Here is a 57,671-nt window from a genome sequence, read left to right as displayed (position 1 = left end):
ATACTGATTCGTGTAGTCCGCCAGTTGCTCCACCGTCATGCCGTCGGCACCCGGTGCGCCCTTGTTGCTGACCACGCGTTGATACGCACGCCGCAGGTTGGCGGGTGCAAGCACCCGCTCCATCAGCGTGTCCGGCTCCGCGTTCGTCCACGTCACAGACGCCGCCGATGCCTGCGCACTGCCAGCCGCAAGCCCTGGATTCTGTCCAGAACTTGGGGTTACAGCCCTCTTGTCGAGAGATTTCTGCTTTTCGGACATTCGACGAGACTCTGACGTCTACTGGCGGCATAACCTGTTCGGCCCTTCATCGGCCCGGTTACGGCGATTACTACGGCTTCAGCTGACTTCTGCACACTCATCCCGTCGCCTCTCGGCGCTCGGTAGCACAGTGGCAAGCATGCAGATCTCCCAGGGTAATTCGCGCGACCTTCCTGCTTATGCCTGTCGGATATACGTCACAGCGTTCCGTGCAAGTATTGGGCTTTGACGATTATGGCCGTCTTACCCCACTGTGCCGCCTCATCCGCTTCCTGTTCGTCAGGCCAGCATTTTGCCTCGGGCTTCCTTCAGATTCGCAGTCACCCGCGACACCCTTGCCTCTGGCTAACACTTCCCCTTGCCGGGTGTGTAGAGGACTTTCACCTCCAAGTCGTTTGGCTCACCACCACAGTGAGCTAAACAGCGCCAGTCACGGCGCTACGCGCCATGCCTGGCGCACCATAAAAAAGGCCTCCCGAAGGAGGCCTCTTGTTACGTCAAAACCGCTGACGTGACTGGATCAGCAGCTGTAGTACAGCTCGTATTCCAGTGGGTGTACAAAGGTGCGAACTTTGATTTCTTCTTCGCTTTTCAGAGCGATGTAAGCGTCGATGAAGTCGTCGCTGAAAACGCCGCCTTTGGTCAGGAACGCACGACCTTTGTCCAGCTCTTCCAGGGCTTCTTTCAGGCTGCCGCAAACTTGTGGGATCTCTTTGGCCTCTTCAGGCGGCAGGTCATACAGGTTTTTGTCAGCTGCGTCGCCAGGGTGGATCTTGTTCTGGATGCCGTCCAGGCCAGCCATCAACAGTGCAGCGAAGCCCAGGTACGGGTTGGCTGCTGGATCCGGGAAGCGCGCTTCGATACGGCGAGCTTTAGGGCTCGACACGTAAGGAATACGGATGGAAGCGGAACGGTTACGAGCCGAGTAGGCCAGCATTACCGGAGCTTCGAAACCTGGGACCAGACGCTTGTAGGAGTTGGTCGACGGGTTGGTGAAGCCGTTCAGTGCCTTACCGTGCTTGATGATGCCGCCGATGAAGAACAGGGCGGTGTCGGACAGGCCGGCATAACCTTCACCAGCGAAGGTGTTCTTGCCATCTTTGGAGATGGACATGTGAACGTGCATACCCGAACCGTTATCGCCGTACAAAGGCTTAGGCATGAAGGTAGCGGTGCGGCCGTAAGCGTCGGCAACGTTGTGTACGCAGTACTTGAGGGTCTGAACTTCGTCAGCCTTCTTGACCAGCGTGTTGAACTTGACGCCGATTTCGTTCTGACCGGCAGTCGCCACTTCGTGGTGGTGAACTTCGATGACCAGACCCATTTCTTCCATGGCATTACACATGGAGGTACGGATTTCGTGGTCATGGTCGAACGGCGGAACCGGGAAGTAGCCGCCTTTCACGCCTGGACGGTGGCCTTTGTTGCCGCCTTCGACGTCCTGGTCAGACATCCACGAACCTTGTTCGGAGAAGATCTTGAACATGGAGCCAGAGATGTCGGACTTGAACTTCACTTCGTCGAAGATGAAGAATTCTGGTTCCGGACCAACAAATACGGTGTCGCCGATACCGGTGGACTTCAGGTATTCCTCGGCACGGTGAGCGATGGCGCGTGGGTCACGGTCATAGCCTTGCATGGTCGAAGGTTCGATGATGTCGCAAACCAGGATGATGGTTGGCTCTTCGGTGAACGGGTCAAGCACGGCTGTGCTGTCGTCCGGCATCAGGATCATGTCGGAAGCTTCGATGCCTTTCCAGCCAGCAATGGAGGAGCCGTCGAACATTTTGCCGATTTCAAAGAAATCTTCATCCAGCGCGTCGCGAGCCGGCATGGTCACGTGATGCTGAGTGCCTTTGGTGTCCGTGAAGCGCAGATCAATCCACTTAACGTCATGATCTTTGATGAGTTGAACCGACTTCGACATGGTGTCCTCCGGGTGGCTTCGGGCCGTTTTATGGTTTAGGCCCTTAGAATTTGGGTGATGCCGGCGCGAATACTCGGCTAAGGCAACCTGCCTCACAAGGGAGCAAATTGCATGCCAGTGCCCCGTGTTGGGTTTTTTGCGTCAAACACGCTCTTTATAGGGGGGAAAACCGATTTTAACTAATCCGCACGCACCTTAATGATGCGGGCAACTAGTCGCCAGGTCCGTTTTGGTGCGTCGATGATTGGTTGCACGATAACTGGTTAAACCTTGAGCAATTTCCGCTATAATCCCGCCCCCTCTTTTTCGGCTGGCACCTCGCGCGCTGTTTACATGAAACTAATCGTAAAAGTCTTCCCAGAAATCACTATTAAAAGCCGGCCGGTGCGCAAGCAATTCATCCGCCAGCTGGCCAAGAACATCCGTACCGTGCTCCGCGACCTGGACCCGGCACTGGTGGTGGGAGGCGTGTGGGACAATCTTGAGGTTCAGACGCGTGTCACTGAGCCCAAGACCCTGCACGAGATGACTGAGCGCCTTAGTTGCATGCCCGGCATCGCCAACTTCCTGCAGGTGGCTGAATACCCGCTGGGCGACATGGACGACATCCTGGCCAAGTGCAAACTGCACTACGCCGACCTGCTGCCGGGGAAGATTTTTTCCGTGCGCTGCAAGCGTGCCGGCAAGCATTCGTTCAGCTCGATGGACGTCGAGAAATACGTCGGCAGCAAGCTGCGGATCGAGTGTGGCGCTGCCGGGATCGACCTGAAAAAGCCGGAAATCGAAGTGCGGATGGAAATTCGCGACCAACGGTTATTTGTGATTCACAGCCAGCACAACAGCATCGGCGGATATCCACTGGGCGCGCTCGAGCAGACCCTGGTGTTGATGTCCGGCGGTTTCGATTCGACAGTCGCGGCCTATCAGGTCATGCGGCGCGGGCTTATGGCGCACTTCTGCTTCTTCAACCTGGGCGGCCGCGCCCACGAACTGGGCGTGATGGAAGTCGCGCATTTCATCTGGAAGAAGTACGGCAGTTCGCAAAGAGTGCTGTTTGTCAGCGTTCCTTTCGAGGAAGTTCTCGGAGAAATTCTGCAGAAAGTCGATAACAGTCATATGGGTGTAGTTTTGAAGCGTATGATGTTGCGCGCTGCATCCTCTATTGCTGATCGCCTGGAAATCGACGTGCTGGTAACCGGCGAAGCGATTTCCCAGGTGGCCAGCCAGACGCTGCCGAACCTGTCGCTGATCGATGCGGCCACTGACAAGCTGGTCTTGCGCCCGTTGATCACCAGCCACAAGCAGGACATCGTCGATCAGGCGGTTGAAATTGGCACTGCCGATTTCGCCAAGCACATGCCTGAGTATTGCGGGGTGATTTCGATCAACCCCAAGACCAACGCCAAGCGCAACCGCGTTGAGTACGAAGAACAGCAGTTCGACATGGCGATTCTCGAGCGAGCGCTGGAGAATGCCAAGCTGGTCTCGATCGATCGGGTAATCGACGATTTGAGCCGCAGCATCGAGATAGAGGAAGTCAGTCAAGCGCTGGCAGGCCAGGTCGTCATCGACATCCGGCATCCGGATGCCCAGGAAGACCAGCCGCTGCAATTGTCTGGCATTGAAATACAGGCGCTGCCGTTCTATGCATTGAACAGCCGCTTCAAGGAACTGGATAACACGCGCCAGTACCTGTTGTATTGCGACAAAGGCGTCATGAGTCGCCTGCATGCTCATCATTTGCTCAGTGAGGGGCATGCCAATGTGCGCGTTTATCGACCGAGCTAAGTGCCCGGGGCTGTTTGCCTGTGGCTTGCGTCACCGGCCCCCCGACGCCAGTCGTCTAGCCGTAACGGCTTTTGGCCGACTCTAACGTTATAAATAGCTGTCTAGATTTATTCAGCTGACCGAATCCTCTGATCGAGATACACAAGTGATCGAAAATCTACGCAACATCGCCATCATTGCTCACGTTGACCATGGTAAAACCACCCTGGTAGACAAACTCTTGCGTCAATCCGGCACTCTGGAACGCGGCGAGCTCAACGACGAACGCGTGATGGACTCCAACGACCAGGAGAAAGAACGCGGTATTACCATTCTGGCGAAAAACACCGCTATCAACTGGAACGGCTACCACATCAACATCGTGGATACCCCGGGCCACGCCGACTTCGGCGGTGAAGTAGAGCGTGTGATGTCGATGGTTGACTCCGTTCTGCTGCTGGTTGACGCTCAAGACGGCCCTATGCCGCAAACCCGTTTCGTGACCAAGAAGGCTTTCGAAGCCGGCCTGCGTCCAATCGTGGTCATCAACAAGGTTGACCGTCCAGGCGCGCGTCCGGACTGGGTTCTGGATCAGATCTTCGACCTGTTCGACAACCTGGGTGCTACCGAAGAACAGCTGGACTTCCAGGTCGTTTACGCTTCCGCGCTGAACGGTATTGCCGGTCTGGAACACACCGCCATGGCGGAAGACATGACCCCGCTGTACCAGGCGATTGTTGACCACGTTCCTGCTCCAAAGGTTGACCGTGAAGGTCCGTTCCAGATGCAAATCTCGGCACTGGACTACAACAGCTTCCTGGGCGTCATCGGCGTTGGCCGTATCGCTCGCGGCAAGGTCAAGCCGAACACCCAGGTTGTTGCGATCGACGCTGACGGCAAACGCCGCAACGGCCGTATCCTGAAACTGATGGGTCACCACGGTCTGCACCGCATCGACGTTGAAGAAGCAGCTGCCGGCGACATCGTCTGCATCAGCGGCTTCGACCAGCTGTTCATCTCCGACACTCTGTGCGACCCACTGAACGTCGAAGCGATGAAGCCGCTGACCGTTGACGAACCAACCGTTTCCATGACTTTCCAGGTAAACGATTCGCCTTTCTGCGGTAAAGAAGGCAAGTTCGTCACCAGCCGTAACATCAAGGAACGTCTGGACAAAGAGCTGCTGTTCAACGTTGCCCTGCGCGTTGAAGAAGGCGACACCGCTGACAAGTTCAAGGTCTCCGGCCGTGGCGAGTTGCACCTCTCGGTACTGATCGAAACCATGCGTCGCGAAGGCTTCGAAATGGGCGTCGGTCGCCCTGAAGTAATCATCCGCATGGTTGACGGCGTCAAGCACGAACCGTACGAAAACGTCACCATCGACCTGCCGGAAGAGTCCCAGGGCGCGATCATGGAACAGATCGGTATCCGTAAAGGCGACCTGACCAACATGGTTCCGGATGGCAAAGGGCGTGTTCGCCTTGAGTACAACATCCCGGCTCGTGGCTTGATCGGTTTCCGTAACGAGTTCCTGACCCTGACTTCCGGTGCCGGCATCCTGACCAGCATCTTCGACCGTTACGACGTGATGAAGTCCGGCGACATGTCCGGCCGTCAGAACGGCGTTCTGGTTTCGGTTGCTACCGGCAAGGCGCTGACTTACTCGCTGGAAACCCTGCAGGCACGTGGCAAGCTGTTCCTGGGCCACGGCGAAGACGTGTACGAAGGTCAAATCGTCGGCATCAACAGCCGCGACAACGACCTGGGTGTAAACCCAACCAAAGGCAAGAAGCTCGACAACATGCGTGCTTCCGGTAAAGACGAAACCATCGCTCTGGTTCCGCCTATCCGTTTCACTCTGGAACAAGCGCTGGAATTCGTTCAAGAAGACGAACTCTGCGAAGTGACTCCAAAGTCGATCCGCCTGCGTAAGAAAATTCTTGGCGAAAGCGAGCGTACCCGCGCTGCCAAGAAAAGCGGCAACTGATTAATCAGTTAGTCGGCTAAAAACAAAACGCCCCCGACCGCAAGGTCGGGGGCGTTTTTGTTTGTGTGGTCATTGAGTCACTTCAATCCGCAAAAAGGGCGGGCATCGTAGGACCGGCTTTAGCCGGGAGGGCGTTAGTCGGCCTGGAACAGATTTGTCCCAGGTAGACCGCCCTCCCGGCTGAAGCCGGTCTTCCAGAATGAATTACTTAGAACTTCGGAAACGGCGTGCTGGTGTTGTTCTTCAGCGTGCCGGTGTCCTGACGAACCAGATCCTTGGGCTTGTAAGCGCAATAGCCGGGGCGCGGGCCGACCTTGGGGTGATTGCGGCAGGTGTCCGGACGTTTCTCGTAGATCGTGCACAGGCGGCTCTTGCGATCCAGGTACAGGCAATCGTTGTTGCTCATGCGCTGCAACGTGAAGATCTCGGACTTCTGGTTGTAGCGCTCGACGATGCCTTCCTTCTGCAAACGCTTGGCGATGTTCTTCGCCGGCTCCCCGCGCTCGAACTCATCGACGATGCCGATGCGGATCAAATCCTTGATCTTCACTTCAACAGGCAGCGTGCAGCAGCTGGAAATACAGCCCCCGCACATATGGCTGGAGTATTTGGCCCAGGTATCGATACGGTCGAGTTCTGCGGCGGCGATCAAGGTGGGTTTCATTTGAATCCAGTTCCGGGTGTATCGGGCGCGGGATGATACCGGTCTCCGGGATAATCGAGTAATTAAAAATGACGAATGCGACTGCCGGGCACGAAACCTGTAGGCGCGAATTCATTCGCGATCGGCTGCGAAGCAGTCGCAAAATCAGGGCTCACCACGGCATGAAAGTCGTTCCGACTTTATCGCGAACAAGATCGCTCCTACAGGATCCGGGCGAGACTTTCGATCTGCTCCTGCCGTTCAGCCTGGCTCAGCTTCGCCCCCGGATTGAGCGACGACCATTGCGGGTGTGCGCGCGCCTTGTGCACCGCTTCGGGGAGTTTGCCTTCGCGCCAGGTCATGTCCTGCGGCGTGGTGAGCTTGATGCTTTCCATCGCCGCATGACCTCGCGCGCCGAGGGCTTGCAGCAAATGACGCTGACGCAACGCCAGCAGGCGCAACACCGCGTCATCGACGGTCAGTTCGCGCTGGCCTTTGAGCTTGCCCAGCAAGCGGCCGCCGTAACTGCGGGCGGTCTGCAATGCGCCGCCAGCAATCGCCCCGACCAGCGCCGCCGCGCCGAGAGTAACCCCGCCCACCAGCAGATCGACGCCCGCTCCGGCCGCTGCGCCCGCCGCAATACCGCCACCGACCCGCACGCCCAGTTGCTTGAGGGTTTCCGGATTGAACAGATCATCGCCCCAACGCCCGTCCAGCAGCGGCAGATCACTGGCCGCCGCGTCCTGCGTGCGAAACGCATACAGCTTGAGCAGCGCCTCGACACAACGCTGCTCGCGCTGCCGCACCGCTTTGCGCAGTTCATCAATGGCCAGTTGCTCTTGACCGGATTCGGTCGACACGCTGCGTCGGCAAGCTGCGCAGTCGATCAGCAGCTCGGCAATCAAGCGCGCCGCGCTCTGGCGTCGGGTTTCGCGCTGGGCTTCCTGATCCAGGATCAGACGCTCCAACTGGCCTCGGGAAGTCTCCAGCAACAGCGCAAGGCTTTCATACAGGCGCCGCTCGCCATCTTCCGGCGGTGCCACGCTATCAAAACGCACCAGTGCATGCAGGCCAAGCCGCCCCAGGGCTTCACGCCAGGCGGGTTCGCGATGGTCGGCGCTGCTGACGAAATTCAACACCGGCAACAGCGGCTTGCCGCAACTGGCCAGCACCGACAGTTCGTCGCGATATTTCGCCAGCACCGGCTCGCGCGCATCGATCACATACAAACCGGCATCCGACGCCAGCAGTTGGCGCAAGACCTTGGCTTCCTGCTCGAAACGCTGCCGCGCCTCACTGCCATCAAGAAACCGCGCCAGCCGCGCCGGGCCATCCAGCCGTTCGCCGGGACGATCCAGGCGTTCCAGATAATCGAGCAGCGCGATGGCGTCTTCCAGACCAGGCGTGTCGTACAGTTCCAGCAAAGCCTCGCCATCCACCGACAACCTTGCGCCTTCCACGTGGCGGGTGGTGCTGGGCCGATGGGAGACTTCGCCAAAGCCGACGTCGCGAGTCAGTGTGCGCAGCAGCGAGGTCTTGCCGACATTGGTGTGGCCGACGACAGCAAGTTTCAGTGGACGAATCTTCTCGGTCTTACTCATCACCCGTCTCCAGCCAGTTCAACGGTGCGGCTTCGGCCCACGTCAGCTCCAATTGTTGCAGCCCGGCATGCCAGTCGCTGACGCGCTCGGCATCCAGATTCTGACCCGCAGGCGCGGCGAGCAGCCAGACTCTGGTGCTCCCGGCGCAGCGCGCCAGTTCGGCGATCAGCGCCAGGCTGCCACGGTCCGGCGAGCGTCGTGGATCGCAGGCAATGACCAATCGCGCCGGAGGAAAACGCGTCAGTTGATCGAGCAGTTTCTGCCGGGATTCGCGACTGTCGAGAATGCCGGCATCTGCAACAGTCGCTGGCAGCGCGGGCGGCCATGGCTGATCTTCATCCAGCTCGATGGCGACCAGCAACGCGCCTTCACTGTTCTGGCTGCCATGCTGCGGAGTAATCTGCGGCAACGACTCTGGCGCGGCATCGCTGACGCCAAGCCGCTCGCTGCTGGGCATCAGGCGTTCGCGCAGTTCGCTGTAACCGGGCAGGCTCAAGTCCAGGCTCAACGCCGCGCGGCCACGCTTCCACAGCGACAGGCAAGCCAGCGCCAATATCAAACGGGGCACGATGCCGTAGACCAGCAAAACCCCCACCAGCCATGCGGCCCAGGCTTGCCTTGCGGACTCGACTACCAATGCACTGTCGCCGCTGGCGCGGATCATGGCTTCGCTCGGCACGCTGAAGCCCAGCAGTGCCGGAAGCGTGCCGAGAGCCTGGGTCAGGCTGACGAAGGTGTCGCTGCCCAGAATCGTGGTTTCCCAGACGAAGCCGTAGCGCCGCGTCGCCATCAGCATCAACAGCAACACCAGCGCGCTGACCAATGCCAGCAGCCATAAGCCATGCACCAGCGCACCCAAGGCCCAGCGATTCAGGCGCCGTCGTTGCAGCAGCAGAATCAAGGCTGGCGCCAGTTGCGCCGCTTGCGCATCGCGGGCGAGCTTTTCACTCAACCATAGCCACAAGCGCCCGAGACTGGCCGCGCTTTCCCCGGCGAAGGCCAGGCCCAACGCCCAGCTGATCAGCAGAATCAGGTTCAGCCCGAGCAAACTGCCCAGGGCCCAGAACACATTGACCGGCGTCTGCCCGTCGCCCATAGCCGCGAAGGCCAGTCCGGTACCGCTGATGACCGCCAGAATCGCCAGCGCAATCAACGCCAGACGCGCGCCTTGCTTCCAGCGGCGTAGCGCTTCGAGCATGCCATCGCGCTCGGCCAGCCACAGGGCGCGATGCACAATGCGGCTCGGCAAGTCGCCTGCCTGGGCGCGGGCGCGGCGGTTGGCTTCAAGGTCGTCGAGTTGACCGGCCTGTTGTTCGCGCAGACGCACGGCTTCGGTCAGCCAGAGGTTATCGAGTGGGGTCAGAGCAGTCACACGGCGTCTCGTTGATGAAGTCAGGGATGAGCATAACCTCTGCGTCGTGCATTCGAGCGAAAAGCACGGTACGAATTCACTGCCGTGCTCTGCTATTCTCGCCGCCATGAAAACTCAACTGCCTCTCAGCCTGATTGCCGCCCTTGGTGAAAACCGAGTGATTGGCGTCGACAATTCCATGCCCTGGCATTTGCCGGGGGACTTCAAATATTTCAAGGCGACCACCCTCGGCAAGCCGATCATCATGGGCCGCAAGACCTGGGATTCGCTCGGCCGGCCGTTGCCCGGCCGCCTGAATCTGGTGGTGACTCGCCAAACGGATTTGCAGCTCGAAGGTGCCGAAGTCTTCACCTCGCTGGAATCCGCGGTAACCCGCGCCGAAGCATGGGCACGCGAGCAGGGCGTCGATGAAGTCATGCTGATTGGCGGCGCGCAGCTTTATGTTCAAGGCTTGCCGCAGGCTGATCGTCTGTACCTGACCCGCGTGGCGCTGAGCCCTGAGGGCGATGCGTGGTTTCCAGAGCTTGATCCGGCGCAATGGGTTTTGATCTCAGAGGTGTTGAATCCAGCCCTGGATGGCAAGCCGGCATACACCTTTGAGGTGTGGCAACGCAGGTGAACCGGACACCTGTACAGACTGTGTAGGAGGAGACTTGTCCCCGAATGCGATGGTCCTAACAACGAAAATCCGGAAAATTGACACCGCCTGAGCCACCGCCTTCGGGGACAAGTCCCCTCCTACGGTCACAAAAATGTCGCAATCGGCGAATCCCGTCGCGAATCGTTCCCGACATGACGCCCTCGGAACGCGCGCGGTCGCTGACGCACTCAAACAGTAACGGCAATTTGCTACGGTCGAACCTCTAAATATCCGGGGGGGAAACCACTATGAAATTCGCGCCAAAACTACTCGCTGTCGCGCTGTGCCTGGGCCTTGCCGGGCAGGCGCTGGCCACCGAATTGACGCACTGGCCCGAGCCTGCCGCCAAGGCGCTCAACGCCATGATCACCGCCAATGCCAACAAGGGCAATTACGCGGTGTTCGACATGGACAACACCAGCTACCGCTTCGACCTCGAAGAATCGCTGCTGCCGTTCATGGAAAACAAAGGCCTGATCACCCGCGAAAGCCTGGACCCCTCCCTCAAGCTGATGCCGTTCAAGGACACCGCCGACCACAAGGAAAGCCTGTTCAGTTATTACTATCGCCTCTGCGAAGTGGACGACATGGTTTGCTACCCATGGGTCGCGCAAGTGTTCGCAGGTTTCACCCTCAAGGAACTCAAGGGCTACGTCGACGAGTTGATGGCTTCGGGCAAACCGGTGCCGGCGACCTATTACGACGGCGATGTGGTCAAGAAACTCGATGTCGAACCGCCACGGATCTTCACCGGCCAGAAAGAGCTGTACAACAAGCTGATGGAAAACGGCATTGAGGTCTACGTGATGACCGCCGCTTCCGAAGAGCTGGTGCGCATGGTCGCGGCCGATCCGAAGTATGGCTACAACGTCAAACCGCAAAACGTCATTGGCGTAACCACGCTGCTCAAGGATCGCAAGACTGGCGAGCTGACCACAGCGCGCAAGCAGATCACCGCAGGCAAATATGACGAGAAGGCCAACCTCGGCCTGGAGCTGACTCCATACCTGTGGACGCCAGCGACCTGGATGGCTGGCAAACACGCAGCGATCCTGACCTACATCGACGAATGGAAAAAACCGGTGCTGGTCGGCGGCGATACGCCAACCAGCGATGGTTACATGCTGTTCCACGACGTGGACGTGGCCAAGGGCGGCGTGCACCTGTGGATCAACCGCAAAGACAAGTACATGACCCAGCTCAACGGCATGATGGCCAAGCACGCAGCGGCTCAGGCTAAAGAAGGTCTGGCGGTGACAGCGGACAAGAACTGGGTGATCGTCAAGCCGGAAGAGATTCAGTAAGCGTGAACGGTCGCGAGACGGTATTTCAGATTTCGAGCAGGCGCACTTTCAGTTCCTGACCGCCATGGAACTCAAGCAGTCGGACTCCCTGGCCGCAGAGAATCTGCTGACCATGTTGTTGTATCAGGATAACTGGAACCGGGCAGCCGACTGGGTCACCCGCAACGGCTTGACCCCGGAGCAGTTCAATGAGTCCAGGGCTCGGGCCGAAGCATTGAAGAAACCGTTGGCAGTTCGCCCGGTAGCGGCCCTGACCGGGCAGAGTGCGCTCAATTGAGTAGGGAGGAGGGTATGAAAGGTGGCGTGATTGGCATCGTCTGCCTATTGGGCATGGCGTCGGCGGCCGTGGCGGCCGAAAAGGGCGATTCGCCCTGGCAGGAACAGACGCAGAGCTGGCTGAAATTACAGACAGAGGGCAATCATGCCTCACCCACCCCGCAGGCCGTCACCCCGGCCGAACGCGAGCGCAGCATGCAGCGCTGGCTCGACAGCTATAAGCATGAAATTCCGGATTTCTTCGAACAGAAAAAGGGCGGGACTACTCAGGCCGGGAGTTGAGGAAAACAGCTGTCCTGCAGGAGCTGCCGAAGGCTGCGAAAGCGGTGGATCAGGTGACCTCGTTCGCAGCCATCGCCAGCAAGCCGCGTCAAACTGTTTATCAAGTACCGGTATAACGCAGTTCGCTCAGCGCCCCGCTGGCCGCCGAAGTACTTTGGGCAGCCAAAACGCGAGCAAAAGTAACCACGGCACGTTCAATGTCTTTTTGCAGTTCAAGCACCGCCTTTTCGACCTCCCCGGTCACCCTGGGGCCCGAAATCTCTCTAACGCCGCTATGCCCATTAGAAGAAGCCTCTGCGGGTTGCAATTGACCTGCGCCAGCTTCTTCAACAACCGCTGCTTCGGTCCTTGACTGCTCCAGAATCTCGCGAGCTGCCTGCAATGCCTGCTCCTCGGCTTTGCGCTGAGCCAACGCTCGTGCCGCCTCCTCTATCTGTCGCTGTGCCAGTTGCAAAGCTGCCTCCTTCGCGCGCTGGCGAGCAGCTTCAGCCTCTTCGGCCTGACGTTGCGCCAATTGCCGAGCGGCCTCTTCTGCCTGCCGCTGGGCCAGTAGTCGCGCGGCTTCTTCCGCCTGGCGCTGGGCAAGCCGTCGCGCCTCCTCCTCAGCCCGAAGTCGAGCCTGCTGACGTTCCTGCTCCTCCAGTCGAGGCTGAAGCCCGGCCATGGCATCACGGAAATGGGTCAGGAAGCGGATGCACTGCAAGAAGAAGTTCGCGTTGACCGTCATCGAATAGAAATCGGTAGCGCCATGCCCCGGCATACTACGCAGCTGCATCATATTCTCGACATCGGCTTTGCTCGACTGCACATTGCCCCACATAAAGCTGACATTCGCGACATGCGCCGGGTCCAGTCCGCCACGCTTGGTGGCAATCAGGTGATCAGCCATTGCCCGGTAGCGCGCAACGATCTGAACCGGAGACACTCCGTGGGTTGACCCCGCATGGGCGTGCAGTTCGTTTTGTAAGAAGTTCGGCAGTTGGTGCAGGTGATGATTAAATTCTTCCATGATGGATACCTCTCTTTGAAAGTTACTAATTTGATTCGTAAGGCCCGAATGCATCACGCGCTCGGGGGCTTTATTTAATTCAGATCAGGAAGCCTTAAATCCAGGCTTGCCATTTTGCGCTCGCCATTCTTTTACTTCTTTCAGAATGCCTTCCGGGCTGTCTTCCTGGCCTTCGCGAGGGTAGAAAATGACATCGGACTGGGCAGGATGCTCGGTAATGGTAATGAAATATTCGACAAACTCGATAGTGGATCTCTCATACTCAGCCCCCTCAAGATGTTTTCTGCCGTAAGAAAAATAATTAAGAAGCTCTAAAAACTCAAGCTCTGTGTAATCAGTTATTTTTTTGCTGAAATCAATAACCATAATCACTCTCCAGTCCGATGTTTCTCTATATGCTGGTCAGGCGCGAGCACCACCAAATTGTCCATATCGTAGACAGCCCCGCCACTTTTAATCCAGTGTTGATGATGAATTTCGAATTTCTTCCTTCCACCTACTTGATTGATCAGTGGGGCATAGGGTGCATAGCCCTTGGCCATTTCATCCAAATTATGCTTGTTAAATTGTTTACTAAGCTCCGGATCCTCGGCAACTGCACTCCAGATGGCTTCCCTTTGACGATCAAAATTGGCAAATCGCTGCCCTCGCAATTTGTCGGCAATGTTTGAGGGGATCGGCGCACCCTCACGTCGAGTATTAGCGCCCAGCCAAGTGCCCGTAACCGGCTTGCCATAACCGCTGGCAATACCCGGTGTCTCACGTGGGGAGTTGAACAACAGATAGCTATCCGGCAATCCAGAACCGGATGGCGATATGAGAATGTAGTCATCAAAACCACGAACAACTTCTGGATAAATCTCTATGTCCAGCACGATGGGCGATAAGGGAACACCCGGATCAGTCGGAAGTGACGGCCCATGAGCCGGAGTACTGGTCGAACTGTCCTGTGGCCTGACAATCGGCGTCCAGACCAGTGCAGGCTCGGTTTCGCCATCACGAATAAATTCGTAAGTATTGTTTTCGGCATTCCAGCTGAAGGACCTGACGCGGACCTTTGTACCGACTTCGACTCCGTCAGCGGCCACCCACGCTATTGCGCCGTCATCCTGCACGAGCAAGCGATGTGGAACGTCAACCGAGCCGTTGCGGCTGGCGACGAACTCAAGATCCACGCCATCCGGAATACCGAGCTGGGACAGCGGAATGCCCAGCACCTGCGCGGCCAGTTCGGCGTTACCCAGCATGGGCGAGTATGTCGACAGCAGCAGAAGCGGGTTTCGGCTCAATGCCCTTGCTGCGGAACGCACGAACTCTCGCCTGGCAATCTGCGTGGCTTGGCGCCACACACCTGCCACCCCCGTCGCTGTCGGAGCGGCAGCTGGAGGAGCCACTGCTGACCACAGGCGCGATGCACTCGATACCCGTTGAACATCACCCTCTTCGGCCGCCTGAACGGCCAATGTCGCGTGCTGTGCGGACAATTGCGCAGACTGGCTTTCCAGCAGAGCTATTGATTCGGCGAGCAGTTTCGACTCATGGGCATGAGTCGCAGACTCCAGCCATGATTGATGCATCTGCTGAGCGCTGTCCGAATCAAGATGACTGTTTGTACCCAGGTGATGCTTATATTGCTCAGCCGACTGCTTGAGCGGATCCGCGCCGTTAAAAGCCCGGACAATATTATTGCTCGCCTCAAGCTCGCCTCTCTTGGAGGAAATCAAATAATTGATATGCGCTTTTTGCTGCACAACATGGGCAAGGTACTGCCGACCATCGAACTGTGCAGGCAGGGGGTCAATGCCACTCTTTATTTCCGACTGAGTAGCTTGTAGCAGGTCTCTGGATTTCGTTATATAGCGCTGCTCCAGTTCATTCTTTTGCGACTGGAAACTATGGGTCAGACTTTCAATCAATTGCCCATGTCTGATAATTGCCTGCTGGTACTCTGCTTGAGCGCGAGCAACTGCCTCCGCATGCGCCCGGGCTTCAGCCTCTGCACGGGCTTGAGCCTCGGCGTGCGTCCGAGCTTCTGCGTCGGCTCTTGCCTTTGCTTCAGCCTGTTCACGTGCAGCCTGCTCCGCTTGTTCTCTACGTTTAGCTTCCTCGCGTTTACGCTTCTTTCTGCGCTTTTTCTTCGATGATCCTCCTGAACCAAAACCGCCGCTGAAACCAGTGCCTATCGACCAACTTGATCCACTTCCACCCCCTCCAGGACGTCCGGAGGGAGAGGGTTGGTCGGGTCCCGGCGTAATAACAATCGGACCAATTTCAACAGGTCCTTTATTTCCATTGCTGATCATACATACCTCCATTTCGTATGTGAGACAGCAATGTATCCAACTGCTTTAAATAGACTGATCTATATAATTACCGCATCATAAAAAAATAACTCAATCGCCATTTCTTCGATAAAGTCTAAATATATTTTTCCGTGGCTTACGAGCGTTCAGGAGTGAGTAGGAAGTAGGAAGTAGGAAGTAGGAAGTAGGAAGTAGGAAGTAGGAAGTAGGAAGTAGGAAGTAGGAAGTAGGAAGTAAAGAATCACTTAATAAGCGCGCCGCATGTCAATACTTCGACAAAACCCCGCAGCATGCAGCGCTGGCTCGACAGCTATAAACATGAAATTCCGGATTTCTTCGAGCAGAAGAAAACAGCTGCCCTACAGGGAAATTATTTGCTCGGTTCACCGTCACCCGCTGCCGCGTCGATGCATTACCCGGCGACAGGGCCAGGGCCAAAAGCAGGAGTCGCCTCGCCAACAAGTTGGCTCCTACAGAGGACTGCGTTATCTGAAAACAAAAAACCCGGCATCTCTGCCGGGTTTTTGTTCTAGCCGATCAAGCTCAAGGCACCAGTCTGTCCAGCAGTTCCTTGTCGCGCACGGCGCCTTTATCGGCGCTGGTGGCCAGCAGGGCGTAGGCCTTCAGCGCGGTGGTCACTTTACGTGGCCGCGATTCGACTGGCTTCCAACCCTTCTTGTCTTGCTCGGCACGGCGCTCGGCCATTTCCGCATCGTCGATCAACAGGTTGATCGAACGGTTCGGAATGTCGATCAGCACTTTGTCACCATCGCGTACCAGACCAATCGCGCCGCCAGCCGCTGCTTCCGGGGAAGCGTGACCGATGGACAGCCCCGACGTACCGCCCGAGAAGCGGCCATCGGTCAGCAGCGCGCAATCCTTGCCCAAGCCTTTGGATTTCAGGTACGAGGTCGGATAGAGCATTTCCTGCATGCCCGGGCCGCCTTTCGGGCCTTCGTAACGAATGATCACGATATCGCCGGCTTTCACTTCGTCAGCAAGAATGCCGCGCACCGCGCTGTCCTGGCTTTCGAAGATCTTCGCGTTGCCTTCGAACACGTGGATCGACTCGTCAACGCCTGCGGTTTTCACCACGCAGCCATTCAGCGCAATGTTGCCGTACAGCACGGCGAGGCCGCCTTGTTGCGAGTACGCGTGCTCGACCCTGCGGATGCAGCCGTTCTCGCGGTCGTCGTCGAGGGTTTCCCAACGGGTCGACTGGCTGAACGCGGTCTGCGTCGGGATCCCGGCCGGGCCAGCCTTGAAGAAGGTGTGAACCGCTTCGTCGTCAGTCTGGGTGATGTCCCATTTGGCGATGCCTTCGGCCAGCGTCTTGCTGTGCACGGTCGGCAAATCGGTGTGCAACAGGCCGCCACGGGCCAGTTCGCCGAGGATGCTGAAGATCCCGCCAGCGCGATGCACATCTTCCATGTGGTACTTCTGGATGTTCGGCGCGACTTTGCACAGCTGCGGCACTTCGCGGGACAGACGGTCGATGTCGCGCAGATCGAAATCGATCTCCGCTTCCTGGGCCGCTGCCAGCAAGTGCAGGATGGTGTTGGTCGAGCCGCCCATGGCGATATCCAGCGTCATGGCGTTTTCAAAGGCCTTGAAGTTGGCGATATTGCGCGGCAGAACAGCATCGTTGTTCTCGATGTAGTACTGGCGGCACAGGTCGACGATGGTGCGGCCAGCCTGCAGGAACAGTTGCTCGCGGTCGCTGTGGGTCGCCAGTTGCGAACCGTTGCCCGGCAAGGCCAGGCCCAAGGCTTCGGTCAGGCAGTTCATCGAGTTGGCGGTGAACATCCCGGAACACGAACCGCAGGTCGGACACGCGCTGCGCTCGTACTCGGCGACTTTCTCGTCACTGGCGGTATCGTCGGCGGCGATGACCATGGCGTCGACCAGATCCAGACCGTGGGCGGCCAGCTTGGTCTTGCCGGCTTCCATCGGCCCGCCGGAAACGAAGATCACCGGAATGTTCAGGCGCAAGGCAGCCATCAACATGCCGGGGGTGATCTTGTCGCAGTTGGAGATGCAGACAATGGCGTCGGCACAGTGGGCGTTGACCATGTATTCCACGGAGTCGGCGATGATCTCGCGGCTCGGCAACGAATACAGCATGCCGTCGTGACCCATGGCGATGCCGTCATCGACTGCGATGGTGTTGAATTCTTTCGCCACGCCACCGGCGCGTTCGATTTCACGGGCAACCAGCTGGCCCATGTCCTTCAGGTGCACGTGGCCCGGTACGAACTGGGTAAACGAGTTGGCAACGGCGATGATCGGTTTCTTGAAATCCGCATCCTTCATCCCGGTGGCGCGCCACAAGGCACGAGCGCCGGCCATATTGCGGCCGTGGGTGGACGTTTTCGAGCGGTAATCAGGCATGGAACACTCCTGGCGGCTAATCAGGTAAATAGGTAAGGGAGTGAGCTTCTAGTGTCGTCACACACAAACGGCAGTGACCGGATGTTGCGAAGGAAACCGAAAACGCTACGGGATCGCCGTACGCTCGGCCTGAGCTCATAAACCCGCCGGGGATGACTGGCGATGGATGAAGACGATTCTACACCTGTAGAAGCCAAGTGGAATGGCAGGAAGTCGGAGAGCGGGGAATTAGCGTGGATGATGGTGGGATTGAGGTGACCAGATACGCAATCTGATTCGAGCCCCAAACCCAATAAAGGAACCAGGAAGACTCCGCTCTTCGATGAAAGTCGCTACCGAGCGGGCGCGGCTGCGCACGGTGACTGAGCTAGTGTGCCGTCTCTGAAATAAGTTTCTAACCTGAGCTATGCTTCTGTGGTCAGTCAGTGCTTGGAGTGATCACATGAACTCTCAGGACATCGTGCTCAGTGAAGACGAACAAATTGAACTGAGTCGGCGCATAAGATCAGCCACGATCAGTCAGCGCGACGGTCGTCGGGCACGGGTGATTTTGCTAGCCGCTCGAGGTTGTTCTCGTAACGAGATTGCCCAGTTGACAGGTCTCTCCGTTGTTTCAGTCACCCGCTGGTGCAAGCGCTTTCAAGAGCTGCGTCTACAAGGCCTAGTGGATCTGCCCGGACGAGGTCGCAAGCCATCCCTATCGGCCGAAGCGTTGAAACGAACACTTGAGCAGGTCACTCAGCCGCGTATCGGTCAGCCTCGCTGGAGCTGTCGAAGCATGGCGCGAGTCGCCGGCATTTCACCGGCCAGCGTCCAGCGCATATGGGCCGCCAACGATATAAAACCGCACCTGACACGTACCTTCAAACTGTCCAAAGATCCAAACTTCGAAGAGAAGTTCTGGGACGTCATCGGGCTGTATCTGGATCCGCCGGATAAGGCATTGGTGCTTTGTTGCGATGAAAAAAGCCAGGTTCAGGCTCTGGAGCGTACCCAGCCTGGACTGCCTTTGGGGATCGGTCATATCCGTACGCAATCGCACGATTATGTCCGCCATGGCACCGTCACCTTGTTCACTGCGCTGGATTATCTTCAGGGGCGCTTGATCAGTTCCATAGAGCGCCAACACCGGCATCAGGAATGGCTGGAGTTTCTCAAGAAGATCAATCGAGAAACGCCCAAACAGCTCCAATTGCATCTGATCGTGGACAACTACGCCACGCATAAACACCCGAAAGTGAAGGCATGGCTTGAGAAGCACAAGCGCTTCCACATGCACTTCACCCCGACCTCCAGCTCGTGGATGAACATGGTTGAGCGCTTCTTTCGCGATATCACGGTGTACCTGCGTGACGACAGTTTCAGCTCGGTTCGCGAACTGGAAAGCTCGATCACCACGTTCCTAGCACTGCGAAATGCGCAGCCGACTCGCTATGTCTGGAACGCCAAGGGGGAAGATATTTTGAACAAGATACAGCGAGCCCGTGAGGCAATGGCCTCACAGGCATGAGGAGCTTTATTTTTGAGACAGCACACTAGTGGGTGCGTAATCGGGCTACCTTGTCATCCCTATGAATTTTGAGCACCCGCCGATGCAGGATTAAAAATCCCATCAACATAGCCGCGCTCTGCAGATAAATTAATGTTGTAACGTTCTGATCTTGCCAGGAAATTCCATACACAAGTGGTATGACACCTCCAAGCATAAGCATGTTGATAATTAATTGAGGCGCAGAGGTATCGTTCCTGGCGCGAAGATGCGCCAGCGCCAACCCTAAACAAGCACTGGTTGTGAAGAAAAAAACTGCAGCCGAGTAAAAGCCAGGCGTGTAGTTAATGACGGCCGCGCTGATGAATGTGAAAAAAACTCGTCCTGCAAAAGCAAGCAAAAAACTGATGCCGACAATAAGGGCTACCAGCCATGACAAACCCAGTCTGTAATTTTCGGCAGATGCTGTGGCGTGTTGACTCGTGTGAAGGCTGTGGATCTGACTGAGTGCCAGTGCAGGAATGGTAACAATGCCAACGCTACTCATGAAAAGCGAAAACTGTGCAACGAGTGCAGTGTCAGCCGTTGCCAGGCGCTCAATGGTCAGATAGAAATAGAGTTTCTGACCGCCCAGACCTATTGCAATGGGTAAACCTTGCGTTAGCAGTGAACTTGCAGTGTTCTTCGCTTCCCTGAGCGAAAAGTGTTTATAGGGTCGAGAGAGTTTAAGCAAGCAGATCAACACTGCAAGTTCAGTTATAAAAAAATAAGCCATTGCGCCACAGGTAAACAGTTCGCTTGTGCTGCACTCGTACATTATCAGTAAACCCAAGGTCCCCACCAACGTCACGAAGGTCTTTATCCTTGAACAGCCCGAGGATTTGCCACTCGCCTCATGGAAAAGCTGAAGAAATAAATTGAGTGACAACAGGGGTACTGCTGGAATATAGATGAGCGACAGGATCTTGAAGGCTTGCATGTCAATATTGCGCATGCTTGATAAATTCAAAGCGCATAGAAAAACGCCCAAACATAACAGCCCGCTAATCACTGCTATAAACAGTGCAATGGTAAAACCTGCCGTAAAAAAATCGCCTCTCGCTGTCTCGTTATGGGAGAGCGACGATGTGACGTTACCCGAGGTTGCCAGCAACATGGGTAAAAGTGCTGACACAACCGAAAATAAAGCAAGGACATAAGAAAATACGGCAAGGTCAGCTGGGCTCCTGTGTGCGATTAACAACAATGCAAGTGAAACCCCCAACCAGGGAACAATGCGACTGAGGGTAAAAGCAGGTAATGAAGCTCTCATGAACGCGTGGTACGTCATTGGGCATCTTCCCAGACAGGCAACATTCGGCCACCAAACTCCTTTTCATACAGACTTTGAAGCACCTCAAAAGCGACATCCAGATTCCTCAAGTCTTTCTCGCCTCGCGTCCCGAAGTAGGGGTAGTGATGAAAGTAATGTCCAAAAATCTGATCGCAGTCCTTAATGTATCTTCTGGTATCCAAAATGTGATGATGCCAAACTTCGTCTACCTCAAGCATGGGCGGGAGAACCGGGAACTCGTCCAGATATTTCTTATTTAGGTATAAAAAGTTCTTATAATACTGAATGGCGATCTCTGCCTCAGTAGCTGTCCATTTCCGGCATAGAAGACCATCGTCAGAACATAGTTTTTTCTGGATCTCCAAGAAATCCATAGCATTTATGTATCTCACCGCGTCATCGAGTGAAGGGCATCTGGCTTTGGCATTTTCCGTTCGCATGCAATGAGGCAGCGTCTGAATAATATCGTTATATTCTTGATCCACTCTACTTCCCCCGCGCTACGCTGCCAGCGGTCGTCGCTGACAGCGTAGGGTTGACTTAGTTACTTACGCGCTTTAGTTCCAGCCACCGCCACCTTGACAATGGCCGGCCTTGGCGCTGCTGTATTTACGAGTGCGCAAGGTCATGACTGCTTCGGGAGACAGCAATTGCTGCGGTTTTTCGTTTGAGCGGGCATTGGTGCAATTATTGAGAGTTTTCATTACTGTTTTCCTTTTTTATAAAATTTATAGAACTAAGGTGTTGCACTTCCAATGCTAGATAGTTTTTTAGTGCGTTGTATGTTATGTATATATTGTTGCAGTAGGACAGATCTGATGCTGAAGTAAGCTCATTCCTGCCTATAAGTTGATAGCCGCAACATGCCCCGTCACACCAGCGTTCATAAGTCCGACGTAGATGTCTGGGGATGGAATTTTCGACATTCAGCTGAATATTTAAACAACAGATTGAATAACAAGTGGCCCGGATTGGGCTATGCACTAGAACGAAGGGTGATGGATTGGCAGACTTGCTTCGGCGCTATCTAGTCGAAACCACTGGAACCGCTGTTTCATATCAGCCATACGCACCCCCTGCTGCGGGACGCAGCCTGACTCATACCGTTGAATCGCATCCTGCCCAATCAGCGGCTTCAGGCCCTGTCCATCGCCTCATTCAGCGATTTTTCCAGATCGGCCTTGTAGCGCAGGTAAAGGATGCTCTGGCCGTGGTCGTCACCGAGCAGGCCTGACAGGTCGAGGTCGGTGATGTAGCAGCGGTAGCGTTGAGGTTCGTGGCGCTGGGCGAGAATCTGCCGCGCAACGGCGCTGTATAGCTGGTCGCCGTATTCCAGTTCGGAAAACTCATTGTTGTTGCAGTACAACGTGACGCTGACTTGCCCCGGCGAGGCTTCTTCGACGATGGCTTGTACGTCATAGAACGGCTTGTCCACGGCCGTCGGCGCGGCGCGGGATTCGATACGGCGGGCGCGTCCCGGACCGGAGGGCAATACCTGGTAATACAAGGTTTCCAGAGATACCGGTTCCAGAGGATTTTCCAGCGGCAGCATCGCGCCCCGGCGATAGACCAGCGAATGGAAAAACCGCTGCAACGGCAATAACAGGCTCGATTCGTCGTGGTAAGGCAAGCGCTGGTGCCAGAGCGCGTTATGTTCGTCGAGCACGTACACGTCGGCGTCCGGCTCGTTGAGGCGGTAAAACACCTGAATACACTCGGGCTGGCCGTGGGGCAGGATCAGCGACAGATCGTGTTCGTCCAGCGCATGCGGGTCCAGGTGCAGCGGGCTGTAGCGCGCCAGCTCCTCGCCCAGATATTCGAACAGCCCGGAAAGACTGTTGATCACCACGTGGGTGACCCGGCCAGGCACCATTTCCAACACATGATATTGCTGCTGCACCTGAATCAGGTAGCGATGGTTCAGTCGCCGGGCCAGCAGCAATTGGGCTGTGGCCACCAGTTCTTCGACACGCTGCGCGATGGCCGGCGCGCGGTTGTGGCAGAAGCAGCGCACCCGCACTCTCGGTTGCGTCGAGCCCTGGGGCATGTTGCTCAGCAGTTCGCTGAGGCAGTCGAGCAATGCAAAGGGGCCGTCAAAGCGGCTGACGAGGATTTCGTTCCAGCTGTTGACGGTGATCTGATCGAGCGTCAGCACCAGGTTTTCCCGCACGCCGGCATAACTCAGGGAATCGGTGCGCTCGGTGGTCATCAGGATATTCAGATCCCGATGATGCTTGAGCGGATCGACGCCGACGTTGACCAGCAAGAGGATTTCGCCGGGGATGCTGGCGTTCAGCAGTCGCTCTTCGCTCACCACTTCCAGCGGCACAGGGATCGTCTGTTGCAGCGAGCCCAGCAGGTTGAACAGCTCGAATTCGGTCAGGTCGCTGGTGCCCGGATGCAGGGCAAGCCGGGTGGTGGTTTCGATGACGTTGTTGCGATGACACCAGGTCAGCAGCTCGAGCAGTTCCCGGCTGCGTTTGATCGGCGAGAAGTTCTGCCAGTCATGCGCGGCCAGATTGCCGTTGTACAGCGCCCACTGGTTTTTCCCCGGCTCACGCTTGTTGGGGGACTGCACCAGCGTCAGGGTGTCTTCGGCCAGGTCCGGGGCGATGCCGGGATTGATGAATTCAACCTTGCCGGCCTTGCGTTCGAATGCAGCATAAAGGCGGCGACCGAGGACATTGAGATCCCGGGCATTGATCGAGTTGGCGACCTTGTGCGTGCGGGCGAACTGCGTCAGGAAGCGATAGCTGTAATTCAGCTCGTTGACCAGTGCGCGGCGCTCGTGGGCGACCTGACGCACTTTCCACTGGCTGCGACTGTCGAGCAACGCCAGCTGGCGCTCATCCCAGCCCCATTCCTGAGTCAGGCGCTCCAGCAACACGCGCTGCCAGCCGGGATTGCGCTGGCGCGCGGCACCGGTCAGCTTTTTGTTCACTTTCAGGTACAGGCTGCGGCGCACCAGCTCCAGGCGTTCAAGCTCGCCGCGGTCGGTGAGGTATTCCTCGATCCGGCGATACACCACGATGTATGGGTCCAGTTCATCCAGATCCAGCTGATTGGCGAATACCGCGTGCTTGAAGCGCATGCTCAGGCATTGCACGCGCGGATGCTCGCTGGCGTAGACCTCGGTCAACAGCAACTTGAGTACGGACTTGTAAGGCGATTCGATGCCCTTGAATAGCTGCCACAGTCCGGCACCGATGAATTCGCCGGGCGGAATCCGCGCCATGTTGCCCAGGTCGAGGATTTCTTCGGCGCGAATGAAACGCTTGGACAGCAGGGTGTGGGTGTATTCGGCGTAGCGCTTTTCTTCGTAGGTCGGGACCAGCCACCACAGCGGCGTACGCCCGGCGAGCCAGATCGCGGTGCGATAGAACTCATCGAGCAGCAAGTAATGCTGGGTGGTGCCGCAGTCTTCAGAGCTGAGCTGGGCATCCCGTTCGCCCAGCACAAAGCGTTGCGGATCAATCAGGAAAAAATGCGCTTCGGCGCCCTGGCTGTCGGCCCAGGCTTCCAGCGCCTGGCACTTCTTGCGCAGCTCTTCGATGGCTTCGGCGGGCAGGTCCGGTTCGTGGCAAACCCAGACATCCATGTCGCTTTGTTCCGCCTGAGCCAGCGTGCCCAGGCTACCCATCAAAAACAGCCCGTGAATCGGCTCGGGCGCATTGGCGCGTCGGGTTTTGTAGGAAAAGGAGCGGGTCAAACGTTGCGCTTCGGCCAGCGCCAGCGCGTTAGGCTCGTACTGCGAGACGCCAGCGGGCGTACTGCCGGATACGTAGCCGGGCAACAGCGGATGATTGACGTGGAAAAACAGCGGCAAGAGCGTCAACACCGACTGTTGCCGGGTCGACAAACCCTCCATGGCGCGGGCAAACCGGCCACTGTTCAAGGCCAGAAAGCGGGCACGCAGCTGCGTCAGCACCTTTCGGTCGATGCCTTCATCCAGGTCGGGACGAATTTCAAAATTACGCGTCATCGCAATTCAAACCGGCTGCCGGAGCTCGTAAGGGTGATCATTCAGAATGAACGTGACGGCGGGCAGTTACAGTCTGAAAGCGAACACCTTCAGCGAGGTTTTTGTTCTGGCGCCAATTTTCTATCGGCCGCAGTTTTTGTAAATGAAGGGTCCGTCAGAGCTTTTTTGCTGGCGGACCCTGTCTGAGCTCAAGCGGCTTCTTTGGCTACGTTCAGTATGGTCAGCAACGACTGGGCGTGTTGAGCGGCTTCAAGCCCCAGGCTTGTCAGATAGCCTCCATCGACCTGCGTGGTCAGTCCTTTTTCGAAGAGTCTTTGGGCAGCGGCAATGGCGGTCGGGGCAGCAACGTGGTGGACTTTGAGCCCTTCAAGGGTATTGCCCAGATTAAACAGTGCGAGGATTTCCAGTTCGGCAACCAACTCAGGGGTATACGACATAGGTGCTCCAGACTTTTGTAGTGATACGCCGCGCTGGCCGGCGGGCTCTCTGGAATCGACAGGTCTGTGCTGCGCTTGTCGGTTCTGGATGACCGTTAAGGCTGGCTTGGCGTGACAGCCCCGGGGTGTTTCATGGCAGCGGGGCATTTGCAGTGTAGCCACAGTCTGAAATTTTTGCAGGGCTTATCTTGAGGGCCGTCAATCGAGCCGGATCATGCCTCTGGCGGCAGCTCGGGCAGCTTGCGCAGCGCCTGTTCATACCACTCGGTGTCAAACGCGCGGTCTGCTTCCAGCAGCGCATCGATCTCGACGGCCAGGACATGGGCCATCAGTTGCAGGATCTCTTCTCGCTCGTAGCCCACCAGGGTCAACTTGTTGAACGTGGCTTTGGCGGCGGGCGGATTGTCGCTTTCAATCTGGTTCTCGATGGCCTGGATCAGGGTCGATTCTGCGAATTCTTCTTCGTCGTTGTCGATGGCGTCGGTCATGGCGTGCTCCTCGGAAATGGCCGCCAGTTTACCCGTATTGGGCGCCAGAGTGATTCACAGACTCGGGAAACGTTGCAGGAGTGTTCTGACAGCCAATTCTGAATTTGCCAGCGCAGTGCCTCGTTGCCTCTCCAACCCTTGAAAATCCATTAAAATCCATACCGTTCAAGGACTTGAGTCTTAACCGGTCAGGAGGCCCGCAATGCTGAAGCTGTATGGATTTGCCGCGAGTAATTATTTCAACATGGTCAAACTGGCGCTGCTGGAGAAGCAACTGCCCTTCGAAACGATCCCTTTGCATGGCTGCCAGAACCCCGCTGTCCTGGCCATCAGCGCCCGGGGCAAGGTGCCGATCCTGCAAACCGCGCAGGGTTTTATCAGCGAAACGGACGTCATCCTGAGTTATCTGGAGGAAGTCTATCCGGCCCACGGCCTGGTACCCGCAGACCCGTTCGAACGTGCGCAAGTCTGGACGCTGGCCAAGGAAATCGAGCTGTATATCGAGCTACCGGCGCGTATTTGCTACGTCGAAGTCTTTTTCGGCGGCAGGCCGACGCCTCAGGCGCTGAAGGACAAGGCTCAGCGGGATCTGATCAAGGGTTTTGCGGCGTTGAAGCAACGTGCGCGCTTCGCACCTTATGTCGCGGGAGAGGTTTTTAGCGTGGCGGATCTGTACTTTCTGTACAGCGTCGACCTGGCCCGGTCAGTGGGCAAACAGTTGTTTGATACGGATTATCTGCAAGACATGCCCTGCGCTCGGGCACTGCTCGCACGTCTGGCGCAAAATCCTCACGTGCAACGCATCGCCATCGACAAGGACGCCGAACTTCCGGCGTTTCTCGAGCGGGTGAGGCCGTAACAGGTATTACCCGTTGGAGCGAGGCTTGTGTGGGAGCGAGCTTGCTCGCGAAGGCAATCGTCTGAACGCTGAAAGATGCGTTGGATGCCCTGACCCTTTCGCAAGCAAGCTTGCTCCCACAAAGTTTCTCCCACAAGCCGAACTATTAACGCGCCGCCAACAACGCCTGACCACGTACCACTGCGGCCTTGACCTGTGCCGGTGCGGTGCCGCCGATGTGGTTACGGGCGTTGACCGAACCCTCCAGCGTCAGCACGGCAAATACATCCTGCTCGATCTGAACGCTGAATTTGCGCAACTCTTCCAGGCTCATTTCCGCCAGGTCCTTGCCGCTTTCCACGCCGTATTTCACAGCGTGACCGACGATTTCGTGGCAATCACGGAATGGCAGGCCGCGACGCACCAGATAATCCGCCAGATCGGTCGCGGTGGAGAAACCCCGCAGCGCGGCTTCACGCATGATGGCGTGCTTGGGCTTGATCGCCGGGATCATGTCGGCAAACGCCCGCAACGAATCGCGCAGGGTGTCGGCAGCGTCGAACAGCGGTTCCTTGTCTTCCTGGTTGTCCTTGTTGTAGGCCAGCGGTTGGCCCTTCATCAAGGTCAGCAGGCCCATCAAGGCGCCGAACACCCGGCCGCTCTTGCCGCGCACCAGTTCCGGCACGTCGGGGTTTTTCTTCTGCGGCATGATCGAGCTGCCGGTGCAGAAACGATCAGGCAAATCGATGAACTGGAATTGCGCGCTGGTCCACAGCACCAACTCTTCGGAGAAGCGCGACAAGTGCATCATCGCAATGCTCGCCGCAGAGCAGAATTCGATAGCGAAGTCGCGGTCCGACACGCTGTCCAGGGAGTTGCCGCCCACGACGTCGAAACCCAACAGCTTGCAGGTCAGTTCGCGGTCAATCGGGTACGTCGTGCCGGCCAGTGCCGCGCTGCCCAGGGGCATGCGGTTCAAGCGTTTGCGGCAGTCCACAAGACGCTCGTAGTCACGGCTGAGCATTTCGAACCAGGCCAGCATGTGGTGACCGAACGTCACCGGCTGCGCGGTCTGCAAGTGGGTGAAGCCCGGCATGATGGTCTCGGCTTCACGCTCGGCCTGGCCCAGCAGGCCTTGTTGCAGGCGGGTGATTTCGCTGAGGATCAGGTCGATCTCATCGCGCAGCCACAGGCGGATATCGGTAGCAACCTGATCGTTGCGGCTGCGGCCGGTGTGCAGCTTCTTGCCGGTGACGCCGATGCGGTCGGTCAGGCGCGCTTCGATGTTCATGTGCACGTCTTCCAGATCGACGCGCCAGTCGAAACTGCCCGCTTCGATCTCGGCCCGAATGCTGTTCAGGCCCTCGACGATGGTGTCGCGCTCGGCGTCGGTAAGAACGCCGACCTTGGCCAGCATCGTGGCGTGGGCAATCGAGCCCATGATGTCGTGGCGATAAAGGCGTTGGTCGAAAGTGACGGAGGCGGTGAAGCGCGCGACGAAGGCGTCGACGGGTTCACTGAAGCGGCCGCCCCAGGACTGGTTGGTCTTGTCGGTGCTCATGGATTCGCTCGTTGATCTGCTGAAATTGGCGTGCCCGCGATAATAACAGGTTGCAGTTTTTTTATTGCGCGCCGGCTTGCCGCTGACCACCGCAACGTTGAGACTGAGCCGATGCGAAATGATCCCCTCAAGCACCGCCAGCCTGACGAACAAGGCAAGGAATTCTTCCTGCCTGAACTGTGCCTGCCCCAGGCGCTGCTGGTACTTGTGCTGCTCGCGGAACTGCTGGTGATCGTGCTGGTGCTGGTCGAGCCGATGCACACCGGTTTCGACTGGGTGCGTCTGGCCCTGATGTCGCTGTTCGTGCAATGGATCGTCCTGCTGTCCGCCGCGTTGTTATGCGGCCTGCGCCCCTGGCTGGCGCGCCTGCCCGCTGGCATGGCGGGGCTGATCGGCTGTCTGCTGGTGGTGGCGCTGACGTTGATCTGCACGGCGGTCACCGACATCTGCCAGCTGACCGGCAGGCTCAATCCGGGCGGCGTGGTCGAACGCTATCTGCGCTACGCCCTGATTGCGCTGATCATGTCGGCATTGATGCTGCGTTATTTTTACCTGCAAAGTCAGTGGCGCAAACAGCAACAGGCCGAACTGCGCGCCCGTATCGAATCGCTGCAGGCACGGATCCGCCCGCACTTTCTTTTCAATACGCTCAATAGTATTGCCAGCCTGGTGGTGAGCGATCCCGCCAAGGCCGAGCAGGCGGTGCTGGATCTGTCGGACCTGTTTCGGGCAAGTCTGGCCAAGCCGGGCAGCCTGGTGACGTGGCGTGATGAACTGGAATTGGCGAAACGATATTTATCGATTGAGCAATATCGGCTTGGCGAGCGTCTACAGTTGGACTGGGCGGTGAGTGCAATTCCAGACGACTTGCCAATTCCCCAGCTAACCTTGCAGCCATTACTGGAGAACGCTTTGCTTTATGGAATCGCACCTCGCGTGGAAGGTGGTGTCATAAAGGTGGAAGCGGACTATAAAAAGGGAGTGTTCATATTGTGTGTCAGCAATCCCTATGACGAAGTTGCCACCCGGCAGACGTCCAACGGTACTCAACAGGCCCTGGTAAATATCGGTGCACGCATTACGGCACTTTTTGGCCCGCACGCCAGTCTGAGCGTGGAGCGCCGTGACGGTCGTCACTTCACCTGTCTACGCTATCCTTGTGCGAGACTCACGCAGGAAGCCAGAGCAATATGAATGTCCTGATCGTTGATGACGAACCCCTGGCCCGCGAACGCCTGAGCCGATTGGTCGGCGAAATCGAGGGTTACCGGGTATTGGAACCTAGCGCCGCCAATGGCGAGGAAGCCTTGACGCTGATCGACAGCCTCAAGCCGGATATCGTGTTACTCGATATTCGTATGCCGGGCATCGATGGCCTGCAAGTCGCAGCAAAATTGTGCGAGCGCGAAAACCCGCCCGCCGTGGTCTTTTGTACTGCACACGACGAGTTTGCCCTTGATGCTTTCCAGGTCAGCGCTGTTGGCTACCTGGTAAAACCTGTGCGCCCCGAGCATTTAGTGGAAGCGCTCAGAAAGGCCGAACGCCCCAATCGCGTGCAACTGGCGGCGATGACCCGCCCTGCTGCCGAAAGCGGCAACGGCCCGCGCAGCCATATCAGCGCGCGCACCCGCAAAGGCATTGAACTGATCCCGCTGGATCAGGTGATCTTTTTCATCGCAGATCACAAATACGTCACCTTGCGTCACGAGGGGGGTGAAGTGCTGCTGGACGAGCCATTGAAGGCTCTTGAAGACGAGTTCGGCGACCGCTTCGTGCGTATCCACCGCAACGCGCTGGTTGCGCGCGAGCGAATCGAACGCTTGCAGAGAACACCTTTGGGGCATTTTCAGTTGTTTCTCAAAGGTCTCAATGGCGATGCATTGATCGTCAGTCGTCGGCATGTGGCCGGGGTGCGCAAGATGATGCAGCAGCTCTAGATTTAACTTTTGTGGGAGCAAGCTTGCTTGCGAAGGCGGTATTTCAGGTTCGCCCAGGTGTTGGCAGGACCAGCGCCTTCGCGAGCAAGCTCGCTCCCACAATTTTCTTGACCAGGATCAACCCTCCACAACGCTCTGTTCACACAGCACTGAGTCGTTTTGCCTGAGCTGTTATTATCCGTGGCAACCATCAAGTACGGATTGATTCATGTCCTCTCGCGAAATTCGCATTGCCACTCGCAAAAGTGCGCTAGCCCTCTGGCAGGCCGAATACGTCAAAGCCCGGTTGGAGCAGGCTCATCCCGGCTTGATCGTGACGCTGGTGCCCATGGTCAGCCGCGGCGACAAACTGCTCGATTCCCCGCTGTCGAAAATCGGCGGCAAAGGCCTGTTCGTCAAAGAGCTGGAGACCGCCTTGCTGGAAGATACGGCCGACATCGCCGTGCATTCCATGAAAGACGTGCCGATGGATTTTCCGCCGGGCCTGGGGCTGTTCTGCATCTGCGAGCGTGAAGACCCGCGCGACGCGTTCGTCTCCAACAACTTCGCCAGTCTTGAGCAGCTGCCTGCCGGCAGCATCGTCGGCACGTCGAGCCTGCGTCGTCAGGCGCAGCTGTTGGCGCGGCGTCCGGACCTGACCATTCATTTTCTGCGTGGCAACGTCAACACCCGGCTGGCCAAGCTCGATGCCGGTGAATATGACGCGATCATTCTTGCTGCCGCTGGCCTGATTCGTCTGGGTTTCGAAGACCGGATCACCGCCAGCATCAGCGTCGACGACAGCCTGCCAGCCGGTGGCCAAGGCGCGGTTGGCATCGAGTGCCGCAGCGCCGATGCGCAGATTCACGCCTTGCTCGCGCCGTTGCATCACGCGGACACCGCCGTGCGGGTCATTGCCGAGCGCTCCCTGAACAAACACCTCAATGGCGGTTGCCAGGTTCCCATCGCCTGTTATGCCGTGCTCGAAGGCGATCAGATCTGGTTGCGCGGCCTGGTCGGCGATCCTTCCGGCGCCGTGCTGCTGCACGCCGAGGCCCGCGCGCCACAGGCCCAGGCCCAGGCGTTGGGCGTGCAGGTCGCTGACGCATTGCTGGCTCAGGGTGCCGCGAAAATCCTCAAAGCCGTTTACGGCGAGGCGGACCCTGAATGACCGGCTGGCGACTGCTGCTGACCCGGCCGGCTGAAGAGTCGGCAGCGCTGGCGCAGACGCTCGCCGATCTCGGCATCTTCAGCAGCAGCCTGCCACTGCTTGAAATCGAACCTGTACCGCTCAGCCCCGCGCAGCGTTCGATACTCGATGATCTCGATCACTACAGCGCCGTCATTGTGGTCAGCAAACCCGCCGCACGCCTGGGCCTGGCATTGCTGGACGAGCTGTGGCCGGTGCCGCCGATCCAGCCATGGTTCACGGTCGGCGAGGGCACCGCGCAGCTGTTGCAGGAACATAATCTGGATGTCAGCTGGCCCGAACAGGGCGATGACAGCGAAGCCTTGCTAGATCTGCCCAAGCTGCAACACGCCGTCGCCTTGCCCGCAAGCCGTGTGCTAATCCTGCGTGGCGAAGACGGCCGTGAGCTTTTGGCCGAGCGTTTGCGGCAGCTGGGTGCTAGTGTCGACTACCTGCCGCTATACCGCCGCAACTTGCCGCAGTACTCACCGTCGACGCTCATGCAGCGTGTGAAGGCGGAACGCTTGAACGCGCTGGTGGTCAGCAGTGGACAGGGGTTTGAACACTTGCGTCAGTTGGCGGGCGACGCCTGGCCTGAATTGGCGCAGCTGCCTTTATTTGTACCGAGCCCTCGCGTCGCTGAACTGGCGACGCAGGCCGGGGCTCGAACAGTTGTGAATTGCCGGGGAGCGAATGCCGCGGCCTTACTGGCGGCGTTGCGGGAACAACCCGGACCCGTGCAGATTTTGTGAAATTCAGCCGCATTGATCGACCTGCTGTCGTTCAGTCGATTACGCCCAAATGCAAAGGATGGATACGTGAGCGAAACAGTCTTGCCCAAAGATGATTCCGAACCGGTGCTGGTCAACTCCACGCCGACACCCGACCCGATTGACGCGAAGCGTTCCGGCAGCCGCAGCAATGGTCTGGTGATACTGGCTTTACTGTTTGGCGTGGCAGGCATTGGCGTAGCCGGTTGGGGCGTCTGGCAGCTGCGCGCGGTTCAGGCCAGTCATCAGGTGCAACGCACGCAAATGCTCGACCTCGCGGCCCAGACCCAGACCTTGCAACAGCACGAACAGCAGCTCTCGACGCAGCTGGCGCAACTGCCAGCCGCTGGCGAACTCGAAGAGCGCCGTCGTCTTGTCTCGCAATTGCAGGGCGATCAGCAGCGTTTGAGTCAGCGTCTGGAAACCGTTCTGGGCGCCAGCCGCAAAGACTGGCGACTGGCCGAAGCCGAACACTTGCTGCGTCTGGCCAGCCTGCGCTTGTCTGCTTTGCAGGACATCAACAGCGCTGAGGCGCTGGTGCAAGGTGCAGACGAAATCCTCCGCGAGCAAGACGATCCGGGCTCTTTCGCGGCACGCGATCAATTGGCGAAAAGCCTCGCGGCGCTGCGCAGTATCGACCAGCCGGACCGGACCGGCCTGTTCCTGCAACTGGCCGCGCTGCGCGATCAGGCCGCACAGCTCAACGAGCTGGCACCGGAATACAAGGACAAGGGCGAATCGCTGCTGGCCCTGACTGCCGGCGACAATCAAGACAGCCGCTGGGCGCAGTGGTGGGATGAAATCTCGCATTACATCCGTATCGACTTCAATGCCGACAAGAACGTACGTCCACTGCTGGCGGGGCAGAGCCTGACCCAGGTTCGTCTGGCGCTGAGTCTTGCTATTGAGCAGGCCCAATGGGCCGCGCTGAATGGCGAGCCACAGGTGTACACCCGAGCGCTGGTGGAAGCGCGGGACGTATTGCTGAGCAATTTCAATCAGGATAACTCGCAGGTCAAATCGCTCAGCGAACGCCTGGAAGCAATGCGCGACCAGCCCGTTTCGGTGAAGACGCCGGATCTGGCCCAGAGCCTGAGTGCGGTCCAGGCTTACCTTGGGCGTCGGCACATGGCGACTGATGCGCCTGCCGGTTCAAGCAGCCAACCTGCCGAAACCAAGCAGGGGATCAGCCCATGAAACGTGCCTACATCCTGCTGTTCGTTGCGATTGCCATCGCCGCATTGATCGGCGTGGCGGTTGCCGAACATTCCGGCTACGTGCTGATCGCGTACCAGAACTTCCGCTATGAATCGAGTCTGTGGGCCACGTTGGGCTTGCTGATCGCCCTCTGGCTGGTGGTTTACATCGTGCGGCTGCTGCTCGGTCTGGTGATGACTTCCAGTGGCGTGGTCAATCCATGGTCGCGACGTAATCGCAGCCGCCGGGTGCAAGTGGCCATCGAGCAAGGCCAGATGGACCTCGCGGAAGGTCGCTGGGCCAGCGCTCAACGTCATCTGCATCGGGCCGCCGAAGCCGAGCCTCAGCCACTGCTGTTTTACCTCGGCGCAGCACGGGCCGCCAACGAGCAGGGCAAATACGAAGAATGCGACGGCCTCCTTGAGCGGGCGCTGGAGCGTCAGCCGCAAGCGGAGCTGGCGATTGCCTTGAGTCATGCGCAGTTGCAGCAGGATCGTGGTGACACCGACGGCGCATTGACCACCTTGCAGGTGATGCAGCAGCGCCATCCGCATAACGTGCAGATCTTGCGGCAACTGCAGCGCTTATACCGCCAGCGCGGTGAATGGTCGGCGCTGATCAAGCTCATGCCTGAGCTGCGCAAGGATAAAGTCCTGCCACCGCAGGAACTGGCCGAACTGGAGCGTCGCGCCTGGGGTGAAAACCTCACGCTGGCTGCCTATCGGGAGCAGGAAGGCGATGCGGCCCCAGCGGGCCTTCCAGCGCTGGACAAGGCGTGGGACGGGCTGTCCTCGGCTCAGCGCCAGGAACCGCAACTGGTTCTGGCGTATGCCGAGCAACTACGCCGCCTCGGCGCTGATGCCAAGGCCGAAGAAGCGTTGCGCGCAGCACTCAAGCGCAACTACAACAGCCATCTCGCACGCCTTTACGGGCTGGTGCGCGGCAGCGATCCGGGACGTCAGTTGCAAACCGCCGAAGGCTGGCTCAAGGAACATTCCACCGACCCTAGCCTGTTGCTGACGCTCGGTCGGCTGTGTCTGCAAAGCAGTTTGTGGGGCAAGGCTCGGGATTATCTGGAAAGCAGCCTGCGCCTGCAGCGCAATCCTGAAACCTGCGCTGAGTTGGCGCGTCTGCTGGGCCAGTTAGGCGAAACCGAGCGCAGCAATCAGCTGTTTCAGGAAGGCCTCGGCCTGCTTGACGAGCGACTGCTGGCGCGTCCACTGCCAGCCTTGGCAGGCTGACGTCAGCCAGCAATCGAGCAACGCTGTTGAGCGCTTCGATGGCGAAATGTAGGAAAATTCTTCCGCAGTTCGCCATCGCAGGATTTTTCTTTCGATGGTCCGTATAGAAGCGCTGCTCTTCTGTCAGGAACTCCCGCCCCAATCACGGAAGTATCCTTACGGCGGCTCCTTGAAAGGGCTGTGCGCTTTCCTCTACCGTAACCATCTTCGTTTCTTGTTACGGATTCGCCATGCCTCTGGCTCGCACGCGCTCCCTGTTTTTCCTGGCGTTCATCGCATGTGCATTGATCATCGGCACCGTCGTATACCTACAACGGGTGTTCGGACTGACCCCCTGCGTGTTGTGTATCTGGCAACGCTGGGTCTTTCTGCTGTGCGCCGTCATGTCACTCGCAGCGGCCTTGCACGCAACGGGCACGGCGGGCTCGCGTCGCTACGGCGTGCTGATTCTGCTGCTTGCCTTGTCCGGCGCAACGCTTGCCGGTACGCAGGTCTGGTTGCAAACGGCAACCGCCGACGAGCTGATACCGGTAATAGCCGCGATTGAACGAGGCCTGGATTTTCTCTTTCTGGGTGATTATGTCGACCGCTTGCGCCTGGACGCTGGCATGTGCGCCGAAATCAACTGGTCGCTGTTCGGCATCAGCCTGCCGGAGTGGAGTCTGCTGGCGTTCGTGGGTCTTGCGCTGCTGGCGCTATACCCGCTGCGCAGGCCGTCGGCGAGGCTTTCAGGTGCCGAAAGTCGGGTCGAGGATTAAACGCTTGTATGAACTTTGTCTCCTGCGTACCTTGATGGCCTAGTCATGCGGGCATAATCTGGGCCGCAAGCGTTATTGGAATTATGCAAACCTTGCGCACATAGCCTGTCTCCTTCGCTGGGACAATCCAAAGGCCGAAGCAAGTCTGCATGCCCCTGAAGGGAAGAGAGAACATCATGTTGGAAAGTTGTCAGAATGCTCAGGAACGCTGGGGTGGGGTCAATAAACTCATCGATCGCTGGCTACAGCACCGCGGCGAACTGATTCACGCCTATGACGCACTCGGTGAGACCCCCGAGGCGCTGGCCGCTGATCGCGACGGCCTGCAGAAATTTTGTGAAGTGCTGGTGGATTACGTATCTGCCGGGCATTTCGAAATCTACGAACAATTGACCAGCGAAGCCAAGGCGTTCAACGATGAGGGCGGACTTGAGCTGGCGGATACCATTTACCAGCGTCTGGACGTCATCACCAAGTCTGCCTTGGCATTCAACGACCGTTGCGACAAGGGCGATTGCTCTGACTGCACCGTGGTTGCCGCTGAGTTCAAAACGCTGGGCGGTTTGCTGCACGAGCGCTTTGAGCTGGAAGATTGCCTGATCGAAGTGCTGCACAATTCCCACAAGGAAGAGATCGCTGCTCAGGCTTGAAGCCTGCTTCTTGCGCTAGACGTGTGCGATAAAAGTTGTTGTAGCCAAGGGGGTGCGTTCTGCACCCCTTCGCGTATCTGGCGTCCGGCGAATTACTGACCGACAGCGACCAACTCGATCTCGAACACCAGCGGCGTATACGGATCGATCAGATCTCCCGCACCTTCGGCACCGTAGGCTTGGCCAGAAGGAATCACCAAACGCCATTTGGCACCCACCGGCATGCCTTGCAGCGCGGTGGTCCAGCCGCTGATCACGCTGTCCAGGCGAAACCATTGCGGCTGGGCGCTCTGGTCGAACACCGTGCCGTCCGGCAAGCGTCCGACATAACGCACCTGAACCCGTCCATCAATATTCGGCTTGGCGCCGGTACCCGGTGTCAGCTCGGTCATCAAGATGCCGTCTGCCAGTTCCTTCACGCCGGGCTTGGCTTTTTCGCTGTCCATGAAGCGTTTTTCGGCGCTCAGTGCCGCCTCACTTTGCGGTTCCGACACGCCTGAAGCTTCGGCTTGCGCGACTGCCGCGTCATGCTCGCTGAGGATCGCATCCATGCGTTCTTTTTTCAGCGCCAGCGGTTTGCCTTTGTAGGCTTGCTGCAAACCTTCGATCAAGGCGGGCAATTCCAGGTCCGGAACTTCCTGATGCAAACGCTCACCCAGGCTCGCCCCGAGACTGTACGCAAGATCGTGCGCATCGCTGGACGCACCGGTTTCCGCGGCCTGAGCCAGGGGTAGCAAGAACAACAACGACGTTAACAGGTAGCGCGACATGAATGCTCTCCGGCCTGGGAAGTGAGCGATTATGCCAGTGCAATCGCCTGCATGTGATGACACTTGCCAAGTGTTTTTTGCAGGGCCTTGGTCGAAGACGCCGCAAGCATTTTTCCGCGCATGCAACAGGTTGCTTTCTACACTGTCAACATGCGCTAGCGGCGGTGCAGGCAGAGGTCTAGTATGAGCCGCAATTCAGCCAGCCAGAGGGTAAATCATGTCGGCCAAAAAGAAGCCAGTAAACACCCCGTTGCATTTGCTCCAACAGCTTTCGAGCAGCTTGCTCGAGCACCTCGAAGACGCCTGTTCGCAAGCTATGGCTGATGCCGAGAAACTGCTCGCCAAGCTTGAAAAACAACGTGGTAAGGCACAAGAAAAACTGCACAAGTCGCGCACCAAATTGCAGGACGCGGCTACTGCCGGTAAAGCCAAGGCGCAAGCCAAGGCCAAGAGCGGCGTCGCCGAGCTGGAAGAATTGCTCGACGCTCTCAAGTCTCGCCAGACTGAAACGCGCACCTACATCCTGCAACTCAAGCGTGACGCTCAGGAAAGCTTGAAGTTGGCTCAGGGCGTTGGTCGCGTCAAGGAAGCCGTCAGCAAAGCCCTGGACAGCCGCGCCGCCAAGCCAGCGCCCACCAAGGCCACTGTGGCCAAAGCCGTTACCGCCAAAGCGCCAGCCACCAAGCCAGTTGCAGCCAAACCTGCCGCTAAAGCTGTTGCCGCCAAGGCCCCAGCGAAAGCACCGGCAAAAACTGCTGCCAAGCCGGCAGCCAAAGCAGCACCCGCCAAGGCTCCGGTTAAAGCTGCGGCCAGCGCTTCTGCTGCCAAGCCTGCGGCAAAACCAACGGCCGCTAAACCTGCCGCTGCCAAAACTGCGGCCGCCAAGCCTGCTGCCAAGCCAGCACCAGCGAAAACCGCTGCCAAGCCTGCGCCAGCCAAACTGGCCGCTGCTAAAGCGCCAGCTGCCAGCGCTGCTGCCAAGCCTGCGGTAAAAGCGCCTGTCAAAGCAGCCGCCAAGCCAGCAGCCAAAGCTCCGGCCAAAGCCGCTGCCGCTAAACCTGCTACCAAGCCAGCTGTTAAACCTGCTGCTGCCAAACCCGCTGTGGCCAAGCCGGCAACTCCGGCCGCTACCGCAACTCCAGCGACAGCGCCGGCCGCACCTGCAGCCACGCCAGCAGCACCGGCAACCAGCGGCACAACACCAACCAGCGCTTCCTAAGTCTGGTTTGCCGCGACGCGCAGCACATGCAGCGCGTCGCGGTTCCTGTTGGCCGCGTCCCCCGCCAACAGCTTCAACCAGTCTTCCTGCGCCCTTGTTCCTGTCGCTGACCAACCCTGCGTCTGCGCTTCCAGCCTCGTCAATAATTCACGCTCGGCCTCCAGCTCCAGTGCCTTGACGCGCTCGCGAATCGAGCCCAGCGCCGGATCATGCTGTGCCGCGTTGCGCCATTGCGTGCGCAACGCTCGAAGCGGACGCACTACATCGTCATGCCAGGGCGTCGCCAACTGTCCGATTTCCAGGGCGCGTTGCGCGTTGCAGGCCACATCACGGCGCATCAGCCAGACGCCACATAACAGCAGGCAAACGTTGGCTCCGCTGGCTTGCAGGCTCAGGCACGCCGCTTCGACCCCCGGTTTGGCATAGAAATCGAGGGTGAAACTCCAAAGGTCAGCATGCATAGTGATCTACCTGTTTGAGACGAAGCTGGTAGACTCCGCCGCCATTATGATTCGACTTCAAAGCCTTACCTTACAGCGTGGCCCGCAACGTCTGCTAGAAGACGCCGAGCTGACCCTGCACGCCGGTCAGAAAGCCGGCTTGATCGGTGCCAATGGCGCCGGCAAATCCAGCCTGTTCGCGTTGCTTCTGGGTGAGTTGACCCCGGACTCCGGCGACTGTCTGCTAGCCGCCGACTGGCGCATCGCTCACATGCGGCAGGAGATCGACACCCTCGACCGCATTGCGGTGGACTACGTGCTCGATGGCGACCTGCGCCTGCGTGAAGTGCAGCGTTTGCTGGCGCAAGCCGAAACGGCGCAGGACGGTGCCGCTCAGGCGCGCATGCACTCGGAGCTGGACAGCGCCGATGGCTACACCGCCGATGCCCGGGCGCGCAAACTGCTTGCCGGTCTGGGCTTCACCAACGAGCAAATGGACAAGCCGGTATCCGACTTTTCCGGCGGCTGGCGGATGCGTCTGAACCTGGCGCAAGCCTTGATGTGCCCGTCAGACCTGTTGCTGCTCGATGAACCAACCAACCACTTGGACCTCGACGCCATTCTATGGCTCGAAGACTGGCTGAAAAGCTATCCCGGCACGTTGCTGTTGATTTCCCACGATCGGGATTTTCTCGATGCCGTGGTCGATCACGTGGCGCACGTCGAGCAGCGCAAGATCACCCTTTATCGCGGTGGCTACAGCGCCTTCGAACGCGCCCGTGCGGAACGTCTGGCCCAGCAGCAACAGGCTTATGACAAGCAGCAGGCGCAGCGCGCGCACATGGAGAAATTCATCGCGCGCTTCAAGGCCCAGGCCACCAAGGCCAAGCAGGCCCAGAGCCGGATCAAGGCCCTGGAGCGCATGGAAGAATTGTCGGCGGCGCACGTTGATTCGCCCTTCGACTTCACCTTCCGCGAATCGAACAAAATCTCCAGCCCACTTCTGGATTTGTCCGACGCCCGTTTAGGTTACGGCGACCGCGCAGTGCTGGAGAAGGTCAAACTGCAACTGACACCGGGCGCACGCATTGGTCTGCTCGGGCCAAACGGCGCGGGTAAATCGACGCTGATCAAAAACCTTGCCGGCGAACTTGAGCCGTTGAGCGGTCGACTGGTGCGCGGCGAAAACACCGTGGTCGGTTATTTTGCCCAGCATCAGCTGGACTCGCTGGATTCCAAGGCCAGTCCGCTGCTGCATTTGCAGCGCATTGCACCCACCGAACGCGAGCAAACCCTGCGCGACTTCCTCGGCGGCTTCGACTTCCGGGGCGCGCGTCTCGACGAGCCGGTGCTGAACTTTTCCGGCGGCGAAAAAGCCCGTTTGGCCCTGGCGTTGATTGCCTGGGAAAAACCCAACCTGCTGCTGCTCGACGAACCCACCAACCACCTGGATCTGGAGATGCGCCTGGCCTTGACCATGGCCCTGCAGGAATTCAGTGGCGCGGTACTGGTGGTGTCTCACGATCGGCATCTGCTCAAAAGCACCACCGATGACTTCCTGCTGGTGGCTGACGGCCGCGTGCAGGAATTCGACGGCGATCTGGAAGACTACGCACGCTGGCTGGTGGAATACCGTCTGCGCAACGCCCCGGTCAGCAACACGCCGATCAACGTCGACAAGACCGACAAGAAGGCCCAGCGCCAACAGGCAGCGGCCTTGCGCCAACAATTGGCACCGCACAAGAAACAGGCCGACAAGCTGGAACGCGACCTGGGATTGCTGCACGAGAAGCTCGCCAAGGTCGAGGCCGCACTGGCCGACAGCGCAAACTACGAAGCCGCCAACAAGGACAAGCTGCGCGATCTGCTGGCCGAACAAGCCAGCCTGAAGGTTCGCGAAGCCGAACTGGAAGAATCGTGGATGGAATCGCTGGAACTGCTGGAATCCATGCAGGCCGAACTGGAAGCCTTGTCGTGATGCGGGTTCGGTCCTGATGGGCAGTTTCAACTTGCCGGTGCCGCCTTACTGGGTCGAACCGATCTGGCTGGGCGTGCAGATTCTGCTGATTCTGCTGGCGGGCTATCTGCTGCAACGTCTGGTGGGTCGCTTCCTGACTCGCCTGGGCGAGCGCTATCCCTTGCCACCGGAGCTGCTGATGCCGCTGCGCGGCGGTCTGCGCTGGCTGATCATGGGCAGCGCGTTCGTCTTCGTACTCGGTCGGCTGGGTGTTTCCGCCACCGTCCTGTGGACTGCGCTGTCGGGCTTCGTCGCCGTGGCGGCCGTGGCGTTCTTCGCCATGTGGAGCGTGCTGTCCAACCTGCTGTGCGCGATCCTGATCTATACGATTGGGCCGTTCCGCATCGGCGATGTGGTTGAGCTGGTCGATACCCTCGACAAACCCGGCGTCAAAGGCCGTGTCACCGCGATCAATCTGATGTTCACGACCCTGATCGAGCTGCCCGAAGCGGGCGGCGCACTGGTGCAAGTGCCCAACAGCCAGTTTTTCCAGAAGTCGGTCCGCCGCTGGCGTGGCAGTGATGTTCTGCCGATAGCCTCGACTGAAAAGCATCTGGGCGATCAGTAGTTTTTTCCTGAAACTGCACGCAATCGCAATAAACCGATAGTCAAATGCCCGCGCAAACACTAGCTTATCCAGTACTTCCGAAGGATTGAGGTGTGTGATGGCGTTGGAAACATGGCTGGGTTTTTTTGCCGCGTGCTGGGTAATCAGTTTGTCGCCGGGGGCGGGCGCGATTGCGTCGATGTCCTGCGGCCTGCAATACGGTTTCTGGCGCGGTTACTGGAACGCGCTGGGCCTGCAAATCGCGCTGGCTGCGCAGATTGCGATTGTCGCGGCGGGCGTTGGCGCGGTGCTGGCAACGTCAGCCCTGGCCTTTACCCTGATCAAATGGTTTGGTGTGGCGTACCTGATTTATCTGGGCGTCAAGCAATGGCGAGCGCTGCCGGCCGACATGTCCGACAATCCGGCCATTCGCCCCATCGGCAAGCCGCTGAGCCTGGTATTGCGTGGCTTCCTGGTCAACATCAGCAACCCCAAGGCGCTGGTGTTCATGCTGGCGATCCTGCCGCAGTTCATCGATCCAACCGCACCCCTGCTCGCGCAATACCTGACGATTGGCGCGACCATGGTTTGCGTCGACATGATCGTCATGGCCGGTTATACCGGGCTCGCCTCGCGGGTGCTGCGCCTGCTGAAAACCCCGAAACAGCAACGCCGGATGAACCGCACCTTCGCCGGATTGTTCGTGGGCGCGGCGGGTTTTCTGGCGACATTGCATCGGGCTTGAGGTTGCTGGCGCGCCGTAAACCCGCGATTGCTGTAGGAGATCCCCCGTCGTCCAGACGCCGCGCTGTCGCGCAGCAAACGGGGGATGCGTCTAGCGTTGAAGGTGCGCGCGGGGCAGAGACCGTAGCCCGCACTGGTGTGACAGCACCCGAGTAGGAGAGTGGTCCGCACGGTATCGGCGTGGAGTCATTGTCGGCACAGCTTGCTGTGACCACGTATGAGAGAGTGAATCTTTTCGCCACCGTGTACCCCGCGCGCCCCTTAATCCTGCGAGGAATTCTCATGGCGCGCAAGAACCAGCAGAAACGTTTACGAATTGTTCACGATGACTGTGCGGGCATCGATATTGGCAGTCGTGAGCATTGGGTTGGCGTCGACCCTGATCGATGCGATAACCCGGTGCGCAGTTTTTCCACCTTTACCGACGACTTGCTCGGTTTGGCCGACTGGCTCGAATCGCTAAGTATCAGCGTGGTCGCGATGGAGGCGACCGGGGTTTACTGGATTCCCCTGTTCGAAATTCTGGATGCCCGCGGATTCGACGTCTATCTGGTCAACTCCCGGGCCACACGCCAGATATCGGGCCGTAAATCTGACGTGCTGGATTGCCAGTGGATTTGGCAGCTCATGAGCTATGGCCTTCTGCGGGGGGCCTTCCGACCTTCGGACGCCATCTGCTCCATGCGTTCGATAGTGCGCCAGCGCGCCAATAAAGTTCGCGATCAGGCTCAAACGCTCAACCGTATGCAGAAGGCGTTGAGCCAGATGAATATCCAGCTCGCCAATGTGATCAGCAATATCGCGGGTGTGACGGGAATGAAAATCCTGCGCGCCATTATCGAGGGTGAGCGTAATCCACAAAAGCTGGCCGCTTTTCGAGATCGGCGCATCAAGGCTGATCACGAAACCATTGAGCGCAGTTTACGAGGCAACTGGCGCCTGGAACACCTGCATGCCCTGGCTCAGGAAGTGGCTTGCTACGACTTTCTTGAAGGGCAGATCGCTGAGTGCGACCAAGCGATCAGACAGGTGCTTGAACAATTGCCGACACTCAACGACAAGCCTCAGCCCTCGACCAAGGCGCTGCGCAGTCCGCATCGTTCTTCATCGGAGCAAGCCGGTTTGCATCAGGCTCTCTGGAAAATCATGGGAGTTGATCTGACGGCTATTCCGACCCTCGGCGTAGATACGGCCTTGGTGCTCGCCAGTGAGATCGGCCCTGACTTGTCACGTTTTCCGACATCGGGACACTTTTGTTCCTGGCTGGGTCTTGCGCCCCCGACCCGAATATCAGGCGGTAGACAGCTGCCCGGCAGTGGTCCCAAAGTCCTGAATCGAGCAGCCCAGGCGTTGAAGCAAGCCGCCTCCAATGCGCGCAATGACAAAAGCTTCATCGGTGCCAGCCATCGTTCGCGTTTGGCAAGGATGGACACCAGCTGTGCGATCAAGGCAACCGCCCACCAACTTGCCCGCTTGATCTACGCAATGCTGACCAAAGGCCAGCCTTACGTTGAACAAGGAATGGAGGCTTACGAAGCCAAGACCCAAGACAGGCAGATGCGGGCCTTGCTGCGCAAGGCCCGCAAGTTGGGATTGGAACTGGTGAAAGCTGCGTGATTTTTCTTAGTCAAAACAGTGGGTTATTTTATGTTTGATGAGAGTGAGATCGGCCCTGACTTGTCACGTTTTCCGACATCGGGACACTTTTGTTCCTGGCTGGGTCTTGCGCCCCCGACCCGAATATCAGGCGGTAGACAGCTGCCCGGCAGTGGTCCCAAAGTCCTGAATCGAGCAGCCCAGGCGTTGAAGCAAGCCGCCTCCAATGCGCGCAATGACAAAAGCTTCATCGGTGCCAGCCATCGTTCGCGTTTGGCAAGGATGGACACCAGCTGTGCGATCAAGGCAACCGCCCACCAACTTGCCCGCTTGATCTACGCAATGCTGACCAAAGGCCAGCCTTACGTTGAACAAGGAATGGAGGCTTACGAAGCCAAGACCCAAGACAGGCAGATGCGGGCCTTGCTGCGCAAGGCCCGCAAGTTGGGATTGGAACTGGTGAAAGCTGCGTGATTTTTCTTAGTCAAAACAGTGGGTTATTTTATGTTTGATGAGAGCGGCTTTAGCCGCGAGACCGCTCTCCCGGCTAAAGCCGGTCCTACGGGACAATTTTCGTAAAAAAGCCGACACGAAGTCGGCTTTTTAGTGGGCGATTGGAGGCTAGATGGTCAGCGTCCAGTCGTAGTCCACGATCAGCGGCGCGTGTTGCGAGAAGCGCGGCTGGCGTGGCAAGCGGGCGCTGCGTACGAAACGGCGCAGGCCTGGGGTCAGCAGTTGATAGTCGAAGCGCCAGCCGAGGTTGAGCATTTCGGCCTGTTCGTTATCCGGCCACCAGCTGTACTGATCACCTTCGCGACTGACTTCGCGCAAGGCATCGACATAACCCATGGTGCCGACAATCTCGTCCATCCAGGCACGTTCTGGCGCCAGGAAGCCCGGTGATTGCTGGCTGTCACGCCAGTTCTTGATGTCCAGCTTCTGTTGCGCCACGTACAGCGAGCCGCAATAAATGTACTCGCGACGCTTGCGGCGCTGCTTGTCCAGATACTTGCCGAAATCGTCCATAAGCTTGAATTTCTGATTCAAGTCTTCGTCGCCGTTCATTCCCGAAGGAAGCAGCAAGGTAGCAATACTGACTTTGTCGAAATCTGCTTGCAGGTAGCGCCCGTAACGGTCGGCTGTTTCGAAGCCCAGACCGCTGATTACCGCTTTCGGTTGCAACCGCGAATACAGCGCCACACCACCCTGGGCCGGCACTTCTGCTTCGCAGGCATATAGGAAATAGCCATCCAGTTGGTAGGCTGGGTCGTCCAGTTCGAAGGCGGAGGCGCGGGTATCCTGAAGGCAGATGACGTCGGCATTCTGAGCCTGCAGCCAACTGAGCAAACCACGCTCGACTGCGGCCTGAATGCCATTTACGTTCACACTGATGATCCGCATAAATGGCCCCAAAAATCACGTGCGTGTATGATACCCGAGCTCTACCTAATTAGCTAAATCCGTGGTATTCGGGGCTTTTTTCATGCAAGCGTATCAGCGCGATTTCATTCGTTTTGCCATCGATCGCGGGGTTTTGCGCTTCGGTGAGTTCACTCTCAAGTCCGGACGCACCAGTCCGTACTTCTTCAATGCCGGCCTGTTCAACAGTGGTTCCGCCCTGGCGCAGCTCGGTCGTTTCTATGCGGCGGCAGTGGTCGAAAGCGGTATTTCCTTCGACGTGCTGTTTGGTCCGGCTTACAAGGGCATTCCCCTGGCGGCCGCTACAGCCGTGGCTTTGGCTGAACATCACGGGATGGATTTGCCGTGGTGTTTCAACCGTAAAGAAGCCAAGGCCCATGGCGAAGGCGGCAGCCTGGTTGGCGCACCGCTGACCGGCAATGTGCTGATCATCGATGACGTCATCACCGCAGGCACGGCGATTCGCGAGGTCATGCAGATCATCAAGGGCCAGGACGCGACAGCGGCCGGAGTCTTGATCGCACTCAATCGACAAGAGCGCGGCAATGGCGAGCTATCCGCGATTCAAGAGGTCGAGCGCGATTTCGGCATTCCGGTGGTGAGCATTGTGTCGCTGAACCAGGTGCTGCAATTTTTGGCAGGTGATCCGCAACTCAAGCAACATTTGCCTGCGGTCGAGGCTTATCGGGCTCAATACGGGATCTAAAAAACGCTCATGCCCGCTGGCTTTGAGCTTGTGATCGCGACGTCGAAGGAGTGCCATGCGTAGGTTGAGCGTCATTTGCTTTTGTTTATCGCTGGGCCCATTGCTTTCGCCGTTTGCGATCCAGGCTGCAGAGGCACGTGAAATTCTGCTCTATCGCTATGTGGATAGCCGCGGCGTGACCGTCCTGGATCGTCAGGGCGTACCGCCGGAATACGCCGCCAAGGGCTATGAAGTGCTCAACTCCCGCGGGCGGGTGGTGCAGGTTGTACCGCCGCCGCCTACTGCCGAAGAGCTGGAACAGGCGCAAGCCGCGAAAGCCAAGGCAACCGCCGATGCGCAACTGTTGCGTCAGTACAGCAGCGTCGACGACGTGGACCGCGCCAAAGCGCGCAAGCTCGCCGAGCTGGATGCTCTGGTCGATGTGGCCAAGGGCAATATCCTCAATCTCAATGCGCAGCAGAGCAGCCTGCAAAAGCAGGCCGCCGATCAGGAGCGAGCAGGGCGACCGGTCGTTCACTCGTTGATCGACCAGCTGAACGATGTGCGGGACCAGCGGCAGAAGCTGCAGGCCGATATCGTGCGTTATCAAACCGCTCGCGCCGAAGCCGAAAAGGACTTCGCCAGCGATCGCGCCCATTTACAGCTGCTGACTCAGTAGCAACCTGCTTGCGGGTGTTGGCCATTTCTTACCGGCCGATCATGTGAATAATCACCGGCACCTTCTCCAGTTGCAGATCCAAAGCGGCTTGCAGTCGATGATTGCCGTCAACAATGCTGAAGACGTTGCCGGTTTTGGCCACTTTTATGGCCGGCACATAAGCGCCGTTTTCGATGGCCGCCTTAACGCTGGCTAACCGCAGCGGATCAAGACTGATCCGGTCCAGACTGATGTCGCTGACAGGCAACTCAGTCACGCCCGGATTAGCACCAGCCTCGCCTGACACCTTCCAGGTCTTGAGCGTCCGGTAGTCGTAATGGCCCACAAGGTCCACCTGTTTATTGGTGGCCAAATCGATATAACTGCTTTGATCAGAGTCCTTTCTGAGCAACGTCTTGCTGCCATTTTTACGCACATGCACATGAATTTCCGCGCCAGCTGATATCTCCGCGCGCATGTCCGCCTTTATCTGTTCCTTGCCCTGGAAAATATTGTGCCGCGCGACGAACTGATCATATTCGTCAACGTCGGTGATTCTTTTGCCAAGACCGGGTGAGTCAGCTGCAAATTTGCCCGCTCCACGTCCGCTCAGGGGATAGCCGAGCTGCCCGTTCACGCGCTGCGGGACACGAAACATCGGTTGCTCGCCCAACCGCCCGGTTATTTCCAATGGCGGTCCGTAAGGCTTGCCGGATGCCGGGTTGATCAGGTGATGCCCCGGCGACGCCGCCATGCCGGTCTTGCGCACCACGACGTTACCCACACCATTGACGCTACCCAGCTCGTCGAGGTTCGACAGCGGTTTCCATCGGCCCGCGTCGATGACCTGAGGCAACCCTCCAACGAGGTCATAGCTGCCGGTTTTGTTAGTCAGCCTGTCGCCCGCCCGCCTGAATTGCAGAATGCCCAGGCGGATTTTTTCGACACTTGCGCGCGTGAGGCTGACGCCAATCCTGCCGCTCATGCGCAACACGACAACCACAGCACCCAGGGGGTTGAGCTGGGCCAATGTCGAGCTCATCAATTGTGTGGTCAATAACGTAAAACCGGGCAAGGCCGCTTTGAAACCGGTTCTGACTGCCTGACTGGCGAGCCGTGCGGAACCGCCGATGAACTTGCCCAGCGGGATACCCAAGGTAATGACATCCACCCCGATCCCGATGATGCCTGACACCACCTTGTCCCTGGATCCGGAATTGAGATCTTCGATGGCCTGCCAGAAAGGAATGACTTTTTTCAGCAGCCAGATAGCGGGATCAGGCTGTTCTTCCTGCTCTTGAGTGGAGGTTTTCTCGTAGGCTTCGTCTTGTATCAAACGTTCATCAACATAAAAAAGCAGGCTGGAGACCGTGTCGGCAATTGCGGCCAGCTTTGTCGAAGCAAAAGGACAGGGTAAGTCGCTTAGCTCTTCCCCGAGCCTGGGTTCGGCGGCAATCGGTTGACCCAGCGGCTCGGCGATCACCCTGGAATTCACGTCCTTGCCGGGGTAGCCACCTTCTTTGAAGGCGCTCCAGTTGAACGGCAGGGATGTCGCTCGCCTTACCGTGACAATCTGCTCAATACAAGAGGGAGGCCAGACCATCCGGACGAGTTCGCCGTTGACCTGCAGGGTTTTCAAGTCCGGACGCAGGCGGATGATCATGAGGTGCGGGAACACTTCGTAATACGCCGATCTGCTTTCGAATTCGACTTTCATGATAAAGCCGCGGCGTCCCCGGAACGGATTTGTAGCGATTTCAGTTTCCTCATCGGCAATCAGGTCGCTTTCCTGCCTCAGGGAATACAGCGTGATCGTGCCGCGCTCTATGGCGATTCGCTCTGGCAAGCGCAAGCCTGCCAGCAAGCTGATAATCAGAGCGCTGTAAGCCTTCTTCTGCTCGGTCACATAAGTTTCGAGGTGGGCTTTGAAGCGGGTATCGAGGTCAGGCAATGCGGCAAACAGCAGTTTGCGTTGCAGTGACGGCCTCTCAACATCGTCGTCAAGCGGGGTGCCGGGGATGCGCCAGTCTTCCAGCGACCGCTCGCCGGACATGTAGAGGTCCAGCAGCGTTCGCGCGTCACGTTGTAAACGCGGACCGCTGGCAACGTAGGTTTGCCTTTCCCGGTAATGCAGCTTGAAAGCCGTATCGACCCAGACATTGCCCCAGCGCTTATGGGCAAACCCAAGGCAAGGGAACAAACCTTCATAACGCGACACTGATTCGCCCGCGTCAGCCAGTGCCTGGGTAATTCCGGATGTGACACCGGCGCCGTTTATAAGCTCGGCAGCGAAGTCACTTCGCAAAGGAAGGGGCCTGGCCAGTGTTTGCGCAACGTTGACCGCCTTCGCCGTCTGCGTGTCCAGCGCCCCGCATGCGGCCTCGATCTGATCGGCGCTGTAGGGCGCGTCTGGCCCGGGGCGAGGCAGCACATGATTGACCGCCGCCCATATGAGTGTCGCCTTCAGCCTCGTCGCCACGATCAGCGCTCGCTGCTCATCCGACGTCGCCTCGGCGCATTTCAGGGCGGGCAAAGCAATCAATTGACCGTCTCGCATCCCTTGTGACGAACCGGGTTCGATGGCCTCGGCGAGGTCCACGCCATGCTTGAAATTGACCCACACCGAGCTGCCAAAACTCAGATGCTTGTGAAGCCTCCTCACCGCCAGTTCCGGAACCTGCGGGGCGAGGATGCGCAAGGCAAGCAGTGCGGCGCAGTGTGCCCGGCGCTTTTGAAGTGCGAGATATGCATCACCCGCAAGAGGCCGCCCCTCCCGCGAACGGTGCGCCGCCGCGAGGAAGTTCAGCAAATCCTGCCTGATCCTCTGGCATGACCGGCCCCAATTATCGGTCTTCTCGTACTCATAGCCAGCGATCCAACCTGGCCTTGGGGGTGTCCACGACTCCAATTCCAGGCGCAGGACCTTCCAGACGAGTTGGCTGGCAACCAGTGCGTCGGGCTCCTCTTGCTCTCCCGCCCCATGCCAGCCCAGGGCCTGAACCAAGTGTTTGCCGACTGCTTTCACGTGCGCCGAATCGAAGAAGTCGAGCGCCTCGCAGGCTTCTTCGGACAAACCGCTGTTCGAGCGCGCCGCCAATTCTTTCCAGGTCAGTAGCTGGAAAAGCGTCGTCAGCCGGAATGAATCCGGCATGCCCTGACTTGGGGCGTCAGGGCGGGCGGCCGCCTGCCGACGGACCTCCTGCTGGTTTTCGGCGACGTAAAGACGACTGGCCACTTTCAAGGTCTCGATTTCTGCCTCAGCCACCAACCCGTCGACCAGATGGGTTGCGCAGCGCCAGAATCGCGGCACTTCTTCATTGTCCTCAAGCCCGGGCAGCGGGCGACCCGGCATGGCCGCGATGAACTCCGTCGTCTTGACGGCGGGCTGAGTCGGCGGCGTGATCCGCCCGTCCCATGGAGGACATTGTCTGCGGAGGGTTTGTTGCCATCGCTCAGCGACTGAGGGCGGCTCGGCTCCGGGTGACGAACCCTGGGTTCTACAGGTCAACATTCTGCTATCTCCGGTAAGTAGTTGCCGAAGACGTTCCCTGAATGAAATGCAAAAGTAAGCAGGCGATATAAACAGCGAATATCAGACCTGTCGCCGCGACGCAGACATAACGGCGTCAAGGCGTGTCATCCAGATCCTGATAAAAAAAGGCCCTGCCGGATAGACCGGCAGGGCCTTTTAGAGAGCTATAGCGTCAGACGCTCAACCCATCAATGCCGCTTGCGATTGGTGATCTGCGTGCCCACGCCGCTGTCGGTGAAGATCTCCAGCAGCACTGCGTTCGGTACGCGACCATCAATGATGTGCGAGCTGTTGACGCCACCCTGGACCGCTTCCAGCGCGCAACGAATCTTGGGCAGCATGCCGCCGTAGATCGTGCCGTCGGCGATCAGGCTGTCGACTTGCTCGGTGGTCAGCCCGGTCAGGACTTCGCCCTGTTTGTTCATCAGGCCAGCGATATTGGTCAGCAGGATCAGTTTCTCGGCCTTGAGCGCCTCGGCAACCTTGCCCGCCACCAGATCGGCGTTGATGTTGTAGGACTCGCCATTAGGGCCGACGCCAATCGGCGCGATGACCGGAATGAAGTCGCCTTTGACCAGCATGTTCAACAGATCGGTATTGACCCCGACGACTTCGCCCACCTGGCCGATATCGATGATTTCCGGCTTGGTCATTTCCGGCGTCTGACGCGTGACGGTGAGTTTCTTCGCCCGAATCAGCTCAGCGTCCTTGCCGGTCAGGCCGATAGCGCTGCCGCCATGGCGGTTGATCAGGTTGACGATGTCTTTGTTGACCTGGCCGCCCAGCACCATTTCCACGACGTCCATGGTCTGCGCATCAGTGACGCGCATGCCGTCGATGAAGTGGCTTTCGATGGACAGACGCTTGAGCAGGTCACCGATTTGCGGACCGCCGCCGTGAACGACCACCGGGTTGATTCCCACAGCTTTCATCAACACGATGTCGCGCGCGAAGCCGGTTTTCAGCTCGTCGCTCTCCATGGCGTTGCCGCCGTACTTGATCACCAACGTCTTGCCGACAAACCGGCGGATGTAGGGCAGCGCTTCGGACAATACCTTGGCGACGTTGGCTGCGGAATCACGTTCGAGGGTCATTCAGGGCTCCAGTCAAAGGGAAAAACAATCAGAAAGGCAGTTCGAGGTCCGGCGCGACTTTTTTCAGTTCGGCGTGGAACACGTCCTTGATGCGCTGCAACTCGGCCTCGGTTTCAGCTTCGAAACGCAGCACCAGTACCGGCGTGGTATTGGAGGCACGAACCAGACCCCAGCCTTGCGGGTAATCCACGCGGACACCGTCGATGCTGGTCAGTTTGGCGTCGCCCCATTGAGCGTCTTTTTCCAGCGCTTCAATGATGGTGAACTTGGTGACGTCCGTGACCTTGATGTTGATTTCGGGGGTCGAGATGTCGTTCGGGAAGGTTTCGAACAGCTCTTCGGCGGTCTGCGATTCCTGGCTGAGGATTTCCAGCAGGCGTGCAGCGCTGTAGATGCCGTCGTCGAAACCGAACCAGCGTTCCTTGAAGAAGATGTGGCCGCTCATTTCGCCAGCCAGCAATGCGCCGCTTCTGCGCATTTCTTTCTTGATCAGCGAGTGACCGGTTTTCCACATCACCGGACGACCGCCATGCTTGCTGATCAGCGGCGTCAGGCGGCGCGTGCATTTCACGTCGAAAATGATGTCGGCGCCAGGGTTGCGCTTCAACACGTCCAGGGCGAACAGCATCAGCAGACGGTCCGGGTAAACCACGTTGCCCTTGTTGGTCACGACACCCACGCGGTCGCCGTCGCCGTCGAACGCCAGGCCCAGATCAGCGCCGGTTTCTTTCACCTTGGCGATCAGGTCCTGGAGGTTTTCCAGCTTGCCCGGATCCGGGTGGTGGTTCGGGAAATTGCCGTCGACTTCAGCGAACAGCGAAATCACTTCACAGCCCAGCGCTTCGATCAGTTGCGGGGCAATAACGCCAGCAGCGCCGTTGCCGCAGTCCACGACGACCTTCATTTTGCGCGCCATGACGATGTCGTCTTTGATCTGCTTGTAGTAGCGATCAAGGATGTCGACTTTGGTCACGCTGCCTTTTTGCGAGGTCAGGTTACCGGTCTTGATGCGCTCGTGCAGCGCCTGGATCTGCTCGTTGGCGAGGGTGTCGCCGGCGATGACGATTTTGAAACCGTTGTAATCCTTCGGGTTGTGGCTACCGGTGAGCATGACACCGGTCTTGCCCGCCAGCACGTTGGCGGCGTAATACAACGCCGGCGTCGGCACCAGGCCGACATCGCTGACGTGGCAGCCGCTGTCGTGCAGGCCCTGGATCAATTGCTGTACCAGCTCAGGGCCGGAAAGACGGCCATCGCGGCCAACGCTGACGTTTGGCTCGTTCTGCGCCAGGCTTTCAGAGCCGATGGCGCGACCGATCCAGTACGCTGTTTCAGCGCTGAGGGTGTCCCCGACCACGCCACGGATGTCGTAGGCGCGAAAGATTTCGTCAGGGAATTTTGGTGCCACGGATGCTGGGGTGTTCATAACTGGGGGGTGCTCCGATCTCAGGAAGTCCTGGTTTTCGTCGAGGATGTCGATATCGAGAATGTCGGTATCTTGAAACAGCGGGTCGGTCCAATCGCTTAGTGCTGCGCAAGGAGCCGATGCTGAAGCACTGCTTTGTTCAATGTCCGGTATTGCGCCTGATTGCCCACCGACCACATCGACGGCCGGAGCCGAGGACTGGTTGCGCGGTGAGAAGCGGGCGAGGCTCTGGGCCAGGCTGTGAAGCGCGGGCAGGTCCAAACCGAAAGGTTTGACGGCTTTTCCGCTGGAGAGTTCTTCAAGCAGCTGATTGAGCTGACGGGCGTCAGCCTGGATCCGCCGCTGCAAGGCGCGCTCGTTGAGCCACAAGCCCAGCACAACGCCTGCCAGAGCGATCAGAGCGGCCAACACCAGGAGCAGAAAGGGCGGCGAAGATTTCAACGCGGGCCCTGGGGTGAATTCCAGTTTCCAGTTGGCAAAGCCGGTATCGATGCGTTCAGGTTTGCCGCCATCGGACTGCCCGCGCTGCAGGAACACTTGCTCGGGACCATTGCCGAATTGCTGGATCAAGCGAACCTGACCCACCGACTCGGGGATGACCGGCAGCGCATTGAGCAGACGTTGCGGATCGTAGGCCAACAGCAAGGTCCCGCTGATCGGCGCCGTCGGACCAGCACGCAGCGGCGCCGCGCTGTAGATCATCCAGCGCTCACCGGCTTTGCGCGCCTCGGGAGCCGCCTGCTGACCGCGAGCGGCCTGGCTCAGCATGTCCAGGGTCGAAAAGCTGATCGGCATCGCGCCTTGGGCATCAACATCGGTCATACCCAGCGGATTGACTCGCGCACCCAGCACACCGCCCCAGAAGCGCAGCGGACTGACCGCAGCCTCAAGCACCGCAGGATTATTGGCTTGCAGCGCCACGACCAGACCGGCGTTCAACGCGGCGGCCTGAGTGTCGGCATTCATTTGCTTGAGCGCCACGCCGACCGATGCCGCCTGCGCGTTACCCCAGACTTGCTCGGCCTGGACTTGCTGCTGCGGCTTGTCGATGAGCGCCATGCACACCAGCACGCTCGCCGCGCCCAGCCCGATAACGGCGGGCCACAAACCCGGAGAGAGGGCGCGCAGGCGCGCAGCAAGAAGCTGGGTGCGTTGATTCTCGGAACGCTGGGTGCCTGTCACCTGACCTCTCTCCACGAATTCATCCTGAACTGCCTATCCCTTGCTTGCTTGAGCGCGGCCCGCATTACGCGTGCCGCCATCCAGCATTCGGGTCAAGAATCAGTGGCTGCCGGAATGGCCAAAACCGCCAGCGCCACGCTGGCTGACGTCGAACTCTTCAACCAGTTCGAAATGCGCCTGCACCACCGGCACCAATACCAATTGGGCAATGCGTTCGCCGATAGCGATCTTGAATGCGGTCTGGCCGCGATTCCAGCACGACACCATCAACTCGCCCTGGTAATCGGAGTCGATCAGACCGACCAGATTGCCCAGCACGATGCCGTGTTTATGACCCAGCCCGGAACGCGGCAGAATCATCGCCGCGAGGCCGGGATCGCCGATGTAGATCGACAGGCCGGTCGGGATCAGGAGGGTCTGGCCCGGCTCCAGCGTGGTGTCTTCCTTGAGCATGGCGCGCAGGTCAAGGCCGGCGGAGCCGACAGTGGCGTAGGCTGGCAGAGGGAATTCGTTACCCATGCGCGGGTCAAGGATCTTGGCTTGTAGAGCGTGCATTCGTGATTAAACCTGGTTCATTCGTTCGGCGATAAAAGTGATCAGCTGGCGGGCAATCTTGCCCTTGCTGGTCTGGGCAAAGAGCGTTGCGTGCAGCGCCCGGTCGATCACGCTGCAAGCGTTTTCTTCGCTGTTGAAGCCAATGCTCGGATTGGCAACGTCGTTGGCGACGATCAGATCAAGGTTCTTGTCCTTGAGCTTGCGGGCGGCGTAGTCGAGCAGGTGTTCGGTTTCGGCGGCAAAACCGACGCTGAAAGGCCGATCCGGGCGGCCTGCGATAGTGGCCAGAATGTCCGGGTTGCGCACCATCTGCAGCAGCAGGCCGTCACCGGTCGAAGGATCTTTCTTGAGTTTGTGTGGGGCGACGACTTCCGGGCGGTAGTCCGCCACGGCAGCAGAGGCAATGAACAAGTCGCAGGGAATCGCGGCCTCACAGGCGGCGAGCATGTCCCGCGCGCTGACCACGTCGATTCGCGAAACGCGATCCGGCGTCGGCAGATTCACCGGCCCGGTGATCAGCGTGACGCGGGCGCCAGCCTCAACGGCAGCTTCGGCCAGGGCAAAGCCCATTTTCCCGGAGCTGTGGTTGGTGATGTAGCGCACCGGGTCGATGTTTTCCTGGGTCGGGCCTGCGGTAATCACCACGTGTTTGCCGGTCAGCGACAGGCGCTGGAAACAATCGGCGGCACATTGGGCAAGGTCGGTGGCTTCGAGCATCCGGCCGAAACCCACGTCGCCACAGGCCTGGCTGCCGGTCGCCGGACCGAACACGCGAAAATCCCGCTCTTCCAGCAAACGAGTGTTGGCCTGTACTGACGGGTCGCGCCACATTGCCTGATTCATCGCCGGAGCAATCGCCACGATGGCGTCGGTAGCCAGGACCACGGTGGTCAGCAAGTCGTTGGCAATGCCTTGGGCGAGCCGGGCAATGAGATCAGCAGTGGCCGGGGCGATCAGGATCAGATCGGCCCACTTGGCCAGCTCGATATGCCCCATCGCCGCTTCAGCGGCCGGGTCGAGCAGATCCATGTGCACCGGGTGCCCGGACAATGCCTGCATGGTCAGTGGCGTGATGAACTCAGCCCCGCCACGGGTCATGACGACCCGAACTTCGGCACCCTGGTCGCGCAAACGCCTGACCAGCTCTGCGCTCTTGTAGGCCGCGATGCCACCGCCGACGCCGAGAACGATGCGTTTCCGATACAGCCGCTGCATAGGCCTGCCTTTTAGTCGAGTGATACGCGACGGCGATGGCGTTCCCCAGGCCAATCGCCGTGCAAAAAAGATGGGCTAAGATAGCACAGCGACCGCACCGGAACAGCGGCGCCCACACACATGGAGGTGCTATGAGTATTCGTGATTGGCCTGCGGCGGAGCGCCCGCGGGAGCGGCTGTTGGAACTGGGTGCGGCAAGTCTTTCCGACGCCGAACTGCTGGCGATCTTTTTGCGCACCGGAGTCACCGGAAAAAGCGCCGTCGACCTGGCGCGTCATCTGTTGAATCAATTTGACGGACTGCGCGGGCTACTGGATGCGGACCTGGCAACATTCAGTGCACATTTGGGTCTGGGATCAGCGAAATTCGCCCAGTTACAGGCCGTAATGGAAATGTCGCGTCGACACATGGCCGAGTCCCTGAAGCGCGATTCCGCACTGGAAAGCCCGTCCCAGGTGCGCAATTACCTCAAAGCCCAATTGCGCCACGAACCCCACGAAGTCTTCGGCTGCCTGTTTCTGGACAACAAACACCGCGTGCTGTGCTTTGAAGTGCTGTTCCACGGTTCGATCAATACGGCACACGTGCATCCCCGGCAAGTGGTCAAGCGCGCCATGGTGCACAACGCCGCCAGCCTGATCCTGTGCCACAACCACCCCTCTGGCGTCACCGACGCCAGTCAAGCCGACATCGAACTGACCAGACGCCTCAAGGACGCGCTGTGGCTGATCGACGTGAAGGTGCTCGACCACGTGATCATCGGCGACGGTGATCCGTTGTCGATGGTGGAGTGTGGGTTGATGTAAAAAGCGCTCAAAATCTGTTGGAGCGAGGCTTGCCCGCGAATCGCCGTATCAGGCGTGCCGCTTCGCGAGCAAGTTCGCTCCCACAAAAGTTGGCTCCTGCAAGGGAATTATTTGACCTGCACCTTGAAGAAATCCTGCCGACCGAACGGGCTGACTTGATATCCCGTCACGTCCTTGCGAGTCAGCGCGGCGGCGGTTGGGTGGGCCAATGGCAACCACAACGCCTGCTGCTGGATCTGTTCCTGCGCCTGGTGATACAGCTTGCTGCGAGCCGCCTGATCGCTGGTGGCCTTGCCGTCGCTGATCAGCTTGTCCAGCGTCGCGTCGCAATAACGGGCGAAGTTGGTTCCTGATTTGACTGCGGCGCAGGAGAACTGTGGCGTCAGGAAGTTATCCGGATCGCCGTTATCGCCCGCCCAACCCATGAACAACAGGTCATGCTCGCCCGCTTTGGCGCGACGGATCAGCTCGCCCCACTCGATCACCTTGATCTCGGCACTGATGCCAACTTTGGCCAGATCGGCCTGGAGCAATTGCGCGCCAAGGCTTGGATTGGGGTTGAGCAGGCTGCCGGACGGCCGCGTCCAGATCGTGGTTTTGAAGCCGTCCTTCACGCCAGCTTTCGCCAACAGTTCCTTGGCCTTGGCGATGTCCAGCTTGTAGCCCGGCAAATCTTTCGCATAGCCCCAGGTATTAGGCGGATACGGCCCGTTGGCGGCTGCGGCAGTCCCTTCGAACACGGCCTTGAGATAGGTCGGCTTGTCGAAGGCGAGGTTGATCGCCTGACGCACTTCAGCCTTGTCGAACGGCGGATGCTGGCTGTTGATCGCCAGGAACGCCGTCATGAACGCCTCGGTTTTTTCGACTTTCAGCGCAGGATCTTTCGCGGCTTCCTGGATATCCAGAGGCTTGGGCGACAAAGTGATCTGGCACTCATTCTGGCGAATACGCTGCAAACGCACGTTGGCGTCCGGCGTGATCGCGTAGACCAGTGCGTCGACGCCAGGCTTGCCAGCGAAATACTCGGCGTTGGCCTCATAACGGACCACCGCGTCCTTCTGGAAGCGCTTGAACACGAACGGGCCGGTGCCGATTGGCTGGCTGTTGAGCTTTTCCGGCGTACCGGCCTTGAGCAACTGCGCGGTGTATTCAGCCGAATAGATCGAGGCGAAACCCATGCTCAGCGTGGCCAGGAAAGTGGAATCAGCATGATCGAGGGTAAACCGCACAGTCAGCGGGTCCGGGGCGTCGATTTTCTTGATCAGCGCCGGGAGCTGCATGGACTGCGCATGGGGGAAGCCGCTCTGGGCGACTTTGTGCCATGGGTTTTGCGGATCGAGCATACGCTGGAAGCTGAACACCACGTCATCGGCGGTCAGTTCGCGGGTCGGGGTGAAGTAATCGGTGTGATGGAACTTCACCCCCGGGCGCAACTTGAAATCATAGGTCAGGCCGTCCGGGGACACGGTCCAACTCTGCGCCAGGCTTGGCACCAGCTTGCCGCTCTTGGCGTCGAAATCCACCAGACGGTTCATCAGCACGTCGGCCGAGGCGTTGGTGGTCGTCAACGAGTTGTACTGCACGACGTCGAAACCTTCGGGGCTGGCTTCGGTGCAAACACTCAAAGTTGTCGCGGCCTGGGCCAGCATCGGGGCGAACAAAGGAGCGAGCAAAAACGGTATCGCAGCAAGGCGCATGGCTATATTCCTGTCAGAAAAGGGCCCCATCTGCAGGCGCAGTCTGGTAAGGGACTTACCCTAGACCATGCATCGGCTCAGAACAATCGCTGTAACACGACGAGCGGTAGATTTGCTATCGTCCCCGCTGGCGCGCCACTGCTGGGCTGAACGGCCTGCGATATACACAGGCAAAGCGCATTGCCTGTTGTTGCATGCCAGCCTTTCTGGTATAAAGCAGCGCTCTTTTCTAGGGGCCCGGTTCCTTCACTGTAGGTGTAGCCGGTAAGACCCTTAAAGAAACGCGGCGCCTGGCGCCAAATGACTGAGAGATTAAGCGGCCAACCCATGCCGGGTTGGGCATGTGGTTTTAGAGGGCTGAGGCATGTCGAGAGTATGTCAAGTTACCGGTAAGGGTCCGGTGACTGGGAATAACATTTCCCACGCAAACAACAAAACCCGTCGTCGTTTCCTGCCAAAC

At 58.5% G+C, this 57,671-nt stretch carries 48 protein-coding genes and 3 pseudogenes (2 of these 51 running past the window's edge); 26 read left to right on the top strand and 25 right to left on the bottom strand.

Features of this window, described 5'->3' with window-relative positions:
- A pseudogene (gene ltrA, locus AABC73_RS00535) lies at positions 1-289 on the bottom strand (group II intron reverse transcriptase/maturase) (it extends 1,128 nt beyond the left edge of the window).
- A 489-nt stretch (positions 290-778) separates the two neighbouring features.
- Positions 779-2,185, bottom strand: coding sequence for a glutamate--ammonia ligase (gene glnA, locus AABC73_RS00530; protein WP_020291936.1), 1,407 nt, complete (start codon positions 2,183-2,185; stop codon positions 779-781).
- Positions 2,186-2,518: 333 nt separating this feature from the next.
- Between glnA and thiI the strand changes: the two genes are divergently transcribed.
- Positions 2,519-3,973: a tRNA uracil 4-sulfurtransferase ThiI gene (gene thiI / locus AABC73_RS00525; protein ID WP_341522008.1), complete on the top strand. Its 1,455-nt coding sequence runs from the start codon at positions 2,519-2,521 to the stop codon at positions 3,971-3,973.
- A gap of 145 nt (positions 3,974-4,118) precedes the next feature.
- Positions 4,119-5,939 carry a translational GTPase TypA gene (gene typA, locus AABC73_RS00520; RefSeq protein ID WP_341522007.1) on the top strand — a complete coding sequence of 607 codons (1,821 nt, stop codon included), beginning with the start codon at positions 4,119-4,121 and terminating at the stop codon, positions 5,937-5,939.
- A gap of 208 nt (positions 5,940-6,147) precedes the next feature.
- Here the strand turns inward: typA and AABC73_RS00515 are convergent, their stop codons facing one another.
- From AABC73_RS00515 to AABC73_RS00505, 3 genes are all read right to left on the bottom strand, one after another.
- Positions 6,148-6,603: a YkgJ family cysteine cluster protein gene (locus AABC73_RS00515; protein WP_065832845.1), complete on the bottom strand. Its 456-nt coding sequence runs from the start codon at positions 6,601-6,603 to the stop codon at positions 6,148-6,150.
- A 200-nt stretch (positions 6,604-6,803) separates the two neighbouring features.
- Positions 6,804-8,183: a DUF3482 domain-containing protein gene (locus AABC73_RS00510; RefSeq protein ID WP_341522006.1), complete on the bottom strand. Its 1,380-nt coding sequence runs from the start codon at positions 8,181-8,183 to the stop codon at positions 6,804-6,806.
- Positions 8,176-9,555 carry a DUF2868 domain-containing protein gene (locus AABC73_RS00505; RefSeq protein WP_341522005.1) on the bottom strand — a complete coding sequence of 460 codons (1,380 nt, stop codon included), beginning with the start codon at positions 9,553-9,555 and terminating at the stop codon, positions 8,176-8,178. The genes AABC73_RS00510 and AABC73_RS00505 overlap by 8 nt, the downstream gene beginning before the upstream one ends.
- Before the next feature lie 106 nt (positions 9,556-9,661).
- Here AABC73_RS00505 and AABC73_RS00500 point away from each other — a divergent pair, with 106 nt between their 5' ends.
- The 4 genes and pseudogenes from AABC73_RS00500 (at position 9,662) to AABC73_RS00485 (ending at position 12,057) form a co-directional block, all read left to right on the top strand.
- Complete coding sequence (locus AABC73_RS00500) at positions 9,662-10,174, top strand: dihydrofolate reductase (RefSeq protein WP_341522004.1); 513 nt, start codon at positions 9,662-9,664, stop codon at positions 10,172-10,174.
- A 269-nt stretch (positions 10,175-10,443) separates the two neighbouring features.
- Positions 10,444-11,499, top strand: coding sequence for a haloacid dehalogenase-like hydrolase (locus tag AABC73_RS00495; protein ID WP_331149838.1), 1,056 nt, complete (start codon positions 10,444-10,446; stop codon positions 11,497-11,499).
- Between the two features lie 34 nt (positions 11,500-11,533).
- Positions 11,534-11,776: pseudogene (locus AABC73_RS00490) on the top strand (hypothetical protein); the annotation flags it as partial.
- 14 nt (positions 11,777-11,790) lie between these two features.
- Positions 11,791-12,057: a DUF3613 domain-containing protein gene (locus AABC73_RS00485; RefSeq protein ID WP_331149839.1), complete on the top strand. Its 267-nt coding sequence runs from the start codon at positions 11,791-11,793 to the stop codon at positions 12,055-12,057.
- A gap of 100 nt (positions 12,058-12,157) precedes the next feature.
- On the opposite strand, the gene AABC73_RS00480 is transcribed toward AABC73_RS00485, so the two are convergent.
- The 4 genes from AABC73_RS00480 to ilvD all read right to left on the bottom strand — a co-directional run bounded on the left by AABC73_RS00480 (position 12,158) and on the right by ilvD (position 17,760).
- A complete protein-coding gene (locus tag AABC73_RS00480; RefSeq protein WP_341522003.1) occupies positions 12,158-13,066 on the bottom strand; it encodes a hypothetical protein in 909 nt (302 codons plus the stop codon).
- A gap of 84 nt (positions 13,067-13,150) precedes the next feature.
- Positions 13,151-13,426 carry a bacteriocin immunity protein gene (locus AABC73_RS00475; RefSeq protein WP_341524360.1) on the bottom strand — a complete coding sequence of 92 codons (276 nt, stop codon included), beginning with the start codon at positions 13,424-13,426 and terminating at the stop codon, positions 13,151-13,153.
- 8 nt (positions 13,427-13,434) lie between these two features.
- Complete coding sequence (locus tag AABC73_RS00470; RefSeq protein ID WP_341522002.1) at positions 13,435-15,369, bottom strand: S-type pyocin domain-containing protein; 1,935 nt, start codon at positions 15,367-15,369, stop codon at positions 13,435-13,437.
- 543 nt (positions 15,370-15,912) lie between these two features.
- Positions 15,913-17,760, bottom strand: coding sequence for a dihydroxy-acid dehydratase (ilvD, locus tag AABC73_RS00465; RefSeq protein ID WP_341522001.1), 1,848 nt, complete (start codon positions 17,758-17,760; stop codon positions 15,913-15,915).
- 442 nt (positions 17,761-18,202) lie between these two features.
- Here ilvD and AABC73_RS00460 point away from each other — a divergent pair, with 442 nt between their 5' ends.
- Complete coding sequence (locus tag AABC73_RS00460) at positions 18,203-19,270, top strand: IS630 family transposase (protein WP_341522000.1); 1,068 nt, start codon at positions 18,203-18,205, stop codon at positions 19,268-19,270.
- Positions 19,271-19,295: 25 nt separating this feature from the next.
- Here the strand turns inward: AABC73_RS00460 and AABC73_RS00455 are convergent, their stop codons facing one another.
- The 6 genes from AABC73_RS00455 to AABC73_RS00430 form a co-directional block, all read right to left on the bottom strand.
- Positions 19,296-20,579: a hypothetical protein gene (locus AABC73_RS00455; protein WP_341521999.1), complete on the bottom strand. Its 1,284-nt coding sequence runs from the start codon at positions 20,577-20,579 to the stop codon at positions 19,296-19,298.
- Positions 20,576-21,067: a hypothetical protein gene (locus tag AABC73_RS00450; protein WP_341521998.1), complete on the bottom strand. Its 492-nt coding sequence runs from the start codon at positions 21,065-21,067 to the stop codon at positions 20,576-20,578. The genes AABC73_RS00455 and AABC73_RS00450 overlap by 4 nt, the downstream gene beginning before the upstream one ends.
- A 72-nt stretch (positions 21,068-21,139) precedes the next feature.
- A complete protein-coding gene (locus AABC73_RS00445) occupies positions 21,140-21,286 on the bottom strand; it encodes a hypothetical protein (RefSeq protein ID WP_341521997.1) in 147 nt (48 codons plus the stop codon).
- Positions 21,287-21,717: 431 nt separating this feature from the next.
- A complete protein-coding gene (locus tag AABC73_RS00440; RefSeq protein ID WP_341521996.1) occupies positions 21,718-24,564 on the bottom strand; it encodes a class I adenylate cyclase in 2,847 nt (948 codons plus the stop codon).
- Positions 24,565-24,752: 188 nt separating this feature from the next.
- Positions 24,753-25,001: a TIGR02647 family protein gene (locus AABC73_RS00435; protein ID WP_020291946.1), complete on the bottom strand. Its 249-nt coding sequence runs from the start codon at positions 24,999-25,001 to the stop codon at positions 24,753-24,755.
- 212 nt (positions 25,002-25,213) lie between these two features.
- Positions 25,214-25,489 (bottom strand): hypothetical protein, encoded by a 276-nt coding sequence (locus tag AABC73_RS00430; protein WP_341521995.1) that lies wholly within the window; start codon positions 25,487-25,489, stop codon positions 25,214-25,216.
- A 202-nt stretch (positions 25,490-25,691) separates the two neighbouring features.
- Here AABC73_RS00430 and AABC73_RS00425 point away from each other — a divergent pair, with 202 nt between their 5' ends.
- Positions 25,692-26,348 carry a glutathione S-transferase gene (locus AABC73_RS00425; RefSeq protein WP_341521994.1) on the top strand — a complete coding sequence of 219 codons (657 nt, stop codon included), beginning with the start codon at positions 25,692-25,694 and terminating at the stop codon, positions 26,346-26,348.
- Between the two features lie 145 nt (positions 26,349-26,493).
- Here AABC73_RS00425 and argH read toward each other — a convergent pair whose 3' ends face one another.
- On the bottom strand, positions 26,494-27,888 hold the full coding sequence (argH, locus tag AABC73_RS00420) for an argininosuccinate lyase (protein ID WP_341521993.1): 1,395 nt from the start codon (positions 27,886-27,888) through the stop codon (positions 26,494-26,496).
- A gap of 111 nt (positions 27,889-27,999) precedes the next feature.
- Here argH and AABC73_RS00415 point away from each other — a divergent pair, with 111 nt between their 5' ends.
- From AABC73_RS00415 to rsd, 8 genes are all read left to right on the top strand, one after another.
- Entirely contained in the window at positions 28,000-29,082 is a 1,083-nt protein-coding gene (locus AABC73_RS00415; RefSeq protein ID WP_341521992.1) for a sensor histidine kinase, read from the top strand.
- Positions 29,079-29,825, top strand: a complete 747-nt coding sequence (locus tag AABC73_RS00410; RefSeq protein WP_341521991.1) for a LytTR family DNA-binding domain-containing protein — start codon at positions 29,079-29,081, stop codon at positions 29,823-29,825. Before AABC73_RS00415 ends, AABC73_RS00410 begins: the two co-directional genes overlap by 4 nt.
- A gap of 208 nt (positions 29,826-30,033) precedes the next feature.
- Positions 30,034-30,975, top strand: a complete 942-nt coding sequence (gene hemC, locus AABC73_RS00405) for a hydroxymethylbilane synthase (RefSeq protein ID WP_341521990.1) — start codon at positions 30,034-30,036, stop codon at positions 30,973-30,975.
- Positions 30,972-31,745 carry a uroporphyrinogen-III synthase gene (locus AABC73_RS00400; RefSeq protein ID WP_341521989.1) on the top strand — a complete coding sequence of 258 codons (774 nt, stop codon included), beginning with the start codon at positions 30,972-30,974 and terminating at the stop codon, positions 31,743-31,745. Before hemC ends, AABC73_RS00400 begins: the two co-directional genes overlap by 4 nt.
- A gap of 66 nt (positions 31,746-31,811) precedes the next feature.
- Positions 31,812-32,960, top strand: a complete 1,149-nt coding sequence (locus tag AABC73_RS00395; RefSeq protein WP_341521988.1) for a uroporphyrinogen-III C-methyltransferase — start codon at positions 31,812-31,814, stop codon at positions 32,958-32,960.
- Positions 32,957-34,201 carry a heme biosynthesis protein HemY gene (locus tag AABC73_RS00390; protein ID WP_341521987.1) on the top strand — a complete coding sequence of 415 codons (1,245 nt, stop codon included), beginning with the start codon at positions 32,957-32,959 and terminating at the stop codon, positions 34,199-34,201. Before AABC73_RS00395 ends, AABC73_RS00390 begins: the two co-directional genes overlap by 4 nt.
- A gap of 230 nt (positions 34,202-34,431) precedes the next feature.
- Complete coding sequence (locus AABC73_RS00385; RefSeq protein ID WP_341521986.1) at positions 34,432-34,959, top strand: disulfide bond formation protein B; 528 nt, start codon at positions 34,432-34,434, stop codon at positions 34,957-34,959.
- Positions 34,960-35,135: 176 nt separating this feature from the next.
- Positions 35,136-35,609 carry a sigma D regulator gene (rsd, locus tag AABC73_RS00380; RefSeq protein ID WP_341521985.1) on the top strand — a complete coding sequence of 158 codons (474 nt, stop codon included), beginning with the start codon at positions 35,136-35,138 and terminating at the stop codon, positions 35,607-35,609.
- A 92-nt stretch (positions 35,610-35,701) separates the two neighbouring features.
- On the opposite strand, the gene AABC73_RS00375 is transcribed toward rsd, so the two are convergent.
- Positions 35,702-36,379, bottom strand: a complete 678-nt coding sequence (locus AABC73_RS00375; RefSeq protein WP_341521984.1) for an FKBP-type peptidyl-prolyl cis-trans isomerase — start codon at positions 36,377-36,379, stop codon at positions 35,702-35,704.
- A gap of 217 nt (positions 36,380-36,596) precedes the next feature.
- Here AABC73_RS00375 and AABC73_RS00370 point away from each other — a divergent pair, with 217 nt between their 5' ends.
- On the top strand, positions 36,597-37,598 hold the full coding sequence (locus AABC73_RS00370; RefSeq protein WP_341521983.1) for an AlgP family protein: 1,002 nt from the start codon (positions 36,597-36,599) through the stop codon (positions 37,596-37,598).
- Here the strand turns inward: AABC73_RS00370 and AABC73_RS00365 are convergent.
- Positions 37,595-38,059: a TIGR02444 family protein gene (locus AABC73_RS00365; RefSeq protein WP_341521982.1), complete on the bottom strand. Its 465-nt coding sequence runs from the start codon at positions 38,057-38,059 to the stop codon at positions 37,595-37,597. The genes AABC73_RS00370 and AABC73_RS00365 overlap by 4 nt on opposite strands.
- A 46-nt stretch (positions 38,060-38,105) precedes the next feature.
- On the opposite strand from AABC73_RS00365, the gene AABC73_RS00360 reads away from it, so the two are divergent.
- The 5 genes and pseudogenes from AABC73_RS00360 to AABC73_RS00340 all read left to right on the top strand — a co-directional run.
- On the top strand, positions 38,106-40,016 hold the full coding sequence (locus tag AABC73_RS00360) for an ATP-binding cassette domain-containing protein (protein WP_341521981.1): 1,911 nt from the start codon (positions 38,106-38,108) through the stop codon (positions 40,014-40,016).
- A 16-nt stretch (positions 40,017-40,032) separates the two neighbouring features.
- The gene (locus AABC73_RS00355; RefSeq protein ID WP_331149749.1) at positions 40,033-40,623 is read left to right on the top strand and encodes a mechanosensitive ion channel family protein; all 591 of its coding nucleotides are present in this window, start codon (positions 40,033-40,035) and stop codon (positions 40,621-40,623) included.
- 97 nt (positions 40,624-40,720) lie between these two features.
- On the top strand, positions 40,721-41,347 hold the full coding sequence (locus AABC73_RS00350; protein ID WP_341521980.1) for a LysE family transporter: 627 nt from the start codon (positions 40,721-40,723) through the stop codon (positions 41,345-41,347).
- 281 nt (positions 41,348-41,628) lie between these two features.
- On the top strand, positions 41,629-42,963 hold the full coding sequence (locus AABC73_RS00345; protein ID WP_341520479.1) for an IS110 family transposase: 1,335 nt from the start codon (positions 41,629-41,631) through the stop codon (positions 42,961-42,963).
- Between the two features lie 45 nt (positions 42,964-43,008).
- Positions 43,009-43,416 (top strand): annotated as a pseudogene (locus tag AABC73_RS00340) (transposase); the annotation flags it as partial.
- Between the two features lie 147 nt (positions 43,417-43,563).
- Here AABC73_RS00340 and AABC73_RS00335 read toward each other — a convergent pair.
- The gene (locus AABC73_RS00335) at positions 43,564-44,343 is read right to left on the bottom strand and encodes an exodeoxyribonuclease III (RefSeq protein WP_020291964.1); all 780 of its coding nucleotides are present in this window, start codon (positions 44,341-44,343) and stop codon (positions 43,564-43,566) included.
- Between the two features lie 82 nt (positions 44,344-44,425).
- On the opposite strand from AABC73_RS00335, the gene pyrE reads away from it, so the two are divergent.
- Both pyrE and AABC73_RS00325 read left to right on the top strand, forming a co-directional pair.
- On the top strand, positions 44,426-45,067 hold the full coding sequence (pyrE, locus tag AABC73_RS00330) for an orotate phosphoribosyltransferase (protein ID WP_341521979.1): 642 nt from the start codon (positions 44,426-44,428) through the stop codon (positions 45,065-45,067).
- A gap of 55 nt (positions 45,068-45,122) precedes the next feature.
- Positions 45,123-45,725, top strand: a complete 603-nt coding sequence (locus AABC73_RS00325; protein WP_341521978.1) for a DUF4124 domain-containing protein — start codon at positions 45,123-45,125, stop codon at positions 45,723-45,725.
- Positions 45,726-45,753: 28 nt separating this feature from the next.
- Here the strand turns inward: AABC73_RS00325 and AABC73_RS00320 are convergent, their stop codons facing one another.
- The 5 genes from AABC73_RS00320 to coaBC all read right to left on the bottom strand — a co-directional run bounded on the left by AABC73_RS00320 (position 45,754) and on the right by coaBC (position 54,708).
- On the bottom strand, positions 45,754-49,056 hold the full coding sequence (locus tag AABC73_RS00320) for a ParB/RepB/Spo0J family partition protein (RefSeq protein WP_341521977.1): 3,303 nt from the start codon (positions 49,054-49,056) through the stop codon (positions 45,754-45,756).
- Positions 49,057-49,424: 368 nt separating this feature from the next.
- Positions 49,425-50,330, bottom strand: coding sequence for an acetylglutamate kinase (argB, locus tag AABC73_RS00315; protein WP_065832822.1), 906 nt, complete (start codon positions 50,328-50,330; stop codon positions 49,425-49,427).
- A gap of 28 nt (positions 50,331-50,358) precedes the next feature.
- Positions 50,359-52,938: a phosphomannomutase/phosphoglucomutase gene (locus AABC73_RS00310; protein WP_341521976.1), complete on the bottom strand. Its 2,580-nt coding sequence runs from the start codon at positions 52,936-52,938 to the stop codon at positions 50,359-50,361.
- Positions 52,939-53,037: 99 nt separating this feature from the next.
- Entirely contained in the window at positions 53,038-53,493 is a 456-nt protein-coding gene (gene dut, locus AABC73_RS00305; RefSeq protein ID WP_341521975.1) for a dUTP diphosphatase, read from the bottom strand.
- 6 nt (positions 53,494-53,499) lie between these two features.
- Positions 53,500-54,708: a bifunctional phosphopantothenoylcysteine decarboxylase/phosphopantothenate--cysteine ligase CoaBC gene (coaBC, locus tag AABC73_RS00300; RefSeq protein ID WP_341521974.1), complete on the bottom strand. Its 1,209-nt coding sequence runs from the start codon at positions 54,706-54,708 to the stop codon at positions 53,500-53,502.
- Positions 54,709-54,839: 131 nt separating this feature from the next.
- On the opposite strand from coaBC, the gene radC reads away from it, so the two are divergent.
- Entirely contained in the window at positions 54,840-55,514 is a 675-nt protein-coding gene (radC, locus tag AABC73_RS00295) for a DNA repair protein RadC (RefSeq protein ID WP_341521973.1), read from the top strand.
- A 107-nt stretch (positions 55,515-55,621) separates the two neighbouring features.
- Here the strand turns inward: radC and AABC73_RS00290 are convergent, their stop codons facing one another.
- Positions 55,622-57,211, bottom strand: coding sequence for an ABC transporter substrate-binding protein (locus AABC73_RS00290; RefSeq protein ID WP_341521972.1), 1,590 nt, complete (start codon positions 57,209-57,211; stop codon positions 55,622-55,624).
- A gap of 364 nt (positions 57,212-57,575) precedes the next feature.
- Here AABC73_RS00290 and rpmB point away from each other — a divergent pair, with 364 nt between their 5' ends.
- Positions 57,576-57,671, top strand: the 5' end (the start) of a protein-coding gene (gene rpmB, locus AABC73_RS00285; protein ID WP_007920377.1) for a 50S ribosomal protein L28. It continues 138 nt past the right edge of the window; only the first 96 of its 234 coding nucleotides appear in the window; its start codon is at positions 57,576-57,578; its stop codon lies off the right edge, out of view.

Origin of the sequence: Pseudomonas sp. G.S.17 (assembly GCF_038096165.1) — a bacterium.
GTDB lineage: Bacteria > Pseudomonadota > Gammaproteobacteria > Pseudomonadales > Pseudomonadaceae > Aquipseudomonas.
Note: the sequence above shows the minus strand (reverse complement) of the source record. Positions and strands in the feature narration are given on the sequence as shown.

Bases quoted from the DNA above. Each gene is read 5' to 3' on its own strand.
- AABC73_RS00415 (WP_341521992.1), top strand. From the start codon at position 28,000: ATGCGAAATGATCCCCTCAAGCACCGCCAGCCTGACGAACAAGGCAAG.
- AABC73_RS00350 (WP_341521980.1), top strand. From the start codon at position 40,721: ATGGCGTTGGAAACATGGCTGGGTTTTTTTGCCGCGTGCTGGGTAATC.
- AABC73_RS00485 (WP_331149839.1), top strand. From the start codon at position 11,791: ATGAAAGGTGGCGTGATTGGCATCGTCTGCCTATTGGGCATGGCGTCG.
- AABC73_RS00370 (WP_341521983.1), top strand. From the start codon at position 36,597: ATGTCGGCCAAAAAGAAGCCAGTAAACACCCCGTTGCATTTGCTCCAA.
- AABC73_RS00500 (WP_341522004.1), top strand. From the start codon at position 9,662: ATGAAAACTCAACTGCCTCTCAGCCTGATTGCCGCCCTTGGTGAAAAC.
- ilvD (WP_341522001.1), bottom strand. From the start codon at position 17,760: ATGCCTGATTACCGCTCGAAAACGTCCACCCACGGCCGCAATATGGCC.
- radC (WP_341521973.1), top strand. From the start codon at position 54,840: ATGAGTATTCGTGATTGGCCTGCGGCGGAGCGCCCGCGGGAGCGGCTG.
- AABC73_RS00480 (WP_341522003.1), bottom strand. From the start codon at position 13,066: ATGGAAGAATTTAATCATCACCTGCACCAACTGCCGAACTTCTTACAA.
- argH (WP_341521993.1), bottom strand. From the start codon at position 27,888: ATGAGCACCGACAAGACCAACCAGTCCTGGGGCGGCCGCTTCAGTGAA.
- AABC73_RS00435 (WP_020291946.1), bottom strand. From the start codon at position 25,001: ATGTCGTATACCCCTGAGTTGGTTGCCGAACTGGAAATCCTCGCACTG.
- AABC73_RS00425 (WP_341521994.1), top strand. From the start codon at position 25,692: ATGCTGAAGCTGTATGGATTTGCCGCGAGTAATTATTTCAACATGGTC.
- pyrE (WP_341521979.1), top strand. From the start codon at position 44,426: ATGCAAGCGTATCAGCGCGATTTCATTCGTTTTGCCATCGATCGCGGG.
- AABC73_RS00355 (WP_331149749.1), top strand. From the start codon at position 40,033: ATGGGCAGTTTCAACTTGCCGGTGCCGCCTTACTGGGTCGAACCGATC.
- AABC73_RS00445 (WP_341521997.1), bottom strand. From the start codon at position 21,286: ATGAAAACTCTCAATAATTGCACCAATGCCCGCTCAAACGAAAAACCG.
- AABC73_RS00510 (WP_341522006.1), bottom strand. From the start codon at position 8,183: ATGAGTAAGACCGAGAAGATTCGTCCACTGAAACTTGCTGTCGTCGGC.
- rsd (WP_341521985.1), top strand. From the start codon at position 35,136: ATGTTGGAAAGTTGTCAGAATGCTCAGGAACGCTGGGGTGGGGTCAAT.
- dut (WP_341521975.1), bottom strand. From the start codon at position 53,493: ATGCACGCTCTACAAGCCAAGATCCTTGACCCGCGCATGGGTAACGAA.
- AABC73_RS00515 (WP_065832845.1), bottom strand. From the start codon at position 6,603: ATGAAACCCACCTTGATCGCCGCCGCAGAACTCGACCGTATCGATACC.
- AABC73_RS00470 (WP_341522002.1), bottom strand. From the start codon at position 15,369: ATGATCAGCAATGGAAATAAAGGACCTGTTGAAATTGGTCCGATTGTT.
- AABC73_RS00495 (WP_331149838.1), top strand. From the start codon at position 10,444: ATGAAATTCGCGCCAAAACTACTCGCTGTCGCGCTGTGCCTGGGCCTT.
- AABC73_RS00385 (WP_341521986.1), top strand. From the start codon at position 34,432: ATGCCTCTGGCTCGCACGCGCTCCCTGTTTTTCCTGGCGTTCATCGCA.
- AABC73_RS00335 (WP_020291964.1), bottom strand. From the start codon at position 44,343: ATGCGGATCATCAGTGTGAACGTAAATGGCATTCAGGCCGCAGTCGAG.
- AABC73_RS00410 (WP_341521991.1), top strand. From the start codon at position 29,079: ATGAATGTCCTGATCGTTGATGACGAACCCCTGGCCCGCGAACGCCTG.
- AABC73_RS00400 (WP_341521989.1), top strand. From the start codon at position 30,972: ATGACCGGCTGGCGACTGCTGCTGACCCGGCCGGCTGAAGAGTCGGCA.
- AABC73_RS00345 (WP_341520479.1), top strand. From the start codon at position 41,629: ATGGCGCGCAAGAACCAGCAGAAACGTTTACGAATTGTTCACGATGAC.
- AABC73_RS00460 (WP_341522000.1), top strand. From the start codon at position 18,203: ATGAACTCTCAGGACATCGTGCTCAGTGAAGACGAACAAATTGAACTG.
- AABC73_RS00375 (WP_341521984.1), bottom strand. From the start codon at position 36,379: ATGTCGCGCTACCTGTTAACGTCGTTGTTGTTCTTGCTACCCCTGGCT.
- AABC73_RS00325 (WP_341521978.1), top strand. From the start codon at position 45,123: ATGCGTAGGTTGAGCGTCATTTGCTTTTGTTTATCGCTGGGCCCATTG.
- hemC (WP_341521990.1), top strand. From the start codon at position 30,034: ATGTCCTCTCGCGAAATTCGCATTGCCACTCGCAAAAGTGCGCTAGCC.
- AABC73_RS00440 (WP_341521996.1), bottom strand. From the start codon at position 24,564: ATGACGCGTAATTTTGAAATTCGTCCCGACCTGGATGAAGGCATCGAC.
- glnA (WP_020291936.1), bottom strand. From the start codon at position 2,185: ATGTCGAAGTCGGTTCAACTCATCAAAGATCATGACGTTAAGTGGATT.
- AABC73_RS00365 (WP_341521982.1), bottom strand. From the start codon at position 38,059: ATGCATGCTGACCTTTGGAGTTTCACCCTCGATTTCTATGCCAAACCG.
- AABC73_RS00455 (WP_341521999.1), bottom strand. From the start codon at position 20,579: ATGACGTACCACGCGTTCATGAGAGCTTCATTACCTGCTTTTACCCTC.
- AABC73_RS00320 (WP_341521977.1), bottom strand. From the start codon at position 49,056: ATGCCGGGTCGCCCGCTGCCCGGGCTTGAGGACAATGAAGAAGTGCCG.
- AABC73_RS00360 (WP_341521981.1), top strand. From the start codon at position 38,106: ATGATTCGACTTCAAAGCCTTACCTTACAGCGTGGCCCGCAACGTCTG.
- argB (WP_065832822.1), bottom strand. From the start codon at position 50,330: ATGACCCTCGAACGTGATTCCGCAGCCAACGTCGCCAAGGTATTGTCC.
- thiI (WP_341522008.1), top strand. From the start codon at position 2,519: ATGAAACTAATCGTAAAAGTCTTCCCAGAAATCACTATTAAAAGCCGG.
- coaBC (WP_341521974.1), bottom strand. From the start codon at position 54,708: ATGCAGCGGCTGTATCGGAAACGCATCGTTCTCGGCGTCGGCGGTGGC.
- AABC73_RS00430 (WP_341521995.1), bottom strand. From the start codon at position 25,489: ATGACCGACGCCATCGACAACGACGAAGAAGAATTCGCAGAATCGACC.
- AABC73_RS00290 (WP_341521972.1), bottom strand. From the start codon at position 57,211: ATGCGCCTTGCTGCGATACCGTTTTTGCTCGCTCCTTTGTTCGCCCCG.
- AABC73_RS00390 (WP_341521987.1), top strand. From the start codon at position 32,957: ATGAAACGTGCCTACATCCTGCTGTTCGTTGCGATTGCCATCGCCGCA.